The sequence below is a fragment of the Veillonella sp. LMAG:90 genome (genome assembly GCF_008679445.1).
Classification (GTDB): Bacteria; Bacillota; Negativicutes; order Veillonellales; family Veillonellaceae; genus Veillonella_A.
Window position 1 is genome coordinate 1,957,844 of record NZ_NAND01000001.1, and the last position, 57,671, is coordinate 2,015,514.

A 57,671-nucleotide genomic window follows, 5' to 3' on the forward strand; every position below is an offset into this window, starting at 1 on the left:
ATCAGGCGTTAAAACTTTTAATAGTACCGTAAGCGCTTCATTGCCTCTTACCAGCTCAGTTTCATACCACTCACCGTTCTGACGAACTTCGGTGTGCTCCGCCGGCTCTGCCAAACGTTGCCATTTTAATTGCGCAATCACCATTGAACGGGGTAATTCTTTATCAGCTTCAATCATAGCCTTAAATAACTCACGCATTTTGGAGCCCCCTCTTTCGCAAATCTACTTAAAATTATATTAAATTCATGCTTATTCGTCAACTACGCGCCATTCTCATTGTTAACAAATAAAGCCTTTCCCAAAGTGTACTCAAAAGCTGTGAAGTACTTACTTTGAAAAAGGCTTTTTGTTACAATGTTTTAATCAATTCCTGTAAATAGGTACGGAATGAATCTTTGCAATGTTCACTGCGCAAGCCATATTCCACGGTGGCTTCCAAATAGCCAAGGCGGTCACCTATATCATAGCAACGGCCTTCGTATTCTAAGGCATATACGTCACTCTGCAATGCGGCAAGGCCATCGGTAAGCTGCAATTCACGCCCGGCGCCAAGCGGAGTATTTTCCAACACCCCAAAAATCTCAGGTGTCAAAATATAACGCCCCAAGACAGCCAAATTAGATGGTGCCAAATCGCGTGACGGTTTTTCAACCAAGCCATCCACTTTATAAATATGAGGCTCAATTTCATGCCCTGCTACGATACCATAGGAACTTACCTTTGTTTCCGGTACGCGCTGAGTGCCAAGAATCGTGCCGCCCATACGCTCATGACAATCTATTAATTGCTTTAAACAAGGTTTTTCAGGGTTATATACCACATCATCACCCAGTAATACGGCGAACGGTTCATTGCCTACAAAAGCTTTGGCGCAAAGAATGGCATCACCCAATCCACGCGGTGCTTTTTGACGAATAAAGTGAACCCGAATATCCGCCAAGGAACGAACCATGGCCAACTGTTTTTTCTTGCCCTGCTGCTGTAACAACTGTTCCAATTCAACACTGGTATCGAAATGATCTTCAATGGCTCGTTTATTGCGCCCCGTAATAATTAAAATCTCTTCAATACCGGAAGCCAATGCTTCTTCCACAATATATTGAATCGCCGGTGTATCAACAATCGGTAACATTTCTTTAGGCTGTGCTTTGGTCGCCGGTAAAAAACGTGTACCGAAGCCGGCGGCCGGAATAATAGCTTTGCGTACTTTGCCCATGTTTGAAAGACCTCACTTTTTTCCGTCATAATAATGATTAAGAGTAATTATGAAGCCATGCCATAGGGCACAGCTTCATAACCTAAAACATCTATACTTCGTTCAATTACTAGAAATCTTTAGCAACTACCGTATAAGACCATTTTTTCTGTTTAGACTGATATGTGAGCCACCCTTCAAAGGAGTGCATATCACGATGCCAAGTATAGTCTACATAACGCAACTCACCGGACTGTACATCACGTTTCGTAGTAATCGTAAATGTATCCAAACGAGTCAGGCGGAAGGAAGCCCCCACCGTAAAGTTATGAAGAATGTCTTCACGGTCAAACGGATATGGCGAATTATCTTTCGGATCAATATTATTCTGACGATAACCGGCAAATACGTTAACTCGTGAATTTATTCGCCAATTCGTATTACCGCCCCAGTACGGCATGCTGCGAATATGGTCGTTATAGCCATAGTAATCACGCTGATAGCCGGCAAAGAAACGTAAATTGGCATTTTTAGCCAATTTAATTGTATCATGGCTTACTTCACCAAAGTACATGTAGTGACTGCCCTTGATGTAATCTTCTTTCCAATAACCGGCCGTAGCACCGCCACGAACAGTAAACGGCGTATCGCCAATATGGTACACATTGGTATATACGGAGAATTCCGGTTTCTTTTCTACCCAAACGGTACGGGCATTTAAAGTGGCCGATTCACGGCTCACGCCGACCGTAGCAACGCCCCAAGGCAAGTAATGACGATAACCGTAACTTGGCTTAAAGCCTTCCTTGGTCATCCACTGATAACGGAAGAACAATTCACCGTCATCACCAACCGGATATTTAAGACCGCCCTTCAAGCCGAAACCATCGTCGCTGGAATACGTCGGTCTTGGAATCAAGTCAAACACACTAAATTGACCTTGACGATCATTGCGAAGGGATACTACATATTTCTTCGTACTCATGATTTTACCGTTTTTAATAAACAGCTTGGCATCATGAATAATGGCTTTATCCCCCGGATACACTTCAATGGTGCTGCCTTCAATACGATAATCGGGCACACCTTTATAGGCCATAGCATGTTTGGTAGTAACCCAGCCTTTGGTAATAAGGCCCTGATTACCGTCGAATTCTGCTTTTTCAGCTTTCACATAGTATGGTTCTACATAGCCGATAACATCAGGTGCCGTCATAGCATTAGTGCCGCTGTTAAATACTAAATCTTGGCCCCGTAAGTCCTTAGTGGCCCCTTTATTTTCCAGGTAATGAAACTCACCATCCGTCGTATACTCTTGGGATTTAGTATTACCTAACAGCTTTTCACTATGAATTTCACGACTGCCCTGATAAGCATCTACTTTACCGACAGCCACAACATTGCCGGTAGCACTGCTGTAATACATGCTGTCCGCATCAACTTTAACAGGTAACTCACTGTCATTTACCGTGGTCACCGGCTTACCGCGACGGACTACACGAATAAGACCGCCATCGGACTCGCCCATATTAGCGATGGTTACCGGATTGGAATCGGTTGCAACATCTTGAGCATTTTCATAAACAAGGCCTCTATTATCGGCCGCCTGCACGGCTAATAAAGGCATAGCGACTAAAGCGGCACCCAATGCATACTTAGCCTTTTTCATTACCATCTTTTACCTACCTCATCTTCACTGGATTAGTTGCGTTTTACAACAATTATTGGTTGTGATTGTGATACATTCGTTTGATCCGCAGTGTCAGCACTTGCTTCTTCCACTTCACCATTGTCCTCAGAATCGCCATCTTCTACCGTTGCCGCTGAATCATCGGACTCTTCCACTACCTTCACCGGTGTATCTTCGTCTTCATAAGAGTCGGCCGGAACTAAGGTTACCGGTTCCGATGCATCACCTAATGTATAGTCATCATAGGAATCTTGGGAACTTGGATCGCTGGAATTATGAGCCTGGCCATCACCGCCTACGACAATCCCCTGTACGGTTACCAATTCTTGTGGCTGCACATAAATTGTAGCCCCTACAGGCAAGTCGATATTCTTACCCTTTACAAAGAAACCGCCTACTAAACCGACAGGACCCAATAATACGGCACCGGCTACAGAGGCGCCGGCTGCTTTCAATTCCTGCTGCGTACGAGCTTTTGCTTCTTCCCCTTGAATAGCTGTAAATTCAGTGCCATCCAATGCCGGAACTTTATCAAACATCAAATCTAATTTACCGTTACGACCAAAAGAGGAGGCTTTTTTAAGTTCGGAAATATGACCTTCCCCAACAGTACCTGCCGGTACCAATAAGATATTACCGTCCATCAGATCTTCCGACACGGTAAAGCTGAAAGTATCACCCAGTTTGCTGGTAGCCGTATTAATCGGCGTATTCAAAGTTACGGCAAATACTTCCGTGCTTGGTGCCGAGCCTACTTGAGACGTCAATTTCAAAGGTGCTCCGTTAATCGTTTTGGCTAAGGCATTAATTCGTGTGTCCAAGGCACCGGTACTGATACGACCGGTTACACTGCGTTCCAATTGTTCCACACGAGAAACTAAGGAACCGTTGCCCACTTTATTCTGGTAATGCCATTCCAACATGGATAATTCTTGACTTACCGATACTTTACCACGCGTATTGCCATCGATGGAATTATACAAGGAATCAACTTGTGAATTTAAAGTACCGGAAGAATCTCTACCATAAACGGTCTGACTAATCTGCTGCACACGATCCACTAAAGCCCCAACCTGCGTGGAACCATATACTGTATTTTCTAAGGCATCGGTTTTCTCTAATACGGTTTCCGGAGCCGCCCATACCTGACCGGTCATAAGCGCTGCTACCGCCAACGTAAGCATGTGTTTTTTCATACATCCTCCAAATAAACAAGACTTAACCTATTATTGAATGCTATTCGCCTCAATGCGTATTAAACAATATGATTAAATTTTGAGGTCAATAATAGCGGATACGCCAACCCCTTGAATACGGGATGCATTAACAGGGTTCTTGCTGTCGATAGGCACTAAACCTTTTACACGAGCTACATTATTAAAGCTGGCTTCCAACTGAGCTACCGCTTCAACGCGCTCTACTTCGGAAGCAGGACCCGTTACCTGAGCCGCCCCGATGTAACCGTTCGTACCTACACTGACAATCGGCACAACCTTAGTCGTATAAGTAGTGCTCAAGTTATTCTGAGCTAAAATTTTATTTAAAAAATCATTAATCTGGCCGCCGAAGCGATCAACTAAGATGCCCACGCCGCCGACTTTTAAAATGCTGCCTAAATTCAAGCTGAATGCTTGCGTCGTATTTACTAATGCACCGGTAGAAAGTGTTGCAATGGAAACGGCCATAACCGTTGCCAATAATTTCTTTTTCATATCTATGTCCTCCTCTATCGTATACATAATTAGCGGTTTATACTGATGTTATTATATCACAAATCAAAGCCTTTGTCCTTGTATAAGCGCCGTAAATACGCCATTCATTTTATAATTCATCATTTTTTTATATGCTAATACACTCTATTTTAAAGTGCATTATACTTATGTCTAAATTTTTATATGCTGCCATACACCACTTCTAAAACGCCAACCGGAAAATGCCGTACGCATACTCTGATCAATTAAAAGAGCTATCCATGCACCATACAGACCGAATCCCCAAGTAAAACAAAGGAGATATGTAATAATCGGTCTGAAAATAGCAATAACAAAGAGCGAATATTTCATAACATAGAAATTATCGCCCGCCCCTTTAAGGACGCCGGAATATACTAATTGCAAAGCCTGCGGGAAGCTGGCAAAAGCCATGAGAATCATAATATCCGCCCCCAGCTGCCAAACCAACCTATCTTGGGTGAAAATATCAAATACTACATTGCGTAAACCAAAATACAAAACAAAGCCGATTACCGAAATAATAAGAGCGATGCGAACACCGATTTTGCCGTAAGCCTCGGCTAAGTCAGGTCGTTTTTTCCCCAACGATTGCCCCGTATAAGAAGCACCGGAATAACTTAAACCCATGGCAAAATAGTAAAAAATATCAATCAAATTCATACAAATATGATGTGTTGCCAACGCCACTACACCTAATGACGCCACCATTTTGGTATACGCAAACATACCAAAACGTTCAAAAGCCTGCTCACCCAAAGAGCTGCCACCGATATAATAAATACCCTGTAAGATTTCACGATTGAATATCCAACTGCCCCGATGCCACGACAAATGGGAGTCTTTCGCATGAATTGCATATAACAAAAGAAAGAAGATTAAGGTGTAGCTCGTCATAGTGGCTATCCCGGCTCCTTTGATGCCAAGCGCCGGAATCGGTCCCAGACCGTAAATCAAGGTAAAACTCATAACTACATTAAGCACATTACCGATGGCATTAGCTTTAAAAATAGCCTTCGTGTTACCCACGCCGATTAATGCCGCCCCCAGCATAACACCTAAGGCCGAAAAGAAAAGCCCGATAATGATGAATTGACCATAGGCAACGGCCTCATCAATATAAGAAGCCTGAGCTCCGGCAAACGTTAAAATAGGATTTAACAGATAAAAACAAATACACAACAAAGGCACGTAAAACAATACGGTCAATAATACCCCTTGTTTTAGTACGGAGTTCATCGTTTCATAATCCTCTTCCCCTTTGCGTCTTGCCACAATGGCTGTAATCGCAATCGCTGCGGAACGGACAAAAACGAGCATCACCATAAGCGGTTGACTCATAATCCCTACGGCCGCCAAAGCATCGGCTCCAAGAGCTCCTACCATAGCCAAATTGATGGCTGTCATAAGTTGCAACAACAACCCCTGCATCGTAGCCGGCCAAGCTACATCAATATATTCTTTATAAATTTCTTTTGTTGTCGGCACCGGTCCCAAACGTTTCGCCGGCGGCAAAATATAATCAATCCCAAATCGTCCCGCTAGTCCTAATAACATGACAACTCCTCTTTTTCAAAAACCATGCTAAACCCACTCGCTATAAAAAAACACTCCTAAACAGAGGTCAAGGCCCTTGCCTAGGAGTGTTTATTAACTCGCATTTAATTATACACAGGATTCGTCAATTCTCATAGACCGACTATAGGTCTTAATTTGTCTTATTGAGGCAACGAAATGATGTCAGTGAAGATATCGCCTGCTTTTTTAATGATTTGTTCGTTACCCATAACGCTGATATGACTATCTTTCATAACCGAAGCTACCACTTCAGCCAAAGCTTTAATATCGCTCTGACGGGTCGCAATTACCTGTTCGCGCAAACGTTCCGCATCTTCAGGCGTTGCTTCACCGAAATATTCGCTCATAGCGCGCGGTCCGCGTAAAGCCGGTGTCAACGGAATATCAAGGCCACTCATGGTACCGATAATATACTTGCGCATTTCACGGTCGGAAATATCAAATTTCGCAAGATATTCGCTGAGCTCGCTGTATACTTTCAATGTTTCCGTCAAGTTCGGATCGCGATAACTGCAAAGTACAAAGTTACCATTGTTGTAGAAGTTTACGAAAGCACCATAGGCCCCCCCCTGAACACGGATACGCGTCCACAAGTAGTCATAACGCAAGATGACTTCCAACACCTTCATGGCACCGCCTGGTTTGAAACCATGGTCACGGAAGTTACCGCCTTGAGCTACGTACTGAACCTTACCGGAGGTAACAATACCTTCGTTAACATATTCCTTCGTAAGTTTCAAACCCTTAGCTTCAACAGCTTCATTCGGCCACTGTGGCAATACTTCGGTAAGCAATGTTTTGAAAACTTCAAATTCATGAGCTTCCCCGACGAAGTTGATATCCACATTAGCAGGGCGGAACAATTTAGCCGCTACGGCTGCCAATTTTTGTGGCAATTCTTGAAGCGCTTTTTCATCAGCAGCTAACGCTGCCAACTGTTCAAAATAACCGAGGTTAGCGGCATCACGGAATTTACCGAGTTCCGAAATCTGAGCAATGACACGATTCATTACAATGGTATGACCGCGACGGAATGCATCGGTATCCCAAATGGCTTTCGTTTCTTTAATGAGCTCGGTCAAACGATTTACATCGGTATAGTCAGTCTTCGTAACCAATTCAGACACAATGCGTACCAAAGCATCCAATTTAGTGTGTAACGCTTTGGCTCGTACGATAAATAATGGCGTAAACGCATCGCGCTGATTATATTTCGTGAAATCGGAGATGCTGGCACTGAAACCGCCGAGGTTCATATTAATTTCCTTGGCAATTTCGTTGTAATCATGCTCGGTAGTATTCACACGGGAAATAAGATCGCTCAACAAGTTAGCATAGAACAATTCAGACTCATCAAGGCAATCTAAATGGAAATAGAAGCTGGTATAGTTAATCCCTTTAGCCTGAGTCGGTACGAAATGCAAGTTCGCATCACCCAGTTTGCTATCGATACGTTCCACTCGTTCTACTTTAGGGGATAAATCGCTGAGTTCCAATAATGGAATGGTAGCCAACGCTTCTTCCGAATCCGGTGCCGCCTGACGTGCTTTAAGGGCTTTGGTCTGTGCCACAATCGCTTCGATTTCAGCTTCGGTCATGTTAGCTTTAATTTCTTTTAGCTGAGCGCGTTCCGCTTCTTCTTTCTTTTCCTGCAAACCTTTTTCCGGATAAATGGAAACGAGAGCTTTATGCTGATTCTTAAGCAAGCCGCGTTCGATTAACTCTTCAAAATAACCATTGGTAAGTCCTTCACGCAACTGTGTTAACGCCTCTTCATAACGCAATGCCTGAATCGGATCTTTGTCGTAATTCCATTGATCCATAACGCGAATACCGTAAGCCAAACCAATCGGACGACCCCCAAAATCGGCTTCGCGCAAAGCGAATTCCGTAATATTAAGGGATGCTTCCAATAAGCTCTTATCAAGGCCTTCCTTCACAAGTCGCGCAAGTTCCGATTCCACCAATTCCTGAACGCGCGCCTGTTCCTTCATTTCAGAACCGCTAACCGTTACATTCCAAATCGGCTGACGCACACTGTCTAGGAAATAACCGCTAATATCGCTGCCTACACCGGCTTTAACGAGTTTTTCCTTAAGTGGTGCTGCCGGCGAAGTCAATAAGGCATGGGTCAAAATATCAAGCCCTAAGCTGTCCACCACAGACATTTCCGGCATTACATAGGTAAGGGCATGCATAGTCTTGCCGCTTTCGCTCTCTTCCGTACCAATGCTGTACGGGTAGGCTGTTACTTTACCCTCAGCAAATGGTTTTTGCAAGGTAATTTCGGAATCAACCGTAATGGCATCAAAGTTTTGCAAATATTCATCGTTGATGAACTTTAATTGTGCTTCAATGTCCATTTTGCCGTACAAGAAGATGTAGCTGTTGGACGGATGATAATTTTTTTTGTAAAAACCTTGGAAATCTTCATAGGTCAAATCAGGAATATTATCAGGATTACCGCCGGAATCAACGCCATAGGTCGTATCCGGGAATAAATCCGCCATCATGTGGGTTTCCAAAATGGAATCCGGCGAAGAATATACACCTTTCATTTCGTTGTATACAACGCCTTTATAGGTCAATTCATCGTCCGCATTATCCAATTCATAATGCCAACCTTCTTGCATGACGATTTCTTTGTCAGTCGCTACGCGTGGGTAAAAAACAGCATCCAAGTACACATCCATTAAATTATGGAAATCCTTGTCATTCTTGCTGGCCACGGGATACATCGTTTTATCCGGATAGGTCATAGCATTCAAGAATGTATTAAGGGAGCCTTTAACGAGCTCTACAAATGGCTCTTTCAAAGGGAATTTACGTGACCCGCAAAGTACGGAATGCTCCATAATATGGGCCACCCCGGTGCTGTCCTTAGGTGGTGTGCGGAAAGAAATGGAGAACACTTTATTCGTGTCGTCCGCATCAATGTATAATAAACGGGCGCCGGACTTCTCATGGCGAAGCAAATAAGCTGTGCCGCTGATTTCCTGAACAGTCTCAATGCGCTCTACTTTAAAACCGCTATAGATATTTTGTTCTTTCATAGAAAAACTCCTTTATCATTATTTTATATTAAGCAATTAATTGATAATAATTAACTTCTCGGGCACTCAAATAAACTGTGCACAATTTATATTATACTAAAGATGAGTAAGATTTTCAAAATAAAACAGACTTTCTTAGGTTACTTCTATATAACCTAAGAAAGTCTGTTTATTGATAAGTTTAATAAGCCCTGACAGCCGCGCTAATAATTGCTATTGAACACTATTAACCGCGATTGCCGATAACTAAATTATCATGAATAGCACGAATCGCATCTTTTACGCGATCTTCCGCAATCAAGCAAGTAATGCTGATTTCAGAGGTACTGATAATTTCAATATTAATATTTTCTTCGCCCAAAATGCCGAACATCTGAGCAGCTACGCCCGGTTCACCAAGCATACCGGCACCGACGATGGATACTTTGGCCATTTTTTCATTAATGACATATTCTTCCATCTTCGTTTCCGCTTTAAGGCCGTCCAACACTTCACGAGCCAATACGACATCATCCAATGTAATGGTGAATACGATATCCGTCTTCTGATCTTCCACAGTACGAATGCTCTGCACAATCATATCCACATCAACATTTTTATCTGCCAAACTTTGGAAAATATGATGGGCAATGCCCGGTTTATTTTCAACGCCTACCACTGAAACTTTCGCCACATTGGTATCGTCAGCCACGCCTTGGATTACATGTTCATTTGCTTTCATTGTATAGTCCTCCCGAATAATGGTTCCCTCATTGTCACTGAATGTAGAGCGTACATGAATCGGCACGCCGTAACGGCTCCCCATTTCTACGGCACGAGGCTGCATAACACCCGCCCCCAAGCGAGCCATTTCAAGCATTTCACCGTACGTAATTTCATCCAATTTAACCGCATTCGGTGCAATTCGAGGGTCGGTCGAATACACCCCTTCCACATCGGTGAAGATTTCACATACATCCGCCTGCATTGCCCCCGCTAATGCAACGGCTGTCGTATCGGAACCACCACGTCCGAGAGTCGTAATATCACCACAATCGGTAATCCCCTGGAAGCCGGCAACAACCACTACGTTACCTTCATCAAGGGCTTTAAATACACGTTTCGGATCGATTGTCAAAATGCGACCTTTCCCGTGATTATCACTGCTCAAGATACCGGCTTGAGCGCCCGTCATGGAAACGGCCGGTTGCCCTTTTTCCATAAATGCCATAGCCACCAACGCAATGGATACTTGTTCCCCTGTCGATAACAGACGGTCCATTTCGCGACCAAACGGTCTCGATGTAACAGCGCGTGCTAATGACACTAAGTCATCAGTCGTATCGCCCATAGCCGATACAACGACTACAACGCGGTCTTCCGGCTGTTTGTCACGCAAAACGCGGTTGACTACATTGTAAATTTTCTCCGGTGAAGCCACAGAACTGCCACCGAACTTCTTAACAATTAACGCCACTATGCATCCCTCTTTATCTCTAAAAATACTATAAAATATATAAAGATACTCTATCATAAAAAGGCTCTTTGTGTAAAGCATAAAAGCCTTTAATCTTCATCTAAAGACAAGTTCACTAAAAAAGTACTGAGTCCACATACATTTCAGCCGATTTTACACCGACCGCAATGGTTCTCCCTCCTTGATTAGCCTTCTATTCTGGTCTTAATATCTTCAACCTGAGCTAACAGCTCATCGAGGCTGAAATAACCGGCGCGACGTGTAATTTCCTTGCCATCCATATACACAACAATGGCCGGCACCGTGAAAACACCTTGCTGAGCCGCCTTAGCCGGCTCTAATTCCACCGATACATAGCTGTACTCAATACCTTCCTGTTCCTTCACCCAAGCGCCCAGCTTCGTCTCTAAAGCGCCACAAGGCTGACATGTGTCGGAACCGTACTGCACGATTGAAATCATAGGCCTCTCCTTTCTCTCCTTTCATTATATACAATATAACGTAGTATTAATAATCTAAAAACTTTCTGACTTCGCATTTCAAAATCACTTGCTATCAAAAGCTTCCGGTTCTTAATAATGCAAATCTACTTCAGCGCGATAAAAGACGCACACGCAATAAAAAGGGGTTGTAAGCAAAACATGAGCTAAAAACTCAATTTCGTTACAACCCCTAATAGCTTTCGTTTACGCTGTTATTGACAACGAAGTAAATCGGAAAAAGTTATTATTGAACAACGATATCTTTTTCAGATTCCCATAAGCCGTGGATATTGCAGTAAGAAGTAGCAATCAATTTACCAGATTTTTTGAAGGATGCTACAACAACACCGGCTGCTTCTGCATATACAGGGCCTTCGTTGGCACCGGCAGCGGCTTCACCATGTACGTTGAATTCGAGGCGAGCTACTTCGTAAGGAAGCGTAGTGCCTTCTTCAACATAGTATAATTTGATCCAAGAAATATGATGTTCAGTTGTGTTTGGATGCGCAATGTCTTTGCCTACTTCCAATTCAATGTGAACTTTTTCACCTGCTTTAACTGTATCAGGTGCGGTAATTACAGGAACGTGTTTTTCATTCTTGAAATCTGCGGATTTTACATAGTTTGTTACTGCCATTGATATAACCCCCTTGGTCATAAAAAATATATCCTATAAGAACTTTCTTATAGTAAAAATTAATAATAACTCTCTATAAGTTAATTATATCCATTTACCTCGATTTTTTCAAGCACGAAATACTAATTTTTTCGATTTATAAACATGCCTTTGACATGAATTTTACTAAAACTCAATGCCCCTGGCTGCTTTGATGCCCTGTTGATAAGCATGCTTAACTACGCGCATTTCCGTAACGGTATCGGCCATGGCAACGATCTCCGGCTTCGCATCGCGCCCGGTAAGAACCACATGAAGGCGCTCCGGTTTGGTTTTCAATAAGTCCACAACCTGTTCAACCGGCAATAAGCCAAATTTTACGGCATAGTTGATTTCATCAAAAATTATGAGGTCCCATTTATCGGACATCACTTCTTCCGTCAACATCTGCCAGGCATTATCAGCCGCTGCCCGATGAGCTTGTAAATCAGCCTCCGAAGTTTCTTTATTGTGAAAAACAAAGCCTTTACCCATAGGGCGAATTTCGATAGGCATACCGGCCTTTTGTAGCGCTTCTATTGCTTTCAGTTCACCATAGGCTTGACCGCCCTTAATAAACTGTAAAATCAGCACGCGATAACCATTGCCAACGGCACGCAAAGCAACCCCTAAAGAGGCCGTTGTTTTGCCCTTGCCGTCACCGGTATTGACCAGAATGAGGCCTCGACTAGGCTTAGCCGTCGCAGTTGCAGCCGCTGTAGTTGCACCCGTGGTAGTTGCGTCCGCCATAGTGGCAACCGACATAGCTTCAGCCGTCGTATTGGATTTTAACACTTTATCAGTCATCCTAAGCCTCCTTGGCACGATAGGCCTTGGCAGCCGCCACAAAACGTTCCGCCGCCGCTTCATTACCGGCAAAGTTTAAATGCAAATAGCTGGCCAATACATTGTCTTTGCTGTAACCGCCTTTATAAGACTGCAATTTGCGGCCCCCTTCGAAATGAAAAGCCCACGGGAATTCAGCTTCGGTAATCTGCGGTGACAATTCCATCGTAGAAAAATGGAACTCATGACCACGCAAAGATTCATCTTTAGGTGCCAATAAGGTATCCCCTAAAGCCGTAGCCGTTACATAGCCAACTTTTTGTAATTTAGCCTGCATGACTGTCTTAGCCGGCACAAGGCCAACCATAGGACGGGTAATATTTTCAAAATCGGTAACCGACTCGCAAAGATACATGAGACCACCGCACTCCGCGTAAATCGGCATACCGTCAGCGGCTGCATCCCGTATAGCCGCCATGAGGCCTGTATTTTCGCTAAGTGTTTCGAGGAACATTTCCGGAAAACCGCCACCAAAAAGCAAGGCATCTACATCAGGTAACGTTTTATCGGTAAGCGGGCTGAAGTAAACCAAATCCGCCCCTTCCGCCGCCAAAGCCTGTAAGCTGGCCGGATAATAGAAAGAAAACGCTTCATCATAGGCTACCCCGATGCGAGCTTTTGGCCCCGTCACTTCTTTTGCGGTCAATTCCGGCACAATCAAGGTTGGCGCCGCCGTGGCTAAGTTAGCCAATGCATCCAAGTCGACACTAACCTTTACAGCTTCGCGAATCGTCGTCAACGCCGATTGCGGATCCGTTTCCGTCACCGGCGTAAGACCTAAATGACGTTCCGGCGAATGCATCCGTTCATCGCGCCGAATGGCCCCGATAACGGGAATCCCCAAGCGTTCCATAGCTGTACGAATCATATGCTCATGATTGTCGGAGCCGATGCGGTTGAGCAAGACGCCCGCCAAATTAACGGCCGGGTCATACTCTTTAAAGCCCTTGGCAATCGCTGCCGCACTTTCGCCCATAGCTTTACAATCAATAACCAAAATAACCGGTGCATCAAGCGATTTAGCGATTTCTGCGGTGGAGCTCACGCCTTCACGGCCGCCGTCATAGAGGCCCATAACGCCTTCCACAATCACCAAATCCGCATCCCCTGCCATACCGGCAAAGAAAGGCTTCATTTTATGGGGCGGTACCAACCATGTGTCTAAATTGTAACAATCACGACCGCTGGCCAGTTTATGAAAACCGGGGTCAATATAGTCAGGGCCCACTTTAAAAGCTTGCACGGCCTTGCCCTGCTCGTGATACGCCGCCAATAAACCGGCTACAATGGTCGTTTTACCTACACCGGAATTTGTTCCGGCGATGACAACTCTCGGAATAGCATATGATTTCATAGTCTTAGCGATCCTTACGCTTAGCCAATACAGTGGATAAATAGTTTAATTTCAAATCAGCCGGTAACTCATCGAGACCGCGATATACTTCTTCGCCATCAAGACCAACACGACTGATCATTACAGCATCATCAGCCATATCGTGTTTTTTCAAAACTTCCTGAACTTCGTGGAAATTGCGATATACTTTCATGATTACCGCATCATCGGCAACTGCCAATACTTTGTCGATTTTCTCTTTAGGTGCTGTAGCCGGCACAATAGCCAACACTTCTTCCTTTTCTACAATCGGATAACCTAAATGGGAACCGATAGCACAGAATGCGGTTACGCCCGGAATTGTTTCGATTTCAAAACCGGTGTTTTCAATCAAACGATATACATACATATACGTACTGTAGAACATTGGATCGCCCAAAGTAAGGAATACTACATTCTTACCGGCTTCCAAATAGCTGAGGATGATTTTTTTGGCTTCCTGCCAACCTTCAGCCTGCGCATTGTCATCAAGCACCATTGGGAACACAACCGGCACGATTTCCGTATGTTCCTGGATATACGGTTTAGCAATGTTGAGCGCTACGGAACCGTCTTTCTTTTCGGTTTTTGGCGTAATAATAATATCCGCTTCGCCTACAATACGAGCTGCTTTGACAGTCATTAATTCCGGATCTCCGGGACCTACGCCGATACCAAATAATTTACCTTTCATGATAAACTCCTTTTCTTAACACTTGATAACAAAACTATCTTGAAATTGAATCTTGCTTAGATAATACTTTCTTATTGTATGCGTTACTTGCCGCAAAGAGCAAGTATTTTTTATTTAATCTTAGGAATACTCGGCCGATGGGAACTGCGTTTTTCATAGCGCCCGGCCATGGCATCTTTTAAGTGGTCTGCGAATATTTCCTGAACACCGCGATACTCACCAAGTCCCTTCAAATGACGTACCACTTCAAAGCCTGCTTCTTCCAACATGGATTGTACACTGTCATCTTCATCGCCGAAGATATCGTTTAAGGCATGATCACCGGCCACTAAAAGAAGGGGATGCACCTGAATGCGTCCCGGCCGTTTCCCGTCAAGCCATTCCCACGGAATAACCGTATCCTCCAATTCGGGGAAGCATTCCAAGGTCGTCACACGAACATTGGTATGACCGGCACGCCACAATTTCAACTGTAACGCGGCATACGCCGTGTTACCTACGCTCATGCCACCATGACCGACCAATAACAGACCTTCTTCTGCCGGTACATTAAGTTTTTTTATAAAATTCTCAATGAGTGCTTCATAGTCATCAGGTCGTTCTTCCTGACCGATAAAATACAGTAAAGGGCGTCCCATAGCAATGTGTTTCAAAGAACCTTGTCCTTCATAAGCCATTATATTGGCTTTCAATTTATCAAATTCTTCGCCGCCAATCATATGAAGCGGTTGCACCGCAATGGATTCATAGTCTTCAGCAATTAAGGCCTCAATGGCACTCTGCTCCGTATCGATTTCTTCGCCCCGTTCACGCAAACGTTTAACAATAATGCGTGAAGTAAAAGCTAAACGAACTTCATAGTCTTTAAACTCTTTTTTGATAAAATCCACAACCGGATCGATTTGATTGATCCGTGCCGTTGGCACCGTAGTGCCAAAAGCGACTACTAAAACAGCTTGCTTCATACACCCTCCTTTAAAAAAAACGGTCCCCAAAACGAGGACCGTTAGTATGTAATTTTAACGTATTAAACAGCCATACTCGAGCGGTTTACGCTTTCCGTCTTAGCCTGCTGATGCGCCTGCTGTTTACGCTCAATCATGCGAATGGACTGGGCTAAATGTTTTAAGAATAACTCTTGAATAAACGGGTTTTCACCTAAGCCTTCATTCCAAATAGAAACACCATAGCCTTCTTCAGTAAGCAAAGTAGCTACGGAATCGGAACGATCGCCACCTAAGAAGTCCATCAAATGTTCTGAGCCGATAAGCGCCAACGGCACTACCAAAACTTCTTTATGATCTAAGCGTTCCAATAAAGATAAAGCCTGTTTGAAATTAGGGAATCCATTCGATGTAAACACCGCCACATTTTGGCCGTTACCGTATAAGCATTTTAACTGCAAAGCACTGAATTCCAATTGATTTTGGCCGTTTGCCATAAGCAAAATGGATTTATTCAAGGCGCGAATATTCACGTGCTTCATAATGGCATCAATGGTAGCCACATAATCATCGGCATAGTTTTTTACACCTAAAGAACTTAAGAGTGGCTTACCTACGTGAATGCGCATGGCGTTTCGTTCAGTATTATAGGTAAATGCGGCAATAGCTTTACGCATCTTTTGATAACATTGATCGGCTACCAAGGCAAATGGTAAAACAAATACATCGCGGACGCCGGTATTCTTAAATTCAGCCAACACGGCTTCCAAAGATTGTACCGGTTTTTCATATTTTTCATTCCACTTCTCCACCAGCGCATCCGCCAAAAAGACACGGCGAATTACTGCATCGGGATATGCTTTTTTAATCTTTGCTTCCATTATGCCTACGGATTTCTCTACGGCTTCGCCGTATATTGAACCGAATGTCGCTAAGATAATACCCTTTGTACTCATTTTATAAATCCTCCGATATCAAAAATACCTCTAAACTTATACCATAATCGAACCTCTTAATCTGACAAAAATCTGTCATATTTCACATTATCGAATACATTCGAAATACATGTTGATTATTCTTCGTTGGTATAATGATACGTTAGATTTTATTTTTAGTCAATGAGAATTTCTCTCATTTTCAAACTTATCAATGATTATCAATGATAAATCGGAAATTTAATTATATTTTCATCAACTATATTTATCTTTACCGATTCACTTCTATTTTCATCGATTTAAAGAGAATTTATATCCCATTACTATTACAAAGAATACTACTTGCTTACAGGTATTATATTAATAATTCAGATAATACTATACCAATCACGGTCTACGATTGATACAGATAACATCTAATAATTAATATTCCTCATTCATGAATTTTTATACATCAAGTTTCTTAATTTAGTCATTCATTCAATCAAAAAGCAATGTATTGTTACGCCTATAATTGATAATAATTATGGTTGCGAGAACACGCGCGGTGCTGCTACTTCAAAAATCTCAGCAATCATAGGTAAAAATTTGCCTTCAATTAACGTACGTTTACGTTCGCTTTTAGTAATTAACCACAATTGTTTGCAATTATAGGTAATGCGCAATAAGCTGTTAATATATTCGTTAAAATCCTCTTCGCCCATGGCGCTTTTAAGAGCTAATAATTTGGAATGTAAAGGTTCACCTTGATACTCTTCACGTTCCAATACAGGCGTAAATGCCACTTCATATACCGATTCCGATAGTTCATTAGGACCGGCACCATTTGTAAATTGATCCATACGATGGACCTCCTTTGTTAATATATAGCTATTTATCATAAAGCACATTGCCCTATGATGAACACCATTCTCTATTCATAGTACCAAACTTTGACTCCTTTGCCTATGTGTAATCAAAAAAGTGTATCACAAATAACCAAAAGTTATTACTCATAAATAAGTCCCTTATTCCTAGGAGTTATATGACCCGGGTAATTTCCATTCACAGTGAGTATACCCTACCCGGTATTGCATTGACAGTGGACATTTATTCTGCTATGATGATTATCAAATGAATACGACCTTCAAGGTGCCCGACTTAATAGAGAAGAGCAGTAGAAGCTGCCGCGGTCCCGCCGCTGTAAGAGGGAGCACAATCAAAATACCACTGGAAGTTTCTGGGAAGGTGATTGTTGCGTTGAACTTGAGCCAGAAGACCTGCCTTGATGGATTGCCGATAACCCACGAAGGATGGCGAGGTTAATCAATGTCACTACCTGTACTATACACTGACCGGGAATTATTTTTTTAATTCATAAACGACTTAATTAAGTTTGATATGAACTAATATACGTCAGGTGCTTAGCATAACTAGTGATTATTAATACTACCTCTGCCCTGTGGGCAGAGGTTTTTGTATTTTATTTTATTCTATTTTTAGTTTTTATTTTTATCTTCTTTTTATCACGAGGAGTGAATGAAATGAGTAAACATTTTTTCAAAAAAACGTTAGCTACAACATTAGCAGTGGCCGCTTTAACAGGCTTCGGATTCCTTGCTACAGACGTAAACGCTGCTTACCAATTAAGTGACGAAGTAACAACTGCTACCCCTGCATTATTGGAAGCAACTGAAATCGGTGTTCGCACTTACAACACAACCGATCCTGTATTGGCTAAAGCACCTAACAAAGATGCTATCGTAGTAATGAGCTTTGGTACTACATTCACTGATACTCGTGCTAAAACAATCGATGCGACTATCAACGAAATTAAAGAACAACATCCGGGCGTAAAAGTAGTTACAGCTTTCACTTCCCACATCATTATCGATCGTATCAAAGCTAAAGAAGGTATCACCTACCCTACGCCTGAAGAAGCACTCGATCAATTAAAAGCTGAAGGTTACACTCGCGTTGCTTTGGCAACTCTCGACGTAATCCCTGGTATCGAATACAACTATAAAACAGCTGTTTACAATCAGTACAAACATAACTTCAAAAAAATGACATTTGGTACACCTCTCATGTACTGGATGGGCCAAGAAGGTCAAACTGACGATATTGCTAAAACTGTACAAGCTGTAGCAACTCAGTTCCCTAAAGTAGGTCCTAAAGATGCTGTACTTATCATGGCTCACGGCACTCCGGATCCTTCCAACGCTTACTATTCCGTAATCCAAGATCGTTTGGAATCGGCCGGTCTTCACAACACTTACATCTACACCGTAGAAGGATGGCCAAGCCTTGAAGACATCGTTCCTCAATTGAAAGCAAAAGGCATCGAACATGTAACCCTTATGCCATTCATGATGGTAGCCGGCGACCATGCCAACAACGATATGTCCGGTGACGAACCTGATTCCCATAAATCCATCTTGTTGGCTGACGGCTTCAAAGTAGACACTTACATCCATGGTCTTGGTGAAAACCAGAAAATCCGTGACCTCTTTGCCGCTCATGCCGATGAAGCTTGGCAAGCTCTTCAAAACGACGCTAAATAAGATATAACACTGTAAGGGTTCATATTATTGCCAAAACGCACTTACAAGCTAAGACGTTTTGACCAACCAAAAGCGTTCTATACATAAGGAGGCTGTAATAAAATGTAGAGCATATCACATTTTACTTACAGCCTCTTTTAATTGCTATATTTGGATCTATAAAAGTGCCATACGCACCATATAACGATAGGCACCATATAACCATACGCAACACATAACCATAGGCAACCACCATCACCTGTGGTATAGTACAAGTATGAGTTTGCGAAACAGATTTTACTAAAGCTTGTTTTGGAACCGCTATGAATTACCTGCTTACTCACAGGTAATACTTTTACGTACTTTTTATCTACTGTCAGGCAGGTGTATTATGAGAAAATTTTCACGCTTAACCATTATTGTAATGGCGATGACAGTCATTATGGCTATCCTCGCCGGCTGCGGTAAAACCGATTCCACATCATCCGCAGCCACCCGTACTTTAACCTATAAGGATCAAACCTATACGGTGCCGGCCAAACCGGAACGAATTGCGGTACTTGCCAATTCCCTACTCTATTTCATGGATGCCATTGATGCCAAATCCATCAGCCGCGTAGAAACGCAGGATGACATGCCCGCTCACCTCAAAGAATTACCTTCTTTAGGGCAGACCGCCAACATCAACATGGAGCAACTTATCGGTTTGAAACCGGACCTCGTAATCGGCCTCAGCAATCAGCACAGCAAATTTGAAGGCCAATTACAGAGTAATAAATTACCGTATATTTTAATTTCCTATGACGGTATTAAAGACAATGTGCCCCTCATTGAATTCTTAGGCCAACTGACCAATCACGAAGAGAAAGCTAAAGAAGTTATTGCCCAGTACAACAGCAAAATTGACAAAGTCAAAAATGCCGTTAAAAATGTACAACCGGCCCGCGTAGCCGTGTTGCGCGCTACCGGTAAAGCGGTAACCGCTGAAACTACCTTAGCCGTAACAGCCGCTATGGTTCAAGAATTAGGCATGCAGAATGTGGTGTTACAACATGGCGATTTTGATAAATCTGCCAAGACCATTCCGTACTCCTTAGAAACGCTCGCTTCCGACGATCCGGACATCATTTTTGTTTCCACCATGGGTAAAAAAGATGAAATTACCAAAACTATGGAAAAAGAAATGACCGGCAATCCGGCATGGCAAAATCTTAAGGCTGTAAAAAACGGTAAAGTATTCTACTTACCATCGAATTGGTTCTTATTGAATCCGGGCTTACAAACACCGGAAGCCATGGCTGAGCTTGTTAAAATGGCCTATGGCATCGATGTAACCTTCTAAATTAAGCCCCTAAGAAAAGTTATTAACATCAGTGCAAAATCGCATGTAATTTAACACTGAAAATATAAAGAGGGATTAACGAACAGACGATATTATATCGTTATACGTTAATCCCTCTTTTTATTCACTTGATTAATCGGATTATAGGGCATGGATCATTCTGCCTGCTGCACAAGCCCTTCAATTTTAATGTACGGGCTGTTATCGGGACCCTCTTCAATGAGAGCATCAACAGCGAACACTGTTTTTAGAAGCTCCGCTGTCATGACCTCTTTAGGACTGCCCACAGCTGCCAAATGACCTTCATGAAGTACGGCCACCTGATCCGAATATCGAGCCGCCTGATTCAATTCATGAAGTACCATGACAACCGTAAGCCCCTGTTCACGATTCAAACGGCGCAATAGTTCCATCACTTCAAACTGATGATTAATATCCAAATAAGTCGTCGGTTCATCCAAGAGAAGAATATCCGGCTCCTGCGCCAACGCCATGGCAATCCACACGCGTTGCCGTTCCCCGCCGGACAAAGACGATACCGGCTGATTGCGCAAATGCGTCGTCTTCGTTACAGTCATAGCACTCTCAACGGCTTGACGGTCTTCACCGGCCGTATTGCGCCACCAATTTTGATGAGGAAAGCGCCCACAATAGATAAGCTCTTCCACCACCATATCGCGCGGTACTTCCGGCGACTGCGGCAAAAATGCCATCCGCTGTGCCAACGTGCGCGGCGAATAGGACGACGCCTTTTGACCGTTAATATAAATCGTGCCACTAATAGGCTTTACACTGCCCGTAATGCACTTTAAGAGCGTACTTTTACCGCACCCATTCGGTCCGATAAGTGTCGTAATGGCATCAGTCGGTACCTCCCAAGTGATACCTTTTAAAACATCTTTTTGCTCAAAAGAGACCACTATATCCTTCACCGTAATAGCCGGCACCGCTGTTGTTGCCGAGGCTTGTGCTTGATTACTCATAGTCATCATGCATCCCTCCGCAACAAATATAAGAAGAACGGCGCACCGAAGAAGGCCATAATAATGCCTACAGGCACTTCTACGGGGCTAAATAGCACACGCCCCAACGTATCACTCATAACGAGTACTGCAGCCCCTAAAAAAGCTGAGCCCGGCAATAAGAATTTATAATCGGACCCAATCAGCATGCGGGCTACATGCGGAATAACGAGCCCTACAAAGCCGATAAGACCGGCCACACTAACTGCACTGGCAGCGAGGAACGCAGCCACCGCCGTCATGGTAAAACGGGTCTGTTCCACCGGTAAACCAAGTCCTTTGGCCGTTTCATCACCAAGACTTAAAATTGTCAAGCGCTGGGAACCTAAAAAAGCCGTCAACAAGCCGATGACCGTATATGGTGCCAAGAGGTATACCTGTGGCCAGCTGCGCGCCGAAAGGCCCCCTACCATCCAGAGTAAGGCACCTTGCACGCGATCACCATAGAATACGAGCAACGCGGAAATCCCGGAACCCAAGAAAGCCGCCACGGCCACCCCGGCCAAAATAATACGAGTCGGCCGAATCCCGTTTTTCCACGCTAAGGCATACACCATGAGAGCTGCCGCCAAAGCGCCAACGAAGGCCACTAAAGGCACTAAATACTCCCAGCTCGGAAAGAGAATGAGGATTATAACCCCGGCCAAACCGGCCCCCGAAGAAACACCCACAATCTGCGGATCTGCCAGCGGATTTTTCATTACAGCCTGCAAAATAGCGCCGGCTACGGCCAAATTGGCGCCCACCAAAGCGGCTACAATATTACGAGGAAAACGGATATTCCAAATAACCATCTCCTGCGTATCCTTGAGTTCGGAGCTCCATAAAGTATGCCAAATTTTCGCCATCGTAATATCGGCGGAACCGAATACAAGGGAAATAACCATGGCCGCCAAGGCTAAGGCCAGAAAGAGAAGGACCAGAAAACTTCGTTTCACATTGCGATGCCGCTCATTCGGCAAAACTTGGCCTACTTCGGCCCCATTTTTGGTATCATTACTCTGATTAGTCATTTTTCTTCGACTCGTTGTCTTGGACAAACAACATGCCGTCACGTTTTACGCCCGTATAAAGAAGCGCGTTTACCACGGAAGCGGCAATCGGACTGCCACCTTTATTGCCTTTAACCGTAATGTACGGTACCGGAGATACTTCCATTAAATAATCTTTCGATTCGGCAGCGCCTACGAAACCAACCGGAATACCGATGATAAGCGCCGGTTTAACCCCTTCTTCCAAAGCGAGACGCAACACTTCATAAAGAGCGGTCGGAGCGTTACCGATGGCCACGATTTGACCGTCCAATTGTTTACCGAACGTACGCATAGCGGCGATAGAACGTGTTACGCCCAATTCTTTCGCCAATTCAGCCACTTTTTCATCTTTAATGAGGCAATGCACTTCACTGCCGCGAAGAGCCAACGCCGGTTTATTGATGCCGGTGCGAACCATTTCTACGTCGCAATACACATGAGCACCGTTCTGCAACGCTTCAATGCCTTTTTTAACCGCATCAGGACTGGTACGAACGAGCTGCGCGTATTCTACGTCACCCGATGCATGAATAGTACGGGAATATACGCGCACTTCATCATCGGTGAGGTTTAAATCTTTAACATATGGATAAATGATTTCCATACTTTTATCTTCAATGGCTTTAGGGTTTTTAATGTAATCCACTTGTTTTGTCCTCCCATAAATCACAGAACTCCTGAGCCGTGGAAATGGTCATAGCCCCTTTGGCAGGCTCCGGACGATCAATAACAATGATATGTAAACCTAGATCAATAGCAGCTTGTAACTTCGTATCGGAACCACCTACGAGGCCGGAGTTTTTCATGACCACCACGTCTGCCTTCGTATCGGCAAACATAACCTTGTTCATATCATAACTGAACGGTCCCTGCATGGCAATAATTCGTTTTGGCGACACGCCCAGGTCTTCCATGATTCCCAGCACTTCCGCCGTCGGCAATACGCGGGTCCAAACGTCAATATCCTGAAGGGCTTCCGCTTTGGCAAAAATCCCCATCGTCTTGCTCCCCGTTGTCAAATAGACACGCTTATGCAAGCTGCTTGCCAATTTACCGGCCAACGCGGCCGCCTCAACTTCATTACTTACATGATGAAGTTTATCATAATCCGGCAGCGGCACTTCGTTGCGTTCAAAACGAAGGAACGGTATATTCATCTCTGCCGCCGCATCCCGCGCCGTAGCGGTAACTACGGCTGCGTACGGATGGCTGGCATCGATTAAAAGACGAATCTTTTTATCGGCAATAATTTCTTTCATCGCCTCTTTGTCGAGGCGCCCCGTATGCACTTCGATCCCTTCATGAGCCGCCAGTTGCGCCCCATATTGGCTGACCACCGATACGAATACGGGTTCTTTGGTAGTTTCACGAACGGTAACCGCCAAATTGCGACCATCTAATGTGCCCGCAATGACCCAAATCATAATTTGTAGCCTCGAGGGGTAATCATGCGGCCGTTTTCAACATAAGTCTGGCTGTTGCCGATAATAACCAACGTCTGCATATCGATTTCTTCTTTAGTAAAGTTTTCCAAATCGGAAATCACCATATGCTGACCCGGACGACCCGCTTTTTGAACAATGCCGACAGGAGTTTTAGGGTCGCGATGTTTAAGCACCAATTCTCGCACTTCGTCCAAATGTTTAACGCGTTTTTTACTGCGTGGATTGTAAAGGGCAATAACCATATCCCCTTCAGCGCTCAAATCGGCACGTTTTTTAATTAAATCCCAAGGTGTCATAAGATCGCTCAAAGAAATAACGGCAAAGTCGTGCATAAGTGGAGCACCCAATACGGCCGCTGCCACATTAACAGCACTGAGCCCCGGCACAATATCCACTTGCGGACGGTTTTCAGCCGGTACTTTGTTGGCCAGTTCCATAACGAGACCGGCCATACCGTAGATGCCGGAGTCACCACTGGAAATAACCACTACTTCGTGACCTTCAATGGCTAAATCCACCGCCTGCTGACAACGGTCAACTTCCTGCATCATAGCAGTGCCCACTTTTTCTTTGTCCGCAATTAAATCGGCGATGAGGTCGAGATATGTCAAATAACCTACCACGCGGTCAGCCGCCAAAATCGCTTCACGAGCTTGCGGTGTCATGAATTCTTCGTTGCCCGGTCCGATACCGATTACTTTGATTGTACCTGGGCGATGGCTACCGTTGTTCGTGGATACACCGTTTTCTTTTGTAGTAATGTTTGGCTCTTGGCCTGTAATAGTGCTGTTGTTTCGCATACGTTGCCTACTCCTATCGTTTCTTTAACAAAATTAGATTCTTCAATATGACTTGCTTCTATGAAAGGCGCCATTTCTTCTTGCGTAAAAAAGTGAATGGGCCATTGTAACTCTCGTACTGCTGCCAATAATCCCACTTCATCGGCTTTGACAATCACCGATGCGGCAGATGCCACACTCTTGGGCGAACGATTCACATTGGCCAATGAATCGTTAACGGCATGTAAGATCAATTCTTTCGGCGTGTCACGGCGACAGCCGATACCCACCGTCATTGTCGGCGGTCTAAGCACCAAGGTGCGCGGTCCAAAGGGCAATAATAAATCGGTAATGACTACGCGCGCTGCATTTTCGCCGCCCGTTTCGCAAGTAGCCTTGCCCGTTACGGTATGCGGATTAAAACGAATGAGTTCAATCCCCTGCGCTTTGGCTACCGCTTCATACTCATGTAAAAAGAACAAGGTATCGTCAATATAATACGGTACCCTTTCACCCGCTACGAGAGCCGAATTAACTTCTCGCAACGTGCTGAAATCTTCTACCTTAAAGCCTAGTTTGCGGGCCAGTACATCCGGTGCGGGAATACCGTTCACGTCCGTAGCCGTCGTGATAACCGGCGTGGCGCCCACAAACTGAGCAATATCCGCCGTCCACTCATTGGCACCGCCGAGATGACCGGACAATAAACTGATGGCAAAATGTCCCTGCTCATCCATGACCACTACAGCCGGATCTTCCGACTTGTGCTTAATGTATGGGGCAATCATGCGCACCACAATGCCCGTAGCCATGATAAAAAGCAGTTTATCATACGATTTAAACCACGTTTCCATATGGGGCTTCATGGAACTGAAAAATTCGGCAGTATCACCACTGGCACGACCTTCTTTTTCAAAACAGTGCACCTCATAATTCGAATCTGCTTCAAAATGATGCCGCAACTTCTGCCCCAATCCGGCGCCATGAACCGTAACGGAAATAATCGCTATTGATTCCATAAGCCTACTCAGTCCTTCGCACTGCGGTACATGTGACTGAAGCCTTTGTCATACAATTTTGACAATTCATAATCACTGTCAAGAACCTTGCTGACCACGATCATGGCCTGGCGCAATACGCCTTCCTGACTTACGATATCCGCAATCGTTTCCAAAGTACCGCGAATAATGCGTTGATCCGGCCAGGATGCTTTCACCACAATCGCAACCGGTGTCTTAGGGCTATAGCCGCCTTTGATGAGTTCTTCGACCACTTTATCCATCATTTGCACGCTAAGGAAAATACACATGGTTGCTTCATGAGCAGCGAGCATGGCCAACTTTTCCTTCGGCGGCATCGGCGTACGGCCTTCCATACGCGTAATAATTACCGTTTGAGACACATTCGGCAACGTGTATTCCTGCTTCAAAGCAGCTGCCGTTGCGAGGAAGGAGCTTACGCCGGGTACTACCGCATAAGTGATGCCCAATTCTTGCAAACGATCCATCTGTTCCTGAATAGCGCCGTAAATAGCAGGGTCGCCGGTGTGTAAACGAACGATAGCTTTACCTTCAGCGGCACCGCGTTTAATAACCTCGATTACTTCATCCAGATTCATAGTCGCGCTGTTATGAATTTCACAATCTTTTTTACAAGCTTTTAAAATCTCCGGATTTACCAAAGAGCCGGCATAAATCACGATATCCGCTTCACTGACTAAACGATAGCCTTTGCGCGTAATGAGCTCAGGATCCCCGGGACCTGCGCCTACAATATGAACTACCGGTACTTCTTGATTCGCCGTCATAACATTCTCGCCTGACATTGTTTTATCTTCACTCATGTTCCGATTTACCTCCTCGGCCTGCTGGCCAACTTAATTGTAATATATAATATAATTCGTATCTTAAATCCAGCATCTATATAACTTTGGGCTTAGCTCAAAGTCTTTATAGTTTTGGCTCGATAATTCGAATCTTAAACGTCAGCCTGTTTAATCGCCGTTACGATAAAAATAGGACTTAACGGGTTTAGTAAATGATACGGCCCCGCTTTACGGAAGCGATTAATCTGCATCTGATAGCCTTCATAGGTGAAAGGACGACCTTTTAAAGCTTTCAAAATGGTATAACCCGTTTCCATCGTCACCGCCGTTACGACAAGGCGACCGCCCGGTTTTAATAAGCGCTCCGATTCATCGAGAATAGCGTCCATACCACCCGCACTGCCACCGATAACGATGGCATCAAGGGCCGGTAAATCCGCCATCCCTTCCGGCGCTTTAGCTTCTATAACGGTTAAATTATTGACGCCGAATTTTTCCGCATTCGCTTTAATGAGCTCAATGCCTTTTTCAAAACGTTCAATAGCATATACATGGCCTTTAGGTGCCCCCAAAGCCGCTTCGATGGAAATTGAGCCCGTACCGGCGCCTACGTCAAGCACATAGCTATCCTCTTGTACGCGCGCTTCATTCAGTACAGCCATCCGAATTTCACGTTTTGTCATAGGCACATCACCGCGAATAAATTCTTCGTCTTCAATGCCGAAAAAATGTCGCATGAATACCTCCTTAGTTTTTTAATTTAACACTTACGATGTTCATGCTGTGAGCTAACTATCGAGGTTAACCTAAAATAATAAACACGGAATGTTCAAATCCCGGTAATTTGGCAATTTCTGCCAACGTGCCCGGTTCAATCCGTTCATCTTCATAACTGAGACGTTCTAAGGCCACCGACTTCGTATCAGCCGGCCAGCCGTGATCCATTAGAATCTGCGCAATGGCCGCCGGATTATGTTCTTTATCCGTCAAAAAGCCAAGCTTACGACCTTCTTCATAGCGAAGCGCCTCTTCCTTCGGCACACGGCCGTGAAAACTCAGTAAATCAGCATCCTGCCATACTTCGCCAATGCGCGCAAAGGCAAAAGTCATGGAACTGATGCCCGGCACCACATCAATAGGCGTATCGGGGAATTTCTTTTTCAAATACGGCAACAAGCTGTAATAACCCGTGTCACCGCTTACCATGACAACCACATCATGGCGCTTGAGCTGTTCTTCAATCCAAAGAGCCAGCTCCGTAAGCTTACCCGTAACCGAATGCGTGAGCTGCCCTTCATGGGCAAAATCCAGTAAAGAGCGTTCGCTGCCTACGAGTACCTTAGCGTCCGCAATCAATTTGAGGCCGCGCGGTACCACATAATCCGGATTACCGGGCCCGATACCTACAACGTAGAGGGTATTTGCCAATGCTCTTCACCTCCGATACGTTTCGCCGTTTCATCAACCGCCAAAATTTCGCCGTCCAACGTGGCAATAATAATGCCCACTTCCGCTTCATTCGCAATATAGCGCTCCGAACGCATAGACGCTCTGTCCGCTACGCGCTGATAGACGCTCGTCAAATGCTCGCGCGCTAAAATCGGCATAGCCGCTTCCGTGGTGCGACACTCCATAATTTCATTGGCCACGGCCGTCGACGCACCGTCAAGCGCCGCATAGGCAACGAGCGTTTCCATACGACCGTCACTCATGCGATTATGGGTGTGAAAACTGCCGGACGCGAGTTTTATAATCTTACCGATATGACCGATAATAACAATCTTTTTAAAACCGACTTTTACACATTGTTCCAGCATAAAGCCGATAAAGTTAGACGTTTCCGCCATCTGATTGATAGCGATACCGAGCACATTCTTGGCCAATTCCTGACCGATGCGCCCCGGCACCAACACCGCCGTTTCATAGCCGGCCGCCTTCATAACCGTGAGCTGCGGCACCAAGGAGTTTTTAAACCCTTCTTCACTCATGGGCTTCACAATACCGGTGGTGCCGATAATGGAAATGCCCCCTTCAATGCCGAGGGTACTGTTTAGGGTCTTCTTCGCCAACACTTCGCCGTTTGGCACCGATACCGTCACGATAACGCCCTGACCGGCCGTGCAAAACTCTTTGAACACGGTGGTCATCATGGTACGCGGTCCCGGATTGATAGCCGGTTCCCCCGGTGGCATAGCAAGGCCCGGTTTCGTCACCGTACCGACACCAAAACCGGCGCGGAACTGAAGCTCGCCGTCAGTCGTCAATTGCACCGTCGTCACCACATCGGTGCCGTGCGTTACATCCGGATCGTCGCCGCCGTCTTTAACAACCGTGCCCCGAGCTTCCGTATCAGATATGACCTCTACCGACTTAATGGGCACATCAATGGGTGTATCCTGCGGATTAATCACCGTCACACGGGAGGGATACTCTTCCGATAGCAATGCCATCAAGGCCGCCTTCATGCCGGCGGTGGCACAGGAGCCGGTCGTATAACCGCCACGCATAGCCTCTATATCCATTCATACCTCCTTCGGTGAAAGAATCTTTCACAACTTGATATCATGGTAAAGAGCAGCATAATGTCGCTGCTCTTTAGGGCTCTACTTAGGAGCGGAAATTTACAAATTGCAATTCTACCGGCAAATCCTGTTGTTTCAACATTTGGATAACTTCCTGTAAGGAGTCTTTATCTTTGCCCGTAACGCGCACTTGATCTTCCATGATTTGCGCCGTTACTTTAAGTTTCATGTTTTTGATTAATTTAACCACATCTTTGGCGGTTTCTTTGGAAATCCCTTTTTTAATGGTAATCACCTGACGAACGGTAGCTCCCGAAGCAGGTTCTACTTTAACGTAATCAAGATTTTTAAGCGCTACATTACGCTTAACCATCTTGCCTTTAACAACGTCGATTACGGCGTTTAATTTATATTCATCATCAGAAATCACCTTAATGGTTTCCCCTTCAAGGCTGATTTCAGATTTGCTGCCGCGAAAATCATAACGGGTACCGATTTCTTTTTTAGCTTGGTTTACCGCGTTATCAACTTCTTGCATATTTACTTCCGACACTACGTCAAACGAACAATCTTTGGCCATATATGTGCCTCCTTTGCTTTTTAAATAGTACTATTATTATATCATATAGGCCCCGTTCCTCACATAGAAAGGTTTGGAAAATTGAACTTTGTATGAAATTTTTTTATACCTGACAAAACAAATAGACTAAAATAGGTTACAATATACATATAACTACAACTAAATCGTATTAGAAAAATCAAGTTATTGTAATAAAAAATCAAGAAAGCACGCCTATTATGCCAGATACTACAGCTCCAACTGAAAAAAAGAATATAGTAAACGGTGAGCCGCTGTTGACCTTAGTCGTAGCGGATTCAACGCCCTCGCCCTCAAATAAGGGCAAAACAAGACGGCTCTCTATTAACCACTTAGTGCGTCAGGCCGGCGTTTCTCAAGCTATGCGGCGTCGCCTGCGCACGGACGGCATTGTCTATGTGAATCAGAAAGCCGCCTCCTGGCATAGCCTCGTTGTGCCGGGCGATAAGGTAACTATTTACTTACCAAAAGAAGAGCCCACCTTTATCCCTTGGGCGTATGACATTCCCATCATCTACGAAGACGAGCACCTGCTCATCATCAACAAACCGACGGGACTCCTCATGCATCCCACCTCGACCGAGCGTTTTCACACCGTCGCCAATGCGCTCATCCATTATTTTGAAAAAACGAATCAAACGCAGGCCGCTTTTCACCCGGTGCATCGCCTTGATAAAGACACGTCAGGCCTTGTCATCATCGCGAAGAATGCCTTGGTGCAGCACAGTTTTACCAAAACGCACGCGCCCATTCGCAAAATCTACGAAGCTCTGTGTGACGGCTTTTTTCCGGCCAATTTTGCCACCATCCACTGGCCCATTGCCCGCAAAGAAGAGAGCATCATCGAGCGCACCGTAAGTCCTGACGGCAAAGCCGCTCATACGGACATTACCTGCGTCGCCCGCCACAAACGGCTCTCCCACGTTCGCTTTGTATTACACACCGGCCGCACCCATCAAATCCGCGTCCACATGTCTCACTTAGGGTTCCCCCTGGTAGGCGACGATCTTTACGGCGGCTCCCTCGATTTACTCGAAAAGCAAGCTCTCCATGCCATTGGGCTACAATTTGTCCACCCTATGACGCATACGTTCATGAACGTGACCGCACCGCTGCCGACAGCCTGGGAACCCTTGATTTCACAGTACTTAGAGCACAACAAGATTTCTTTTTGACAAAAATTCGCTCGTCCCCCATGTGGCCGCCGCCATAGAGCCCTTCTATTATGCATAAATAGCAGTAGCCCTTTCAGGTTCTTCTTGCTATACTTAACTTGATGTATGACATTCCTTATCAGTTATCAGTATTCCATTACAAGGAGGAAATACTATGCCATTAGTTTCAACAACAGACATGTTTAAAAAAGCCTATGAAGGCGGTTATGCTATTGGTGCATTCAACGTTAACAACATGGAAATTGTACAAGGTATCGTTGATGCGGCTAAAGAAGAACAATCTCCGTTGATTCTTCAAGTATCCGCCGGTGCCCGCAAATATGCAAAACACATTTATCTTGTGAAATTGGTTGAAGCCGCGCTTGAAGACACGGGCTTACCAATCGCATTACATCTTGACCACGGTGATGATTTTGAAATCTGTAAATCCTGTATCGACGGCGGTTTCACCTCCGTTATGATCGACGGCTCCAAACACGATTTCGAAACTAACGTGGCCTTGACTAAAAAGGTTGTTGAATATGCTCACGCACACGGCGTAGTAGTAGAAGGCGAATTAGGTCGTTTGGCCGGTGTTGAAGACGACGTAAACGTAAGTGAAAAAGACGCGCTCTTCACCGATCCCGATCAGGCTGCCGAATTCGTAGAACGTACCGGCGTTGACTCCTTAGCTATCGCCATCGGTACCAGCCACGGCGCTTACAAATTCAAAGGCGAACCGTACCTCGACTTCGAACGTTTGGAAAAAGTCGGCAAATTGTTGCCTGGTTTCCCTATCGTTTTACACGGTGCGTCCACCGTACTTCCTGAATTTGTTGAAAAATGCAACAAATACGGCGGCAACATTCCGGGCGCGCAAGGCGTTCCTGAAGAAATGCTTCGCAAAGCAGCGTCCATGTCCGTATGTAAAATCAACATCGACACCGACCTTCGCCTAGCTATGACCGCCTCCATTCGCGAATTCTTCGTGGAAAATCCATCCGAATTCGACCCTCGTAAATACTTGGGCCCTGCTCGCGATGCTATTAAAGGCATGGTACAGCACAAAATTAAAGATGTATTGGGTTCTTCCGGCAAATTATAATCGTAACTCTCAGGCAACAGTTATTTAAAATCCACTGCACATTAACTACCGAGCAGCCTGAAAATTAATCGATAATAAGAAAGCTATATGACGCTATATCACTGATTTTCTTGTGTTTTTTTAGCATAATATGCATAACTAAAAAGGGGCAGTTTATCTAATTTTTCAGATTGACTGCTCCCTTTTTTATTGTTATAATGACCTCACAATAAAGAACAACATACAATGCTGACGGATTAGTGGAATTAACCACGTGTATTGTATGCGAAGAAACGCCGACCGTCTGGGCAGAAGATTGCTCAGGCGGTCTTTTGCATATTTTGAAAGCCTTTAAGGGCCTTTCAATCATCAAAAGACTACTATGTAAGCCTAATTTTTAAAAGTATAATAACTCTTTTAAAAAAGACTTTGAGCAGCTTCTTTCATTACAGAAAGGATGATTATATGCGAAATCGTTGGTTAATTGCCTTGGCGGCTATCGGAATTCACATTTCTATCGGCAGTGTCTATGCTTGGAGCGTGTTGACACGACCTATCATGGCGGCCATGGGCTGGTCCCTTAAAGAAACAACTTGGACTTTTTCTTTAGCTATTTTATTCCTCGGTCTTTCCGCCGGTTTATTAGGCAGTTTTGCTGAAAAAATCGGTCCTAAAAAGAGTGGCTTGTTGAGTACCCTCTTCTTCGGTATCGGCATGTTAGGTACGGCTTACGCCTTAGAGCAAAGCAGCTTGACCTTGCTCTATATCTTCTACGGTGTCATCGGCGGTGTCGGTCTCGGCGTCGGTTATATCACACCGGTTTCGACCCTCGTGAAATACTTCCCGCACAATCGCGGTTTTGCCACCGGCCTTGCCATCATGGGCTTCGGCTTTGCAGCCTTAATCGCCGGTCCGTTAATGCAATACTTAACGGCCGCCTACAGCTTGGTGCAAACATTCCAAATCCTCGGCGTGGCGTACATCATCATCATGACGCTCTCGTCGTTATACTTAAAACCACCGACAACGGCTACTACGACTACTGTTGCCGATTCTAAAGATGGTGCCAAAACTGAAACTCCGAAAAAATCTATTTTCAACCGCGGCATGAATGCTCACGAAGCCATGAAAACTTGGCAGTTCAGCGCTTTATGGTGGATCTTCTTCATCAACATCACCTGTGGTATCGGTTTATTGGCGGTTGCTTCCCCAATGGCGCAGGAAATCGTTGGCATGAACGCTACAGAAGCGGCTTCCATGGTTGGTATCATCGGTCTCTTAAACGGTCTCGGCCGCATCGGCTGGTCCACTATCTCCGATTACATCGGTCGACCATTTACCTACATGTTGTTCTTCCTCATCGAAATCTTGGCCTTCTTTGCCCTCGGCCATACGAGCAACTCCTTCTTCTTCCAGTTCCTCGTGTTCGCTATTATTACTTGCTACGGCGGCGGTTTTGCTTGCATGCCGGCTTATCTTAGTGACTTATTCGGCACCAAAGCGCTCAGCGCCATTCACGGCCGTGTATTAACCGCTTGGGGCTTCGCCGGTATCGCCGGTCCTATGCTCGTGTCCTTCCTTCGTGAAAGCACCAACAGCTATAGCGGTCCGCTCTTCGTGTTCAGCGCCTTGTTCGTTTTGAACTTGGCCGTGGCTGTGGCACTCAAAGTGTTCACTAAAGATCATCACTTTGAAGCGGAAGAAAAAGTTGTTGATATTAAAAATGGCGACGCTTTGAATGCGTAAAAAATACATTCTTCTTACAATTAAGTATTTAGACATAGTTACACTTGCATACTAAATAACTAAATATATTAAATATGGCTACAGCACAATGTAGATCTCATCTGCATTATGTTGTAGCCATTTCTTATTTCTTATCTAAATTATACTCTGCTGTGTTACCTTCAGATATTTTCGGCACACCTAAAACCTTAGGATCATACTGATAAGTCTTAGTTTGATTTACCGAATCACCATCTTGATTATTAATTGGTACAATTTTTAACGTTTTTCCCAATGCAGCGAGAACCTTTAATACCGTATCTAGTCGAGGGCTCGTTGTCCCTGCTTCCATTCTGGCAATCACCGGTTGTTTTACGCCGCTTAATACTTCTAATTTTTTCTGACTAATACCTTTCTCGTTACGAGCATCAATCAGTTCACACATAATCGCCGCGCGTAAATCACTGGCCCCTATTTCTTCAGGAGTATATAACTGCTTCTCGACATCTTCCCAAGCGGGACCAATTGCTTTATTCTTCATATGATAATTCACCCCTTTTTATTTCTTCTATTTCTCTATATGCTTTTTCAATTTCTTTTTTAGGCGTCTTCTGAGCCTTTTTCATAAAATGATGTAACAAGATATATTTACCATCTTGCATAGTGAAAAATAATATCCTATCTCTTATGGGGCGCAATTCATAAATCTCTCCCTCAATATGTCGTATATACGGCATTCCAGCCGCAACGCCCCGATTTTGTAAAACTTTAATATAATCCCTTATTTTATTAAGTTTTATTCTGCTATCCTTATCCTTACGTTCAGCTAATGATTGCAAATATTCTAAGACAGGAATCTTTCCAGACTTAGTTTTATACAAGTAAATTTAATTCATTAAATGCTCCCCTTAATCATATAATAACTCAAAAGTTATCAAAATTCAATAACTAAAAAGTTATTAAACTAAAATCCCTAAACTTTTATCTAAAGACTACTTTCTAATTTACAGTATAAAACTCCTGCTAATTCATACCAATGGTATGACTCACTTAAAAAGCCCCCTTCTTTCTCAAAATCCTAATGCACTGTACTCGAATGTATGTTAAAATTAATATTGATAGGCTGAAGTTTAATACAGCCTCAAATAGACATTATAGACATTATAAACATTAACTACCATATGAATATCAAGTTGGGAGTATAGTAAATGGTTAACCGATTTTTACAAGGCACTCTTATTCTTACCATTGCCGGCTTTGTGGTCAAAGCCATCGGCAGCATCAACTGGATTTTGCTGTCCCGTGTACTCGGCGGTGAAGGGATTGGGATCTACCAAATGGCGTTCCCGATTTATCTCTTATCATTGCAACTGTCCAGTGCCGGGATTCCGATTGCAATTTCAATTTTGACGGCGGAAAAACTGGCCCGCTTCGATTATCGCGGCGCCCAGAAGGTTTTCAAACTGTCATTCTACCTTCTCTTTGCTACGGGCCTGCTATTCAGCATCCTGATGTGGTTCGGTGCCGATTGGCTCATATCTTCAGGCTACATCATAGATGATCGAGCGTATTTGGCATTACTTGCCTTAGCTCCGGCCATCTTCTTCGTAACACTTATTTCGTGTTACCGCGGTTACTTACAAGGTTGGCAAATGATGACGCCGACTGCCGTGAGCCAAATCATTGAACAATTACTCCGCGTAGTTGTTATGCTCGGAGCTGCGTATATGCTCCTTCCTTACGGTCTCGGAGCCGCCGCCGGCGGTGCCAGCATGGGGGCCGGTATCGGTGCGTTTGGTGCCCTAGTGGTGCTCATGTACTACTATTATAAATTACCGAAATCTCCGGAAGATGCACATAAACAACCGGAAGGTCCCGGTGAATCGTCCGGATCCATCGTAAAACGCCTTATTAAATTGGCTATTCCGATTTCTTTGGCCAGCCTAATGTTGCCGTTAGTAGCAAACCTCGATTTATTCATCGTTCCGCGCCGTTTGGAAGTCGCCGGTTTTACCACCAGCCAGGCAACTGAATTATTCGGTTACTTAACCGGTATGGCCGTGCCGCTCATCAATTTGGCCACGATTATTACCGCCGCTTTGGCGACAAGCATCGTTCCGGCCATCTCCAATGCGAATGCAACGGGTGATAAAAAAGGCGTATACTACCGCACCGCCGGTGCTATGCGTATTACCTTTATGTCCACTGTGCCGTTTACCTTAATGCTTTACGTTTTAGCTGAACCGGTAGTGAGCGTCATCTACAACGCACCGCGTGCCGCTGAAGCGACCCAAATTACAGCTATCGCTATTTTCTTCCTCGGCATGCATCAGGTAACAACCGGTGTTTTACAAGGCCTCGGCAAACCAACCTTACCGGTTATTAACATGGGCATTGCGGCCATTTCCAAAGTTATTTTGAACTGGAACTTAACATCTATTCCTTGGCTCGGTATCAGCGGTGCCGCCTATGCGACCGTAGCCGACATTGGTGTAGCTGCCCTTTTAAATCTGATTTGGATTAAAAAATACACAGGCTATTTCCTAGACTTTTCCCTACTTTGGAAAAACATCGTCAGCGCCATTATTATGGGCGTGGCTATGTTCTTCCTCTACCCACCGCTTGAAGGTATCATGCATAAATTCTTTGCCATGGCCATCAGTGCCTTTGTGGGCGGCGTTATCTACGTCATCGTTATGGTGCTTCTAAAAGGATTGAATCGCCATGACGGAGAACGGATGCCATTAATTGGGAAGTTCTTTAGAGGTAAAGAATAATGAATTATTTAAAACATCTTACTACTGAAAACTATGGCATATTCTTTGTTGGTGCCGCGATTTTCATGCAACGAATATCCATGGGTGCCGGCAATGTATTATATGGCTTGGCAATTTTATTCTTTTTAATCAGCCTTTACAAACAGTATAAGAATCACACGTTAAAAGATAATTATATTGTGAAAAAGGCACTCCCCTATTTCAAAATCTTAGGCATTGCCATTCTCCTCATAGTACCTTCTGTATTTGTGAGTGAACATTTAGGAAAATCCTTTAAAGCTTTGCTTGAAATTTGGCTCTATCGCGCTTTACCGCTCTTTATTATTCCGTTCTGTGCAAAAAGCAAAAAACAAATGTATTGGCTCTTAGGTGCGGTATTTATCTCATTAAACCTTGATTCTTTATTGGCGTTTTTCCAACATACACTTTTAAAAGAGCCCCGTCCATCGGGCTTTAGTAATAACCCCTTGAACTTAGCTGCCATCTTAGTTATGACCATTCCGGTACAAGTAATTGTGATGGCCGAAACAGTCTTCCCTATGGGGTTACGAAAATTAGCCGTTATTTCTATTTTCACGAATATTCTTGGCTTGTTCGGCGGTCAAAGTCGCGGCAGCTGGTTACTGTTAGCCTTCACACCATTTTTCTCTTTTAAGTATTGGCGTAAGAATAAATACTTTCCTATTGCCTGCCTTATTATAGCTGCTATTATCGGAGGCTATATTGCCTCCAGTCCGAGCATGCAAAATCGAATCATATCGACCATCAATATGACAACAGACCGCTCCAATGCGGATCGTCTCGTTGTTTGGGAATCAGCGGCTATGATGATTCATGATTATCCACTCTTTGGTGTAGGTCCCGGAGAATTCACTGAACTATATAAAGCACATTATGAGTTACCGGAAAATACACAACGCATGGTACATACGCATAATAACTTTATTCAAGTCACCACCGAATCAGGTGTAATCGGCCTGTTAGCCTTCTTAATCCTGTTCGGGTATATCGAAGTTACTGCACTTCGAGACACTTTTAAAGGCAATCCATATGCCTACATGCGTTTGGCTGCCACCACCTTCTACTTACTTTTTGGTCTTATAGACTATACCTTTGATGCATCAGCTATTATGAAGCTCTATTGGTACTATATCGCTATCAGCTTGAGTTTGGAAGCGTTGGCAGAGAATGAGACTGCAGCCGAAATTGCAGATAATAAAACACTCAAGCCAAATGATACGATTTCAGAAAGAACTTAATACTTATAAACTAAAAAGAGGAAAGATAAGTAAACATAAAATTGGTCTTTCCTCTTATATTTTGAATTACTCGTATTAGGAAAATATAATATAGACAAACATTCAACAGAATTTGACTCTCAACTCAAATAATTATATAATAATGTTACCTTATTTATTATACAGAATTTTGAAATTCTGTATTTTGAAATAAGGGCACAGGATTTCTGTCAATGACATAATTGCAATTCTTGCAGTTATCCGACAAGGTAAATCTATTAATATTACTAGATATACCATGTCTACGTTAGTGAAACTAACCATTGCTACAGCTCCTTCCATAATAATAACATGGAGAGCAATCTTTTACTGGACATTTACGTTATATGACTGCCGGCTAGCTATAGGGATTTTGTCCCCCTGGTTAGTCGGCATGTTGCTTTTCGGAGTAAACAAATTGGAGAATCTAAAAAATCATAATAACTGCACTTTAACCATTGATTGTAAAAATTGTCCTCAGTTGAAACATTGTTCCAATTGGGATAATTTTATAGAAAAGCATTCCGATATAAAGTCTTATGCACATTTCGATAAGAGAACTTCTCTTTCAAATCCACGAACACTAAAATATATTCTTAATATTAACAATATCAAAAGCCATAATTTTTATCCTTTTATTCATTTTTCCAAAACAAAAAAGAAATTTACCCAAAATAAGGAAAATATGAAAACCCCTAATCCAAGAGATTTATTTTACTGTTCTCATTTAGATCGTTGTGTATATCAAAGATATGCATTCCTGTTAAATGAAAAATATAATGTTTTCGCACAAAATAACCATATTAATAGTGTAGCAATTGCCTACCGAGATAATTTAGGGAAAACAAATATTGACTTTGCAAAAGAAGCCTTTAGAAAGATTTCATCATTAAAGAACGCATTTATTTTTGTTAGTGATTTTGAACATTTCTTTGACAATATAAATCATGAATATTTGAAAAAAAAGCTTTGTGAATTATTAACTGAACAAAAGCTTCCTGAAGATTACTATGCTGTATATAAAAACATTACAAAATTTGCTTTCTGGGAATGGGAAGATATTATAAAGTGTAGTTACGAAGATGAATTTAATACCACAAGCAAAAATAAAATTAAATCCATTGTAAACAAAAGAGATAAAATCCTTACAAATTTACAATTTAAGTCAAATACAAAATATATAAAGAAAAACCACACCAATATTGGAATTCCTCAAGGCTCACCTATCAGTGCAGTGCTTTCAAATATTTATATGATTGATTTTGACAAATTGATGTCTCATTATGTTAAATCAAAAAACGGAACCTATATGCGTTATTCAGATGATTTAATCATCATCTTACCTCTAACACAAAAAGAAGATATCACTAATTATAAAAAAGAAATCTTTGATAATATCTCAACAATGGGAAACTATATCACACTCTCACAAGAAAAAACCCATGTATACTTATTTGAAAATAATTCCACCAGAAATGAACAAGACTCAGTTCCAACTGAAATAGATTATCTTGGGTTCCTATTTGATGGAAATAAAATAAAAATACGGCCACGTTCTCTCGGCAAATATTATTATCGAATGCAACGTAAAGCAAAAACTCTTAGAGAAAGAGACTGGACATCATATAATGGAAAGTTTACATTTAAAGAAACTCTCTATAATAATTATGGCCGCTCCGATAAAAGAAACTTTATTTCTTACCTTGATAAAGCTAATAAAATTATTAATTTATCAGAAGATCCTGAAGCACAATCTTTACTCAATAATGTAAATCATAAAATACAAATAGCAATAAAGAAAAAACGCAAAAAACGTAAAAATTAGTATTATGAATTAAAAAGGTGGACGAGAAGACTTATATTATGGCTTCTCTCTCCACCTTTTTAATTATACAAAAATATAGATTATAAAATTATAGCGTTTTAATATATTATTTCCAATTCTTTTTTAGCGTTTCCACTAATTCCGCTGCCTCACCTTGTAAAAAGTGACCTTGTACATTCGGCATAGAACTTAACATAGTTAGCAATTCCTGTACTTTTTCAGAAGCTTCACGATACACCGCATAAGAAGTAATCATCTGGCCTATGCCGGACTGTTCCGTTGCGGAATCACAACCCATTACCACGGCAAGCGCCTTATCCGGTTGTTTAGCTTCCCAATCAACCAACTCTTTGTACATGGCGCTCTGCAAAAGTTCCACATCGGCATGCCACTGTTTTGTCCAGTTTTTCAAAATTAATAAGGAGTACGCTTTTAAAGTTCCGGCCCAAATATCACTGAGTGACTGTATCATAGTCAACGCCAACGGACGTTTTTCCCAATCACTTTGACGTGCCGCTTCAGCAATATCCGAATAGTACATTTCATCCTCTTTCATCATCGTTACCGGATTATATAACAATGACCAACTGATAACGGATGGATGGTTTTTATCACGAGTTATTAAGGAGTCAATCGTGTCTTTATGAGTATCAAGCAATCTGGATTTAATATCGGTTTTATTGAAATTTGCTTCGCCCGGTCGCCAATCTTTAGCTACTAAACCGGCTGCCGGCATTTCAGCGACAACCAAAATACCTGCTTCATCAGTGAGTTGAAGCACGTCCGGCGATATTGGTCGGCCACTAGTGAAAACACAGTTGCCACCAAGTTCCAATAATTTCTGTAATTGCTGTTTTGCCTGAATTGGATTTGAAGATAAGGTTAAATTAGAAGGCCCCAGTTCAATCCCTTTCAAGCGAACAATGGCACCATTTAACATGAGGTTGCCACCATCTACAGCTACCGTGCGAATGCCGATACGTTGATGATAGATATCATGCTTTTTGCCTAGACGGCTTACTTCCACTTCCAAAGTATATAAGTAGCCATCGCCTACGGTCCAAATATGTGGGTTTTCAACAGTCAATTTCGCATTACCACCCACGCCGGTTGCCACAATACGGCCTTCTCTATCACGCAAAGTAGCCGTTACCAAACAGTTGCCCTGTACGTGAGCCATATATTGCACAACGGCCTCTTCCTGTGACAACGCTTCGGTCTGCACCATTATGTCAGTCAAACGGGTCGTCGGCACCGTATAAAGCGTAACATTACCGTAAATCCCGGTCGGCACGTCATAATCAAAATTCGGCTGATTAATGCGGCGTCCTTTAGGCGATGTAGCAACCTGCCCGGCCGGCAAAGTATACGCGGATAATTCATTATTCACTTTTACAACAATGCGGTTTTCTTCACCGTAGCGTAATTGCCGAGTCACGTTAATAACCGTCGAAACAAAGACCCCTTCATGGCGCCCTGCTTCCATACCGTTTACATACACAACCGCTCGATTGCCAATACCGTCAAAACGCAAAAATACATCCGATCCGAGCCATCGTTTCGAAATGTAGATATTCCGTTCATACCACATGGTGCCGCAGTAGCTTCGCTCACCAGGACTTACAAAAACGTCCTGCAAAGCCGCCGGTACCGGTACCGACATCTGCCGAGCCACGCCGGTTTCATAGTTTTTATCCTTTAATTTATCAAAGGCAAAGAACCAATTGCCACGTAAATCGATACTGTCGCGAAATACGTTTGTTACGGGCTGCAATAATTCCATCGTACTCATCAAAGACTCCTCCTATATCTCTTATAAGTATATACTAAATACCTATATGTATTCAATGAATTTATGCAGGAAATTCTGTTTACAATGCACATTTTTTCACCTATACTAAAATAAATATGCAAATTTGAACGACTTTACGCAAAATATAAGGAGATTTACTGATGAAACGCTATACTACAGTTATATTTGATTGTGATGGAACGATTTTAAATACACTGGACGACCTCATGGATTCCATGAATTATATTTTGAAAAAACATAATTATCCAACTCGAACTCTATCTGAAATTCGTAATTTCGTCGGCAACGGCCTCGGTAAACTGGTAGAACGTAGCGTTCTCACCGGCACTGACCTCAAAGTATCTCAAGAACAACTCGATACCATGCTCACTGAACTGAAAGAGTATTATGCGGAACACAACAATGATAAAACCGCTCCTTACGAAGGGCTCTATGAATTACTGGCGGAACTGAAAAAACAAGGCTATAAAATGGCCGTTGTATCTAACAAAGTGCAAGAAGGTGTGACTGCTTTAAACGGCCAATATTTCAAAGAATATTTCAACGTAGCCATTGGCGAAACACCGAACCGCAAACGTAAACCGGAACCGGATATGGTGAATGCAGCCTTAAAAGCACTTAACAGCACGCCGGAAGAAGCCGTCTATGTAGGCGATTCTGAAGTGGATCTTCAAACTGCTAAAAACTCCGGACTCCTCCCTATCGCTGTAACCTGGGGATTCAGAGATGAAGAACTGCTGAGAGAATTGGGTGCAAAACATGTAGCATATAAACCGGCGGATGTGATGGAGATTTTAGGTGAATTAAACAAATAATATCCTCAATTTATGAATATCCCCCATATTCATAAAGCCAAAAAGAACCGGAAAAATCCGGTTCTTTTTTTCTAATGCTATTATTAATTTACTAAATCCAACGTTATTTCAATGTAATAGAAACACCATGTGGTTTATTAGGATCCATAGCTGAAGCTAAATCATCCAAACTCACTTTCAAATCAGTATCAGCTACAACTTTAGCATCAAAAGTTGTACCAGCCGGGAATGAAATATTTTTCCCTTTCATAAAAAGTCCACCCACAACAGAAACTACAGCAGCTACAGCAATTGCACCACCATCATTACCGGCTTTTTTCTCCCCAATATATTCCAATGGAATGGTAACATTGTTAATAGTTTTTACGGAGTCAACAGAAAACTCCAATTTTCCCGAACGGCCAAATAAACCGTTCTTTCTTGCCCCTACAACAAAAGCATGCACTTCAGTACCAGCCGGAATAACAACAACATCATTAATAATAATATTATCTACAGTCTTCATCGGAATAATGTCATTCTTATGAGCTTTTTTGGAACTTAATTCATTTTCCAGCCTAACAGCTATTACTGTATCTGCAGGAATGTATGCATGCCCCACCGGCACTTTAGAAACCTTAATATCCGGTTCCTGTAAAATTGATGGGACAAATGGCGTATAGCCTGTTTCACTTTGTGTTTTCGTTCCCACATCAGCCGCCTGAACAAGAACTGCTGTATTTATCCCTGTAGCAGTTAATAATGAAAAGCATAACCTGATCTGCACCCATTTTCTTGGACAGAAGTAATTAAGCAACTTTTTGGGAATGGGTCCGGTATTCTACCGGACTCATTCCTTTTAATTTAAGTTTGATACGTTTAGTATTGTAATAGTCTATGTAATCTCTTAGTTTATTGATAAAATCTTCGCAAGAAGTAAAGTCTTCTAAATACAGCAATTCTGACTTTAGTAAACCGAAGAAATTTTTCCATCACGCTATTATCCAAACAGTTCCCTTTTCGGGACATACTTTGGATGATGGCGTGATTTTTTAATGTCTCTTGATACTCCTTATGTTGATATTGCCAGCCTTGGTCTGAATGTAATATACATCCTTGGCTATTAGGTCTCATAGTAAATGCCTTATTTAGCATAGAAAGCACTTGCTTTAATACAGGGCGTTCAGATATTTCATAAGCGACGATTTCACCATTATACATATCTAGGATAGGCGATAAGTATACTTTGCGACCAAATAAGTGGAATTCAGTAATGTCTGTTGCCCATTTTTGATCTGGTTTTGTAGCATTAAAGTCTCGATTGATGATATTAGGAGCGATTTTTCCTTCGGAACCTCTATATGATCGATACTTCTTAAGCCGAACCTGGCAGGTTAATTTCTCTTCTTTCATAAGACGCATTACAACTTTATGATTTATACAAAATCCTAATTTATGTAGTTCTACAGTGATTCGACGATATCCATAACGACCCTTATTTATCGCTACAATTGTACGAATAGCTTCTCTTTCATCTGCATATTTGTCTCCCTTTTTTATAGCAGCAAGACGTGCATAATATGTACTTCGACTGATACCAAAATAATTGAGCATAAACTGAAGTGGATATGTTTTCCTTAGTCTTTCAATTGCGATTGTTTGTTTTTTTTACAGATCGGTTAGGTTTAGCAATTTTACGCATTTCTTCCATAAAATCATTGTAAAACGAAAGTTCATATTTTAACCGGGCATTCTCTGCTTCAAGTGCTTTGATGCGTTCTTTGTCAGACTTAATAGATTGATTATTTTGTTCTTTAGGTTGTTCTTTAGGTTGTTTTTTAGGTTGCATAGGTGGTCTACCTTTAGGTTTAGGCTGTAATCCTGATATTCCTTCATCTAAATAACTCTTTTGCCAAATTGCAATTAAGCTAGGATTATCTAAGTTAAATAATTCTGCTGTTTCCTTAAAGGATAAACTATTTGCCCATCTAGTTTCAATAACAGTTTGTTTAAATTCAGCTGAAAAATTACGTTTCCTTATTCTTCTGTTTGTCGAATAACCATTCTTATACTTAAATAACCAGTTACGTACGGTACCTTCAGGAATATTTAATTCTTTAGCAGTTGCATGGAATCCCCATCCACGCTCAAATAGATAGTAAACTTTTTCTTTGATTTCTTTAGAATACTTTGTCATAAAAAAACTGCACCTCCAAAAATTGTGTCCAATTTTTGGGGTGCAGTTCAACCCTAACGCAAGCCCTTTTTTAAAATACTTTTTCACGCTAACCTCCAAAAATTTAACAATAAATACCCTAAAATCCCTAATCAAGTACATTTCACTTCTTGATAATTTGATTATAATATACGATTTAATATCCTGTAAATCAATTTTTTTATATAGTTTTCAACAAAACAAAAAACGAAAGGGTTGTAACGAAATATCGTTATAAAACGATTATTTCAGTTACAACCCCAAACAAAAACAGTTTTTATATACAAAAACTATGCCAATACCTTCTTAAAATAGTTAGGTGCCACTTCCTCAAAATCAGAAAAATCATAAAACTGCTTATCAGCAAGCTTCATAATTTTTTTCTGTGTTGATTTAGATAATTTATCATATGAGTCATGAACTACGACACTCATAAAAGGGTAGTTTGCAACTTGCAATGTATAAATATTAATAATAATATCTTTAGCTTTTGATTCACTGCTTACAGGGAATAGAAATATGGATTTATTATTGTTTTTAAAAACATAATCAATTTTCAAATCTGTTTCGTCACTTAATGGTATAAAACCCTCTTGAAATAAATACTTATTTAATGATTGGTTTACAAATTTATTAACCTTTTCATAAAATATGCTTGCTACTGTTTTGCGTTGTAATAAAGTAAAACTCAAAACACTCGTAATTAATTGCGTAAATTGCATTATATTATTAAACAATTGGTCTAGAGTGCTAGACATTGAAATCACACCTGTCTCTAAATCAATATTTCCACGAGCTTGATAGACTATTCGATGTAATAATTGAGTCTTATTATCAGTATCTATATCAAATACATACGATAGACGCATTAAAGTTAAACCACAGTCTATAATGTTTATAGCATTCACGTCATTGATTTGAAGGAAAATATCAAACATATCTCCATCAGGATGAAATACAGGGATCATTAATTGATACAATCCATCACGTTTTTTAACTAACGAAAATTGATTTGCAAAAGATTTTCGCAAACAATCTTCCACAACTTTTATATCCATAATACCCCTTCACCTCTTTCTATTACTTTTCAAACAAAGAAACATTCCAAGCTGATGGAAAATAATCTTTTGCATCTAAAATACTACATGTTGTAAGGAAATAATAAATGGCACTGTCAAAAGTAGAATAAGAACTGGTAACCTCTATACTTTTCTCTACAGTATAAAAAGTCCCATTATAATCTTCTAATTTGCACCTATGAATATGAGTAACAAAATGCTCTTTCAAACTTAAATTTCCACCATGTGGTCCATTGCATCTAAAAAGAATAGGATCATTATCAAATTCACTACATAATAATTGTAACCCAATAGAATAATTTTCAGGCAACATCTCGCTTTGACGCATGAAAACTCTGAATTTTTCATTATATTTATCCGAATAAACTTCAAATGTTTTTCTTCTGCAGCCACTCTGAATTGTAAATTCCTTCCTTGGATTTTTAATAATTCGCTTAGGAATAGAAATCAATTCATCTAAATATTCCTGAGTAATAGGTGACTTAGCCAATTATATCATATCCCCTCTTATAAAAATATATCTGTATTTTTATTCTAAGGTTATGCAGTCATTTATCATATATTGCTATAAACTTATAACCCTTTCCCTATATTTAAACATATGTTCACTTTTATTATACTACTTCTATCCTTAGCAAACAATGGTAAAACAAAGCAAAATATCAATCATTTATCAATTTTATTATCATATCACCACTCTTTTTCCACGAGTTAGCTCCGTCTTCCCTATACCCCTCCTTGATTCTCAACTCCAAAACACTTATAATCAAATCAGAAGGTATTATATAAGGAGGTTATTATTATGAAAAAATGGTTATCTGCACTAGCACTCACTGCTGTTATCGGTCTCGCAGCATATCCTATGGTTCAGGCATATGGGAACTCCCCAATGAACGGTTATCAATATGATAATTCCGGCTATAATAATGGGGCTCCATGCTACGGCTATAACGGTTATAACGGCAATTATGGCTCCGACGATAATGAACGCAATACTATGATGTACAACGGCAATAACTATGGTCATCATCACATGATGAACTACGACAACAACTCGCGCTCCACCTATTGTCATTAATCACTCCACTTATTGTCATTAATCGATCTACCTACGGCCGTTAATATTTCTATCTATGGCCGTTAATATCTAAACTTAAATCGAAAGGGTCAGTAACGATTTTATAAAAGTTAAAATCGCTACTGACCCTTTATTGTTTAATAAGGCTTATAGGACAAAAAGTGTGTGTGGCTTTTTTAAATTAATCCCAATAAATTGGAAATTCCGTGGACATATGGAACTCATTCCAAACAATGGCATCCCCCCATTGCGGCAAGATATTATCCACACGGTTATTCCGCATTATCCTACGGTAAGTAGCAGCGATTGTTTTATCTGTAGGCATACATTTTAATATTTCAGCAACAGGAAGCGGTCTAGGTGAGTGCTCGTAACACCACCAATAGACCGCTTTTAATCGTCTTTCTAAGGATAACCCTCTGTGATCTCGTAACATCCCCCTAAGTTGCGCATTAACGCCTCCTTCCAGTCGATTGTTCGTTGTAGGTACGGTAATATCTACAAACGTCAGGTAGGTAAATAGAGTGTCATCTCTAATTAATCGTAAAAGTCCTGCCTCAGCTTTTAAGAGGCGTTCATGAGTAGCCCTTTTATTCCCATTTTCGTCGACTGTCATTTCCCGTAAGAAGTCATCAAACTCTTCTCTCCAAGCTAATAATCCATCAATCCAAGTATAGGCATCATCTATCGATTGAATCTTAAATAAACGCTTTGCCAGTTCATATAAAGCCTTGCCGGCTATTGTTTTTGGTGCAGAAGTTGTATACCTTCTTACTTGTGCAAAAACATGAAATAAGCAGCGTTGATGGTTACTTGTCGGCCACCTCTTTGCTAAGGCCTTAGCAAATCCAGATCCGCCATCTGAGATAACAACACGCGGAGGAGCAATACGGTCCATTAATGCCTGCCAAGCTCTAGAGTTCTCATATCTACAAACATACCAGCCTAATACATGGTCCTTACTACAACAAATAAGTACACAGAGCTTACGCGTTAGGTATATGCCGTCAAAGTAAAGCACATCATATACTTCCTCAATCTTTGGTGGGAGGCACCATATGGACCAAAATTTAGACGTTTTACGTCTAAATGTACGCCCTCTTCCAGGCATATGCTGCTGCAATTGTTTACTAAATAACCATTTCAAAAACAGCTTTAGACCATTACTATCAGTGTTAATTTTGTTAGTGAAAGCGACTTTACAGTGCTTACAAAACCATCGCTGAGAACCGGATTTCAATATACCGTGTTTTATACATTTTCGACCACAATCAGGGCAAACTACTTGTTTAATATTAATCATCCTCCTATTTATGTTTTTATTTAGGAAGATATAATACCATTTTAGTCAGTAGTTATGTGGGTTCACGTATGTTTTTACACACACTTTTTGTCCACCCTTTATCTTTGTCAAAAAAAGATAAAAGTGCTATAAACCCAGTATCTATCTAGGTTTACAGCACTTTTTACACACACTTTTTGTCCTATAACTCTTTAATAAGACTTCTATTCTATTATTAATCCTCTATTACTCTACATACTCTAACGCTACACACTCTACATATTCTACTAATCCACATCTTCACTGAGACTACGCTGCCCCAAGTTCGTTTTCAACATATCGCGGGTATATTTATATAACGGAGATGCTAAGCTATTGGTTTCATCATAGTGATTAGATTTTATGTTGAGAATGCCGCACACCAATTCATAGGCCAAGTCATTGGTGAAGTATTTATTTTTATTGTCCAATAAGGCTTGATACGTTTCAGGATATTTTTCAATATAATTATCTGAAAAATACGTAAACATCGGAATGCGCACGGTCCCAAAACCGCCGAAGTCCGGTGAACGTCTTTTATCCGGAATCGTGGCATGATCGGAAAAATACAGCATAGCCTGCATATTGAGCTTTTCCTTACCGTATTCCCAAATCTTTTGCAAAATATAGTCCGTATAGGCAATCGAATCAATATAATTATTAATCAAATCATATTTACCCGGTTCGCTAAATTTGGCAAAGCTTTGCGGATAGCGATTAATAAAATTGAAGTGATTTCCCTTTAAATGAACTACTACAAAGTTATTTTTAGTAGGATCAATTTCATCAAGATACTCTAAGAGCATTTCATCATACTGAACCTCATTGAGATTCTGTTTTGTCCATTTGGCAGTCCCCGATGTATTAGCCACCAAGGTTACTGGTGTATCAGCACAGCCCAAGTGCCCCTGATTGCTGTACCAATGCGTCGTATAGCCTGCTTTATGAGCAATATCAATAATGGAACACGAAGTGTAAAACTGTTTATCATTGTATTGATTAAACTCAGTTAAAGCGCGCTCCAAAGAAGATACGGTATGAGGAATACTGGAATAGCTGTTAGGGTACAAAATAAAGTGGGAATCCTGTTTTTTAGCCGACAGCCAAGGCGTTGTTTCATGCTCGTAATCCGTAAATGCCGACATATAATCACGCGATGCGGATTCACCGATGACTAAAATAATAGTGGATGGTTCCTTAAATTCAGGCACCGATGGAGTTACTTCCAAATCCTTAATGCGCTCTTTCATATTCGTCTGATACAACATCGTGGTTTCAAAGTATTCTTTAATATCAAAATATAATTCCACAATACCCGTACGAATGAAAACACCCTTGCGTTTTTTCCACAAATAAATGCCAAGAACTAGGCTAAGGCCGGCCAAAAAGATAATTTGCCATAAGGCCAGCATCACACTCGTATACTCCAAATTAGCCCAAATAAATAAGGCGTAGAGCCCTGCTACTAAGGCAAAGGTTATAATGTTAAACCCAACGGAAAACGACTTAAAATACTCAATAATCTCATTATAATGAGTTTCCTGTATCATCATCCCATCTTCGGTCACACAGGTCCGATACAGGTAGTAATAGACCCATTGAGCAAACGGAATCATAAAAATTAGAAACTCAACCGTTGCCAACACCGGCATGAATACATTCGGTAACAAGTTTAAAGATATTACCAATAACTTCAAACTCATCATCCAGCCGATAATGTACATGCCAAACACGGGATCAAAGTGAAAACCGAAGTCTGTTGAACTCTTACGGTATGTAATGAAATATAATAACGGATACGTCGTAATCCAGAGGAATCCCGTAAGTAAACTGGTGCTCAAATAAGGGGCTGTCAGTGGTACTTGCCCCATCATAATAGGAAGTACGGCTACAATCGCACAGGGTAAAAAACGACGCAATTGTAAAAATGTGGCCTTATTTCCCAATCCATGAGACACACTTAAATAATAAAAATAAGAAAAGAAGTATAAGCCAGGGGCTAAATATACTGAGTTTATATCCAACGTCCCTCTCCCCTTTCTATATTGTGTTGCTATCTATTAAATATTTTTTGACTGTAATTATCAATATTTATTAACGCTTGATAACCTTGTATATTTTCTTTGCTAATTGCAATATCAAATGCGACAAAATTTTAATCACGAATCTATATGTTTAATAATTCTAGTTCCTGTGTAAATTTTTCTTTAGCTGTAACAAAGCCAAATATCTCTCTAGGTAAACCGTTAATCCAATTTTCAATGTGTTCAATGGCTTCGGGAGAATAGCTATTCATAGACCTTCCTTTAGGGATAAAACGTCTAATAAGTGAGTTGTGCTTTTCATTAGTGCCGCGTTCAAACGAAGCATATGGATGACAGTAATACACATCAATTGTAGGAAAATCTAGGGTTAAAGCAGAAAACTCATTACCGTTATCAGATGTAATCGTTTTAAAGACGCTAGGACCTAAATCACCATAACTAGCTATAATTTGTTGGAGACCAGCTCTTACAGCTTCGCTTGTCTTGCTAGCGATTTTAATTATATGACGTTTTCGTGTTTTACGTTCATCTAAGGTGAGTAAAACCGGTTCAGCGCCTCGTTTACCAATTACGGTATCTATTTCCCAGTGTCCAAATTCTTCACGCGTTATATCGCGCATTTCGATGCTTTTCCCAAGGACTTTTCGATTGTTGCGTACTCTGATTTGCTTTGTTTTACGTGATACACGATTAGCAAGATCTATGTTTTTGGTTTTTAAAAGCCCCTGATCAATATAGTTGTATAGAGTCTTAGCACAAACCATCTTTGAAAAGATACCTTCAAGTTTTGCTCGACCACAAACCATATTAGAAGACCACAAATGCTTTAACATCAGGTTATCGGCATAGCTGACAAAATCGTATGCATTAAGTAACTTCAATGGTGGTCTTGAGTTAATCCGGTTCTTTTCATAAACTATTTGGCCTGTTTCAGCGAAATACTTTGTGTGTTTCTTTAAATTAGAATCTAATTGTTCTACAGTACCGCGTTTTATCTCGCGATAGATAGTAGAACGATGTACCTTCAATTCAATGGCAATAGCAGCCACTGAAACCTTTTGCTTAAGAAGTGCTTCAATTTTGCCCCGTTGAATTGGCGTAAGATGTTTGAAAGTTCTTTTTTGTGTGTTAGAATAATCGTAAGACATGATATCGTTCCTTTGCGAATTTTTTGTGGTGAAAATATTCTAACACAGGAACAATATTGTGTCTTATTTATTTGTCGCATTTGATTATACTATGAACCTTGTATATTTTCTTTAAAATTTAAGTAAAAATTTCGTAAAAACACTTATGCTCCAATTATAGTACCACAGATTTATAAAATGCTCTAGAGAATTTATCTTTAAAAATCAATTAGTTTGAAATTTTACGATTTTTTATTATTATAATAATAACTTTCAATTATTGATATCACTTCAGACAGCAAAAAGGCCTCCCATGATGTCTTTTCAACATCATCGGAGGCCTTACTATTACTTAAATCACTTATTCAAATTTATACTATACAGTCTATCACCTAGAACTTCCACGACATACCGCCGTTAATTTCCCAAGCATTTGAATAGGAGCCGCTAAACTTGCGTTCAAATTCGAACCAGAGACTTCTATCATGGCTTAATTCAGCCTGTAACCCGACACCTAAATCATACCAAGTTTCTTTGCCGTCACGATTGTAATCAATGCGTTCTAAACCGTCAGCGGATATAAAGGTAATACCGCCGTCACCGGCAAATTCATGGAATACATCGCCTTTAATGTACCACGATGTTTTATCATCAATATTACGGCCCAAACGGAAACCTAAGCGGCTGATAAAACTGTTCACGCTGTCCAATTGATGATTGATGCCGTCATTGCTGATGTACGATTTACTATTCATATGGGTGTATTGTAACTGCGCCTGAGGTTCAAGATACCAACCGTTTTTAAGGTTGAAGTTACGGCCATATTCTACACTGCCCTGTTGATACCAAGTACCAAAGGAGCTCCGTGATTCATCGCCATTCACTAAGAATGTACGACTATCACCGTTTAATTTGCCGACACGAGCTACCACATCCAGATAATGGCCATTATTACCTAACCAAGTATGATAGAACGATCCGGTGTAACGGTTATATTCGTTCCGTCCATCAGTGAACGATGCATTGCTGCGAAGATATGTAAACGATGCCCCTTGATGAATCGTACTGCCATCATCACGAGATATTACATAATCTTTGCCTACTTCAAAACGATTGCTGTGGCCGGAATAAGCGTCACGGCCATAGCGATTATACGACGTGCGAGCCCAAATACCGTCTGCATCAGCATTGGTATTCATGTACCGTGCTTCACCCATGCGTTTATTCAACGTATCCACTTCGGTTGTAAGATCATACATAATTTGCGAGTTGATACGACCACTCGGAACAATCGGACTTTCTGTATACTCTACGGTGCCAAAGAACCAATCCGTTATAGTATCTGTAGCTGCTCTAGCCGTTACTGTAGTCATATCCGCGGCACTATCCAAATCTGTTGTCGTATCGATTGTAGTATCGGTATCAGTTGTTGCACTCGTATCCGTTACATTCGTTGTTTCAGAAGTTAAGCCGATAATATAATCATATAAGCCGCCTTTTGCTACATTACGCTGTGTAATCCAGCTTGTGAAAACCGCATCACTATTCGTCAGCGTAGCAAAATACAAACGGTCATTTATCTCCATATTTTCTAAATGCATCAGTGATCGCTCGCTTAACAACGTGAAAGTACCGGTAGCACTTTCGGTAGCGGTAATATAATCGCTGTTATCCGTTTTTTCTTTTAATCCGCCATTGCTGTTCCAGTCGAGATCCATAAGAACCAACCCGTCACCGTTTCCGGATAAATTATTTGCGGTAAGACTCGTACCTGTATGTGTGTAATCACTCATATTAAGAAAGGAGCTATTTTCTAACTTCGTCAACGAGCTGTCACCGGTTACTCGCCACACAGCACCATTTTGTAACGCTATATTGATAGCCGGCGCTTCTTCGATATATGGATTTTCCCAATCATCTTCATCGCCCCAATTATCCTCATCATCGGTACTATCCGATTCATCGGCATCATAGGTTACATAATTATCTAACTCTTCATCATCTCCATACTCTTCTTCGTCATCAATGACATACACCTTGTCGATGTTTTGTATTTTCGTGGTGCCTGTAAACGATGAGCTAGGCGTATCAAAGAGTATATCAATCTGTCCATTAAGGGCTTGCATATTACCCTTTACATTCTTATCTACGTCAGTAGCAAGTGCCTGGATACGACCGGCAGACTCAGTATAGAGCGCGTTGTCTTTAGCATTAATAACAAGACCTTTATTAAAAACAATGTCACTGTTATATTTTGCTTCAGCCCCTGTTTCAACCCCATCAATTGCAACGTCGTCATTAAAACTAATCTTTGAAAGATCTTCGGCCCATGGATCTACATCAGATTCCGTCGATGCACCAATACCGACACCATATATGAAAGTTTCGCCATTAAAATTAATTTTCCCGGTACCTAGCGATTTAGCTCCAATACCGGCACCGTCTATGAGAGTTTCACCATTAAAATTAATATTCCCATAATAATCTGCATAGGCTGCCGTGGCCCCTTCATTTTCTACTGTAATTGTACCGGCCGTCAAATTAATGTTACCGTTCTGAACGCGAAGGCTTGCCTGAGAGCGCTCATCTGTTGTTCCCGTGGAATGCAAGTAAATAGAGTCTCCCGCATTTAAAGTAATATCACCACTTTCTGCATAGAGCATTGTATGTGGCACACCGATAGCTAAATTTATGTTCTTATCGGCTTGTAATTCAACCTTACTACCCCCGCGATAGGCTACAAGCATACTAGTCTTATGCGGGTATTTCTCTGAAAAGGCAGACATGTCTCTTCCTTCAGCTACCCAATCAATTTCATTCGCTTTTAAGAGTGCCTGCGAACCATACGTGGTTGACACCAGTTGCTGCGTATTACCTGTAATAGCTTGTGCCTGTAACTGGATATTTGCCTTATTTTCTGCCGACACAACAGGCATATAACCCGGTACTTGTTCACGGAAATTAATATTACCCGCGGCGGTTACAACTGCGTGGCCCCCATATTCCAAACCAATTAAATACGCATACTGATTTCGATTAAAGTTAATATCATTACCTGCTGTTATCGTTGCCTCAGCATTATTAGCAAAATACAAAATCGGTAGTCCCTGGACAGCCGCAATATCACTATAGGTATGATTAAAGTTAACATTATGATCTGCTTCCAATTGAATCTTAGCACCATAATATGCACTGAGTGTGTTGGCCCTTGCATAATTATTAAATACTAAATCATTGCCGGCGTGCATAGATAATGTATTCTTATTCCCCACAACAAGCATTGGATTATCTTCAAAAACTTCACTCTTATTAAAAGTAATATTATTGGCTTCATAATTGATAGTACTGCCATTACCTCTTGTAGCAATTACCAAATTATGACGATCAACTGTACTTTCAATAGTGTCAGCATTGTGAAAATTGATATTAGTATTATCCTTTGTTATATAGATACCAGCCGACTTAGCATCTATGGCTAAGGAATGACCGTTCATATCTAAATCTAAACTGCTGTTTTCACTTTTACCGCTATATATAATAATAGAACTAGCATTCTCTGTACTTTGAGAACTAATAGTAACATCGGATAGTGCCGTAACTTTTTGTTCACCGTCAAGTCTATATAAGATATTTCCTGCCGGAAGGTCATAATTACCTTCAATGGTATCACCGGTCAGCGGATAATCCGCTGCCATAGCACCCCCTATATAAGTTGTGCTCAATAAAGCTCCCAATACCAATACACGCAATAATCGTTTGTTTCCCTTTTTACCCCTCATGTATACCACCCCGTTTTTAAAACATCTATCTCCACACCTAATTTTTCACAATCCCCTTAAAATCTATATGTTTTATCCGAACTGCCATATATGTAAATCACCCCCCTAAATACATATATTTGTATACTTATTATATAATTATTTTAATAAGTTGTCAGTAATCAACTTAATTTACAGATAGAAAAAATCATCATATACTCATAATTAAAAATGAATTGAAAATTTATAATCTATTCATCTAAAATAATTCGTTGAAATATCTTATTTTCTTAGCATTTTCCATCACCATGCAAAATCCAAATATTTATTAAATTACCAACATATTATATAATTAAATAAATACTTTTCACTAAAAGGAGTCCATCATGTCCAAAAATAAGAAAAATTCAAATGCCCCTACCGAATCAGCTGCTCCGGAATATGCTACACATGACGCAAGAGCTGCCCTAGAGTCTCGCTATGAATCCTATTTAAAGTCAATTGGCAAAGAAAATATTTCCCAATTAGATAATGATGAACGACTGGAAATGCTTTTAAACTTTTTTAAGTCAGATCACAGTCAACCGAAAACCGGTATTTCAAGTATGGATAATATTTCACCTAATTTCGGCGAAAACAATATAAATAATCCTACTAAACGACTAACTAAGGCTACCGCTCAAACGAGTGACGACTATCTCGAGCTGGCTAAGCAAACACCGGCCCCTAATATTCGCTTACGTTATTTGCGAAAAGCACTCGAACTTGACCCGCTCAACTTTGATGCCACCTCTATACTAATTAATTTAAAAGATTTATCTCCGGAAGAATTAGTTAAAGAATATAGTAAAGCCTATGAAGATGCTAAAAATACCCTCGCTAAAGAAGGCTATATGACACAAGATTGCATCGGAGATTTTTGGCTTATTTTAGAAACACGCCCTTTTATGCGCCTTATGTATAACTATATGATTGCCTTAATTAATACTAACCGCTTACATGATGCGATAGAGCTTTTGAAGGAAGCGTTGACTTTTAACACCTCCGATAATTTAGGCTTACGCTATGACCTCATGCATATATATGTCAAATTACAGCGCTTTGATGACGCTTTAAAACTACATGCACAATATAAAAAAGACGAGCGTTTATCTATGCTCTTACCGCTCTCGGTACTTTATTACACAACAAGGAACTATACTAAATCACGTAATATACTGAAAAAACTAGCCGCCTCAAAGCAATTTTGTGATGTCTTTACTCTTATAAATAGTTATGGATTAGATTATGCCGTAGAAGAAGCTATACCTTCTATGCTACCGGATGCCTATGAAGAAATAGCCGCTAAAGAACTATTAATGACTTTAGAAAACGGCTCATACCTCTATCGAGATTGTCAAAGCTATTTTGAATGGGCTTATGAAGAGTTGGAAGCGTTAGATTTATAAAACAATAAAACTCATTTACTTTTTAATAGATATAAATTTCAAGTGCCGGTACGCCCATCGACGTACCGGCACTGTTTTAACTTTAAATAATATAACTCGATTAAATAATCCAATATCTTACTATTTCTTGGGTGTACTAAAAAAGAAACAACTCCCAAATCAATGCGCTTGATTCCTCCGTCTACTTTTACCATGCTTAATATAGATAACTTGTGCTAAATTGCACTATAAAATTAATCAATCATTTTCATTATAAAAATCAGCATATCTTACTAGTAATAGAATCACCAGACACAATAAATAACAATATCGTCCTGTTTCAAAATCATATTCTTCAACTAATCCATGAGCAATATTATTTCTTATATTTCCCCCTAAAGATTGACACAGTAAGCATTGAAATTGCCAAAAAATTGATTTATTATTGTCTTCAGAATTTTTAATTAAATAATTTAATATATCCCATAACGTATATTCTTCAGTTCGACCATCTTTATCAATCTTATATGTTAAGCCATATTGTTCCTGTGCAATATATCGAAATAAGTTTTCTAATTGTAAAACTAAAACTTGATATCCTGTACACAATTCTCCTTGAAATATTAAAAACAGCACATTTCGAAAAATCTTATTCCTAGTTGCTGGGACTATTTCATTATGTCTTATTAGAAAATCAAAACTATATTCACTAAATATAAAAGTATCTTTTATATATGAATAGATATGTTTTAAATAACAACCAGCAACATCTGCATATCTCATAACCATATGATCTACATGATTTCTCAAATTAGTACTATTATTTTCATAGTCAGAAGACATTAGTGGCATAAGTATATCAGTAGATTGCCCTCTATCATTAATAATACTACATGGAAACGTATCACTTATAAATCCGGAAGATTTACAGTCTTTTACCATATTTTTTACTATATCAAAGTCTAGATATTTAATAAACTTTAAGGAATAAAATATTATTTCTATAAAATTTATTTTTTTCAAATCCTCTTCTATCGTATTGAGAGAAATGTTAGAGTCAATACTTATCTCTATTATTTTCATATTATTCACTTTGTTTATTTGTACCGGTATCAATTTCTGCTTCAGTTCATTTGCCTTTTTCTGGTTCTTACAACGAGTATAAGAGTCTATTGCGTTTATTAAAAATCGCTCTTGCTTAAAATAATCCTTATCTGGAATAAAGTTAAACAATTTTTCAAAATATTCTGCATAGTCTTTTTCAATACTTATGATTAAATTTGAATCACCTAGTTTATTAGCCCATTTTCTTTTTAAAATAAAAATCTTTTCATTAATATGCTCATTTTCACCTCTTATACTTACATTATTATTAAGAAATTCTAATGCCTCGTAATATGAAATAAAGTGTTCTGCTGATAAAATGTCTAAAATTGATAGTGTTATATATATT

The 57,671-nt window shown here is 41.3% G+C and carries 52 protein-coding genes and 2 riboswitches (2 of these 54 running past the window's edge); of the genes, 11 read left to right on the forward strand and 41 right to left on the reverse strand.

Translation table 11 applies throughout. The annotated features are described in order from the left end of the window. From CCC71_RS08670 to CCC71_RS08745, 16 genes are all read right to left on the reverse strand, one after another. A protein-coding gene (locus tag CCC71_RS08670; RefSeq protein ID WP_021841002.1) for a hypothetical protein crosses the window boundary here: on the reverse strand, nt 1–198 show its 5' portion. 342 nt of this gene lie to the left of the window's left edge; the window shows 198 of its 540 coding nt (coding positions 1–198); the start codon lies at nt 196–198; the stop codon falls past the left edge of the window. Nucleotides 199–349: 151 nt separating this feature from the next. Continuing rightward, complete coding sequence (galU, locus tag CCC71_RS08675; protein WP_296333452.1) at nt 350–1,216, reverse strand: UTP--glucose-1-phosphate uridylyltransferase GalU; 867 nt, start codon at nt 1,214–1,216, stop codon at nt 350–352. Nucleotides 1,217–1,325: 109 nt separating this feature from the next. After that, nucleotides 1,326–2,864, reverse strand: a complete 1,539-nt coding sequence (locus tag CCC71_RS08680; RefSeq protein WP_296333454.1) for an LptA/OstA family protein — start codon at nt 2,862–2,864, stop codon at nt 1,326–1,328. 32 nt (nt 2,865–2,896) lie between these two features. Beyond that, on the reverse strand, nt 2,897–4,081 hold the full coding sequence (locus CCC71_RS08685) for a hypothetical protein (RefSeq protein WP_021840999.1): 1,185 nt from the start codon (nt 4,079–4,081) through the stop codon (nt 2,897–2,899). Nucleotides 4,082–4,153: 72 nt separating this feature from the next. Beyond that, entirely contained in the window at nt 4,154–4,597 is a 444-nt protein-coding gene (locus CCC71_RS08690) for a hypothetical protein (protein ID WP_021840998.1), read from the reverse strand. A gap of 171 nt (nt 4,598–4,768) precedes the next feature. Next, nucleotides 4,769–6,172, reverse strand: a complete 1,404-nt coding sequence (locus CCC71_RS08695; RefSeq protein WP_296333457.1) for an MATE family efflux transporter — start codon at nt 6,170–6,172, stop codon at nt 4,769–4,771. Between the two features lie 161 nt (nt 6,173–6,333). Continuing rightward, nucleotides 6,334–9,246: an insulinase family protein gene (locus CCC71_RS08700; protein WP_226974245.1), complete on the reverse strand. Its 2,913-nt coding sequence runs from the start codon at nt 9,244–9,246 to the stop codon at nt 6,334–6,336. 226 nt (nt 9,247–9,472) lie between these two features. Further along, nucleotides 9,473–10,702: an aspartate kinase gene (locus tag CCC71_RS08705; protein ID WP_021840995.1), complete on the reverse strand. Its 1,230-nt coding sequence runs from the start codon at nt 10,700–10,702 to the stop codon at nt 9,473–9,475. A gap of 185 nt (nt 10,703–10,887) precedes the next feature. Next, nucleotides 10,888–11,163, reverse strand: coding sequence for a thioredoxin family protein (locus CCC71_RS08710; RefSeq protein WP_021840994.1), 276 nt, complete (start codon nt 11,161–11,163; stop codon nt 10,888–10,890). Nucleotides 11,164–11,428: 265 nt separating this feature from the next. Further along, nucleotides 11,429–11,821 (reverse strand): class II SORL domain-containing protein, encoded by a 393-nt coding sequence (locus CCC71_RS08715; RefSeq protein WP_040770711.1) that lies wholly within the window; start codon nt 11,819–11,821, stop codon nt 11,429–11,431. Nucleotides 11,822–11,986: 165 nt separating this feature from the next. Further along, nucleotides 11,987–12,646, reverse strand: coding sequence for a cob(I)yrinic acid a,c-diamide adenosyltransferase (cobO, locus tag CCC71_RS08720; RefSeq protein ID WP_021840992.1), 660 nt, complete (start codon nt 12,644–12,646; stop codon nt 11,987–11,989). A 1-nt stretch (nt 12,647) separates the two neighbouring features. Further along, nucleotides 12,648–14,039, reverse strand: coding sequence for a cobyrinate a,c-diamide synthase (locus CCC71_RS08725; RefSeq protein WP_226974246.1), 1,392 nt, complete (start codon nt 14,037–14,039; stop codon nt 12,648–12,650). Between the two features lie 4 nt (nt 14,040–14,043). After that, nucleotides 14,044–14,751 carry a precorrin-2 C(20)-methyltransferase gene (cobI, locus tag CCC71_RS08730; RefSeq protein WP_021840990.1) on the reverse strand — a complete coding sequence of 236 codons (708 nt, stop codon included), beginning with the start codon at nt 14,749–14,751 and terminating at the stop codon, nt 14,044–14,046. A gap of 110 nt (nt 14,752–14,861) precedes the next feature. Continuing rightward, nucleotides 14,862–15,716 carry a sirohydrochlorin cobaltochelatase gene (locus CCC71_RS08735; RefSeq protein ID WP_156705094.1) on the reverse strand — a complete coding sequence of 285 codons (855 nt, stop codon included), beginning with the start codon at nt 15,714–15,716 and terminating at the stop codon, nt 14,862–14,864. 62 nt (nt 15,717–15,778) lie between these two features. Continuing rightward, a complete protein-coding gene (locus CCC71_RS08740) occupies nt 15,779–16,651 on the reverse strand; it encodes a sirohydrochlorin cobaltochelatase (protein ID WP_226974247.1) in 873 nt (290 codons plus the stop codon). 503 nt (nt 16,652–17,154) lie between these two features. Then, nucleotides 17,155–17,472 carry a hypothetical protein gene (locus CCC71_RS08745; RefSeq protein WP_021840987.1) on the reverse strand — a complete coding sequence of 106 codons (318 nt, stop codon included), beginning with the start codon at nt 17,470–17,472 and terminating at the stop codon, nt 17,155–17,157. 270 nt (nt 17,473–17,742) lie between these two features. Then, nucleotides 17,743–17,911, forward strand: a riboswitch (cobalamin riboswitch). A gap of 242 nt (nt 17,912–18,153) precedes the next feature. Here CCC71_RS08745 and CCC71_RS08750 point away from each other — a divergent pair. Together CCC71_RS08750 and CCC71_RS08755 are read left to right on the forward strand one after the other, a co-directional pair. Further along, a complete protein-coding gene (locus tag CCC71_RS08750; RefSeq protein WP_021840985.1) occupies nt 18,154–19,173 on the forward strand; it encodes a sirohydrochlorin cobaltochelatase in 1,020 nt (339 codons plus the stop codon). A 370-nt stretch (nt 19,174–19,543) separates the two neighbouring features. Continuing rightward, entirely contained in the window at nt 19,544–20,494 is a 951-nt protein-coding gene (locus CCC71_RS08755) for an ABC transporter substrate-binding protein (RefSeq protein WP_156705090.1), read from the forward strand. A gap of 155 nt (nt 20,495–20,649) precedes the next feature. Here the strand turns inward: CCC71_RS08755 and CCC71_RS08760 are convergent, their stop codons facing one another. The 11 genes from CCC71_RS08760 to CCC71_RS08810 form a co-directional block, all read right to left on the reverse strand. Then, nucleotides 20,650–21,483 carry an ABC transporter ATP-binding protein gene (locus tag CCC71_RS08760; RefSeq protein ID WP_319016761.1) on the reverse strand — a complete coding sequence of 278 codons (834 nt, stop codon included), beginning with the start codon at nt 21,481–21,483 and terminating at the stop codon, nt 20,650–20,652. Next, the gene (locus CCC71_RS08765) at nt 21,483–22,529 is read right to left on the reverse strand and encodes a FecCD family ABC transporter permease (protein WP_021840982.1); all 1,047 of its coding nucleotides are present in this window, start codon (nt 22,527–22,529) and stop codon (nt 21,483–21,485) included. The genes CCC71_RS08760 and CCC71_RS08765 overlap by 1 nt, the downstream gene beginning before the upstream one ends. Then, nucleotides 22,522–23,196: a precorrin-8X methylmutase gene (locus CCC71_RS08770; RefSeq protein WP_021840981.1), complete on the reverse strand. Its 675-nt coding sequence runs from the start codon at nt 23,194–23,196 to the stop codon at nt 22,522–22,524. The genes CCC71_RS08765 and CCC71_RS08770 overlap by 8 nt, the downstream gene beginning before the upstream one ends. Then, entirely contained in the window at nt 23,183–23,974 is a 792-nt protein-coding gene (gene cobK, locus CCC71_RS08775) for a precorrin-6A reductase (RefSeq protein ID WP_295282099.1), read from the reverse strand. Before cobK ends, CCC71_RS08770 begins: the two co-directional genes overlap by 14 nt. Further along, nucleotides 23,971–24,660 carry a precorrin-3B C(17)-methyltransferase gene (gene cobJ, locus CCC71_RS08780; protein WP_021840979.1) on the reverse strand — a complete coding sequence of 230 codons (690 nt, stop codon included), beginning with the start codon at nt 24,658–24,660 and terminating at the stop codon, nt 23,971–23,973. The genes cobK and cobJ overlap by 4 nt, the downstream gene beginning before the upstream one ends. Nucleotides 24,661–24,689: 29 nt before the next feature. Further along, nucleotides 24,690–25,793: a cobalt-precorrin 5A hydrolase gene (locus CCC71_RS08785; RefSeq protein WP_021840978.1), complete on the reverse strand. Its 1,104-nt coding sequence runs from the start codon at nt 25,791–25,793 to the stop codon at nt 24,690–24,692. A gap of 8 nt (nt 25,794–25,801) precedes the next feature. Then, complete coding sequence (cobM, locus tag CCC71_RS08790) at nt 25,802–26,581, reverse strand: precorrin-4 C(11)-methyltransferase (RefSeq protein WP_156705951.1); 780 nt, start codon at nt 26,579–26,581, stop codon at nt 25,802–25,804. 170 nt (nt 26,582–26,751) lie between these two features. Then, the gene (gene cbiT, locus CCC71_RS08795) at nt 26,752–27,336 is read right to left on the reverse strand and encodes a precorrin-6Y C5,15-methyltransferase (decarboxylating) subunit CbiT (protein WP_021840976.1); all 585 of its coding nucleotides are present in this window, start codon (nt 27,334–27,336) and stop codon (nt 26,752–26,754) included. A 64-nt stretch (nt 27,337–27,400) separates the two neighbouring features. Then, nucleotides 27,401–28,027, reverse strand: coding sequence for a precorrin-6y C5,15-methyltransferase (decarboxylating) subunit CbiE (cbiE, locus tag CCC71_RS08800; protein WP_021840975.1), 627 nt, complete (start codon nt 28,025–28,027; stop codon nt 27,401–27,403). Beyond that, complete coding sequence (gene cbiD / locus CCC71_RS08805) at nt 28,003–29,121, reverse strand: cobalt-precorrin-5B (C(1))-methyltransferase CbiD (RefSeq protein WP_156705947.1); 1,119 nt, start codon at nt 29,119–29,121, stop codon at nt 28,003–28,005. The genes cbiE and cbiD overlap by 25 nt, the downstream gene beginning before the upstream one ends. 85 nt (nt 29,122–29,206) lie before the next feature. Continuing rightward, nucleotides 29,207–29,701 (reverse strand): YajQ family cyclic di-GMP-binding protein, encoded by a 495-nt coding sequence (locus CCC71_RS08810; protein WP_295785166.1) that lies wholly within the window; start codon nt 29,699–29,701, stop codon nt 29,207–29,209. Nucleotides 29,702–29,919: 218 nt separating this feature from the next. Between CCC71_RS08810 and CCC71_RS08815 the strand changes: the two genes are divergently transcribed. The 3 genes from CCC71_RS08815 to CCC71_RS08825 all read left to right on the forward strand — a co-directional run bounded on the left by CCC71_RS08815 (nt 29,920) and on the right by CCC71_RS08825 (nt 33,703). Beyond that, entirely contained in the window at nt 29,920–30,894 is a 975-nt protein-coding gene (locus CCC71_RS08815) for an RluA family pseudouridine synthase (RefSeq protein WP_226974252.1), read from the forward strand. Between the two features lie 154 nt (nt 30,895–31,048). Then, on the forward strand, nt 31,049–31,978 hold the full coding sequence (gene fba / locus CCC71_RS08820; RefSeq protein ID WP_021840972.1) for a class II fructose-1,6-bisphosphate aldolase: 930 nt from the start codon (nt 31,049–31,051) through the stop codon (nt 31,976–31,978). A 214-nt stretch (nt 31,979–32,192) separates the two neighbouring features. Beyond that, a riboswitch (ZMP/ZTP riboswitch) is annotated at nt 32,193–32,274 on the forward strand. A 148-nt stretch (nt 32,275–32,422) separates the two neighbouring features. Then, nucleotides 32,423–33,703 (forward strand): L-lactate MFS transporter, encoded by a 1,281-nt coding sequence (locus tag CCC71_RS08825; RefSeq protein ID WP_226974253.1) that lies wholly within the window; start codon nt 32,423–32,425, stop codon nt 33,701–33,703. 124 nt (nt 33,704–33,827) lie between these two features. Here the strand turns inward: CCC71_RS08825 and CCC71_RS08830 are convergent, their stop codons facing one another. Next, on the reverse strand, nt 33,828–34,223 hold the full coding sequence (locus tag CCC71_RS08830) for a helix-turn-helix domain-containing protein (protein WP_021840970.1): 396 nt from the start codon (nt 34,221–34,223) through the stop codon (nt 33,828–33,830). After that, a complete protein-coding gene (locus CCC71_RS08835; RefSeq protein WP_226974254.1) occupies nt 34,213–34,563 on the reverse strand; it encodes a type II toxin-antitoxin system RelE/ParE family toxin in 351 nt (116 codons plus the stop codon). Before CCC71_RS08835 ends, CCC71_RS08830 begins: the two co-directional genes overlap by 11 nt. Before the next feature lie 327 nt (nt 34,564–34,890). Here CCC71_RS08835 and CCC71_RS08840 point away from each other — a divergent pair, with 327 nt between their 5' ends. From CCC71_RS08840 to CCC71_RS08850, 3 genes are all read left to right on the forward strand, one after another. Further along, entirely contained in the window at nt 34,891–36,459 is a 1,569-nt protein-coding gene (locus tag CCC71_RS08840) for a putative polysaccharide biosynthesis protein (protein ID WP_021840968.1), read from the forward strand. Then, on the forward strand, nt 36,459–37,718 hold the full coding sequence (locus CCC71_RS08845; RefSeq protein ID WP_296333462.1) for an O-antigen ligase family protein: 1,260 nt from the start codon (nt 36,459–36,461) through the stop codon (nt 37,716–37,718). Before CCC71_RS08840 ends, CCC71_RS08845 begins: the two co-directional genes overlap by 1 nt. A 277-nt stretch (nt 37,719–37,995) precedes the next feature. Then, a complete protein-coding gene (locus tag CCC71_RS08850) occupies nt 37,996–39,561 on the forward strand; it encodes a reverse transcriptase/maturase family protein (protein WP_247239773.1) in 1,566 nt (521 codons plus the stop codon). Nucleotides 39,562–39,667: 106 nt separating this feature from the next. Here the strand turns inward: CCC71_RS08850 and CCC71_RS08855 are convergent, their stop codons facing one another. Beyond that, nucleotides 39,668–41,353, reverse strand: coding sequence for a glycoside hydrolase family 2 TIM barrel-domain containing protein (locus CCC71_RS08855; protein ID WP_226974256.1), 1,686 nt, complete (start codon nt 41,351–41,353; stop codon nt 39,668–39,670). Between the two features lie 161 nt (nt 41,354–41,514). On the opposite strand from CCC71_RS08855, the gene CCC71_RS08860 reads away from it, so the two are divergent. Continuing rightward, complete coding sequence (locus CCC71_RS08860; protein WP_021840963.1) at nt 41,515–42,189, forward strand: HAD family hydrolase; 675 nt, start codon at nt 41,515–41,517, stop codon at nt 42,187–42,189. A gap of 103 nt (nt 42,190–42,292) precedes the next feature. On the opposite strand, the gene CCC71_RS08865 is transcribed toward CCC71_RS08860, so the two are convergent. From CCC71_RS08865 to CCC71_RS08890, 6 genes are all read right to left on the reverse strand, one after another. Then, nucleotides 42,293–42,880, reverse strand: coding sequence for a hypothetical protein (locus tag CCC71_RS08865; RefSeq protein ID WP_021840962.1), 588 nt, complete (start codon nt 42,878–42,880; stop codon nt 42,293–42,295). Nucleotides 42,881–42,977: 97 nt separating this feature from the next. Further along, nucleotides 42,978–43,127, reverse strand: a complete 150-nt coding sequence (locus CCC71_RS08870; protein WP_296333465.1) for an IS3 family transposase — start codon at nt 43,125–43,127, stop codon at nt 42,978–42,980. Beyond that, nucleotides 43,081–43,782, reverse strand: a complete 702-nt coding sequence (locus CCC71_RS08875; protein WP_296333467.1) for an IS3 family transposase — start codon at nt 43,780–43,782, stop codon at nt 43,081–43,083. The genes CCC71_RS08870 and CCC71_RS08875 overlap by 47 nt, the downstream gene beginning before the upstream one ends. Nucleotides 43,783–43,813: 31 nt before the next feature. Continuing rightward, entirely contained in the window at nt 43,814–44,452 is a 639-nt protein-coding gene (locus CCC71_RS08880) for a helix-turn-helix domain-containing protein (RefSeq protein ID WP_226974258.1), read from the reverse strand. A 221-nt stretch (nt 44,453–44,673) separates the two neighbouring features. Next, nucleotides 44,674–45,441 (reverse strand): DUF1828 domain-containing protein, encoded by a 768-nt coding sequence (locus CCC71_RS08885; protein ID WP_021841289.1) that lies wholly within the window; start codon nt 45,439–45,441, stop codon nt 44,674–44,676. Between the two features lie 22 nt (nt 45,442–45,463). Then, on the reverse strand, nt 45,464–45,952 hold the full coding sequence (locus tag CCC71_RS08890) for a hypothetical protein (protein ID WP_021841288.1): 489 nt from the start codon (nt 45,950–45,952) through the stop codon (nt 45,464–45,466). A gap of 312 nt (nt 45,953–46,264) precedes the next feature. Between CCC71_RS08890 and CCC71_RS08895 the strand changes: the two genes are divergently transcribed. Beyond that, nucleotides 46,265–46,540, forward strand: a complete 276-nt coding sequence (locus tag CCC71_RS08895; protein ID WP_295243844.1) for a hypothetical protein — start codon at nt 46,265–46,267, stop codon at nt 46,538–46,540. A 181-nt stretch (nt 46,541–46,721) separates the two neighbouring features. On the opposite strand, the gene CCC71_RS08900 is transcribed toward CCC71_RS08895, so the two are convergent. The 4 genes from CCC71_RS08900 to CCC71_RS08915 form a co-directional block, all read right to left on the reverse strand. Next, entirely contained in the window at nt 46,722–47,834 is a 1,113-nt protein-coding gene (locus CCC71_RS08900) for an IS1249 family transposase (protein WP_296333633.1), read from the reverse strand. Between the two features lie 275 nt (nt 47,835–48,109). After that, nucleotides 48,110–49,885 (reverse strand): phosphoethanolamine transferase, encoded by a 1,776-nt coding sequence (locus CCC71_RS08905; protein ID WP_296333469.1) that lies wholly within the window; start codon nt 49,883–49,885, stop codon nt 48,110–48,112. Nucleotides 49,886–50,028: 143 nt separating this feature from the next. Next, complete coding sequence (locus CCC71_RS08910) at nt 50,029–51,054, reverse strand: IS30 family transposase (RefSeq protein WP_296333470.1); 1,026 nt, start codon at nt 51,052–51,054, stop codon at nt 50,029–50,031. 371 nt (nt 51,055–51,425) lie between these two features. After that, nucleotides 51,426–54,812 carry an autotransporter outer membrane beta-barrel domain-containing protein gene (locus tag CCC71_RS08915; RefSeq protein WP_021840945.1) on the reverse strand — a complete coding sequence of 1,129 codons (3,387 nt, stop codon included), beginning with the start codon at nt 54,810–54,812 and terminating at the stop codon, nt 51,426–51,428. Nucleotides 54,813–55,177: 365 nt separating this feature from the next. Here CCC71_RS08915 and CCC71_RS08920 point away from each other — a divergent pair, with 365 nt between their 5' ends. Then, on the forward strand, nt 55,178–56,239 hold the full coding sequence (locus tag CCC71_RS08920) for a tetratricopeptide repeat protein (protein WP_295282340.1): 1,062 nt from the start codon (nt 55,178–55,180) through the stop codon (nt 56,237–56,239). Between the two features lie 237 nt (nt 56,240–56,476). On the opposite strand, the gene CCC71_RS08925 is transcribed toward CCC71_RS08920, so the two are convergent. Next, a protein-coding gene (locus CCC71_RS08925; RefSeq protein WP_296333472.1) for a DUF4209 domain-containing protein crosses the window boundary here: on the reverse strand, nt 56,477–57,671 show its 3' portion. 518 nt of this gene lie beyond the right edge of the window; only the last 1,195 of its 1,713 coding nucleotides appear in the window; the start codon falls outside the window, past its right edge; the stop codon is at nt 56,477–56,479.

Bases quoted from the DNA above. Each gene is read 5' to 3' on its own strand.
- galU (WP_296333452.1), bottom strand. From the start codon at position 1,216: ATGGGCAAAGTACGCAAAGCTATTATTCCGGCCGCCGGCTTCGGTACA.
- CCC71_RS08680 (WP_296333454.1), bottom strand. From the start codon at position 2,864: ATGAAAAAGGCTAAGTATGCATTGGGTGCCGCTTTAGTCGCTATGCCT.
- CCC71_RS08685 (WP_021840999.1), bottom strand. From the start codon at position 4,081: ATGAAAAAACACATGCTTACGTTGGCGGTAGCAGCGCTTATGACCGGT.
- CCC71_RS08690 (WP_021840998.1), bottom strand. From the start codon at position 4,597: ATGAAAAAGAAATTATTGGCAACGGTTATGGCCGTTTCCATTGCAACA.
- CCC71_RS08695 (WP_296333457.1), bottom strand. From the start codon at position 6,172: ATGTTATTAGGACTAGCGGGACGATTTGGGATTGATTATATTTTGCCG.
- CCC71_RS08700 (WP_226974245.1), bottom strand. From the start codon at position 9,246: ATGAAAGAACAAAATATCTATAGCGGTTTTAAAGTAGAGCGCATTGAG.
- CCC71_RS08710 (WP_021840994.1), bottom strand. From the start codon at position 11,163: ATGATTTCAATCGTGCAGTACGGTTCCGACACATGTCAGCCTTGTGGC.
- CCC71_RS08715 (WP_040770711.1), bottom strand. From the start codon at position 11,821: ATGGCAGTAACAAACTATGTAAAATCCGCAGATTTCAAGAATGAAAAA.
- cobO (WP_021840992.1), bottom strand. From the start codon at position 12,646: ATGACTGATAAAGTGTTAAAATCCAATACGACGGCTGAAGCTATGTCG.
- CCC71_RS08725 (WP_226974246.1), bottom strand. From the start codon at position 14,039: ATGAAATCATATGCTATTCCGAGAGTTGTCATCGCCGGAACAAATTCC.
- cobI (WP_021840990.1), bottom strand. From the start codon at position 14,751: ATGAAAGGTAAATTATTTGGTATCGGCGTAGGTCCCGGAGATCCGGAA.
- CCC71_RS08735 (WP_156705094.1), bottom strand. From the start codon at position 15,716: ATGAAGCAAGCTGTTTTAGTAGTCGCTTTTGGCACTACGGTGCCAACG.
- CCC71_RS08740 (WP_226974247.1), bottom strand. From the start codon at position 16,651: ATGAGTACAAAGGGTATTATCTTAGCGACATTCGGTTCAATATACGGC.
- CCC71_RS08745 (WP_021840987.1), bottom strand. From the start codon at position 17,472: ATGGATCAATTTACAAATGGTGCCGGTCCTAATGAACTATCGGAATCG.
- CCC71_RS08750 (WP_021840985.1), top strand. From the start codon at position 18,154: ATGAGTAAACATTTTTTCAAAAAAACGTTAGCTACAACATTAGCAGTG.
- CCC71_RS08755 (WP_156705090.1), top strand. From the start codon at position 19,544: ATGAGAAAATTTTCACGCTTAACCATTATTGTAATGGCGATGACAGTC.
- CCC71_RS08760 (WP_319016761.1), bottom strand. From the start codon at position 21,483: ATGACTATGAGTAATCAAGCACAAGCCTCGGCAACAACAGCGGTGCCG.
- CCC71_RS08765 (WP_021840982.1), bottom strand. From the start codon at position 22,529: ATGACTAATCAGAGTAATGATACCAAAAATGGGGCCGAAGTAGGCCAA.
- cobK (WP_295282099.1), bottom strand. From the start codon at position 23,974: ATGATTTGGGTCATTGCGGGCACATTAGATGGTCGCAATTTGGCGGTT.
- cobJ (WP_021840979.1), bottom strand. From the start codon at position 24,660: ATGACACCGCAAGCTCGTGAAGCGATTTTGGCGGCTGACCGCGTGGTA.
- CCC71_RS08785 (WP_021840978.1), bottom strand. From the start codon at position 25,793: ATGGAATCAATAGCGATTATTTCCGTTACGGTTCATGGCGCCGGATTG.
- cobM (WP_156705951.1), bottom strand. From the start codon at position 26,581: ATGACGGCGAATCAAGAAGTACCGGTAGTTCATATTGTAGGCGCAGGT.
- cbiT (WP_021840976.1), bottom strand. From the start codon at position 27,336: ATGCGACATTTTTTCGGCATTGAAGACGAAGAATTTATTCGCGGTGAT.
- cbiD (WP_156705947.1), bottom strand. From the start codon at position 29,121: ATGGATATAGAGGCTATGCGTGGCGGTTATACGACCGGCTCCTGTGCC.
- CCC71_RS08810 (WP_295785166.1), bottom strand. From the start codon at position 29,701: ATGGCCAAAGATTGTTCGTTTGACGTAGTGTCGGAAGTAAATATGCAA.
- CCC71_RS08815 (WP_226974252.1), top strand. From the start codon at position 29,920: ATGCCAGATACTACAGCTCCAACTGAAAAAAAGAATATAGTAAACGGT.
- fba (WP_021840972.1), top strand. From the start codon at position 31,049: ATGCCATTAGTTTCAACAACAGACATGTTTAAAAAAGCCTATGAAGGC.
- CCC71_RS08825 (WP_226974253.1), top strand. From the start codon at position 32,423: ATGCGAAATCGTTGGTTAATTGCCTTGGCGGCTATCGGAATTCACATT.
- CCC71_RS08830 (WP_021840970.1), bottom strand. From the start codon at position 34,223: ATGAAGAATAAAGCAATTGGTCCCGCTTGGGAAGATGTCGAGAAGCAG.
- CCC71_RS08840 (WP_021840968.1), top strand. From the start codon at position 34,891: ATGGTTAACCGATTTTTACAAGGCACTCTTATTCTTACCATTGCCGGC.
- CCC71_RS08845 (WP_296333462.1), top strand. From the start codon at position 36,459: ATGAATTATTTAAAACATCTTACTACTGAAAACTATGGCATATTCTTT.
- CCC71_RS08850 (WP_247239773.1), top strand. From the start codon at position 37,996: ATGTCTACGTTAGTGAAACTAACCATTGCTACAGCTCCTTCCATAATA.
- CCC71_RS08855 (WP_226974256.1), bottom strand. From the start codon at position 41,353: ATGAGTACGATGGAATTATTGCAGCCCGTAACAAACGTATTTCGCGAC.
- CCC71_RS08860 (WP_021840963.1), top strand. From the start codon at position 41,515: ATGAAACGCTATACTACAGTTATATTTGATTGTGATGGAACGATTTTA.
- CCC71_RS08875 (WP_296333467.1), bottom strand. From the start codon at position 43,782: ATGCTCAATTATTTTGGTATCAGTCGAAGTACATATTATGCACGTCTT.
- CCC71_RS08885 (WP_021841289.1), bottom strand. From the start codon at position 45,441: ATGGATATAAAAGTTGTGGAAGATTGTTTGCGAAAATCTTTTGCAAAT.
- CCC71_RS08895 (WP_295243844.1), top strand. From the start codon at position 46,265: ATGAAAAAATGGTTATCTGCACTAGCACTCACTGCTGTTATCGGTCTC.
- CCC71_RS08910 (WP_296333470.1), bottom strand. From the start codon at position 51,054: ATGTCTTACGATTATTCTAACACACAAAAAAGAACTTTCAAACATCTT.
- CCC71_RS08915 (WP_021840945.1), bottom strand. From the start codon at position 54,812: ATGAGGGGTAAAAAGGGAAACAAACGATTATTGCGTGTATTGGTATTG.
- CCC71_RS08920 (WP_295282340.1), top strand. From the start codon at position 55,178: ATGTCCAAAAATAAGAAAAATTCAAATGCCCCTACCGAATCAGCTGCT.